The 56,337-nt window shown below is 62.9% G+C and carries 52 protein-coding genes (2 of these 52 only partly in view); 22 read left to right on the top strand and 30 right to left on the bottom strand.

Features of this window, described 5'->3' with window-relative positions; translation table 11 throughout:
- Together AC1PPL_RS08215 and AC1PPL_RS08210 are read left to right on the top strand one after the other, a co-directional pair.
- Positions 1 to 30, top strand: partial view of a tetratricopeptide repeat protein gene (locus AC1PPL_RS08215; protein WP_479973044.1) — the 3' end only. The gene continues 1,968 nt to the left of window position 1, outside the view; 30 of the gene's 1,998 nt are visible here — the last part of the coding sequence; the start codon falls outside the window, past its left edge; the stop codon is at positions 28 to 30.
- Between the two features lie 17 nt (positions 31 to 47).
- Positions 48 to 1,907 (top strand): glycosyltransferase, encoded by a 1,860-nt coding sequence (locus AC1PPL_RS08210; RefSeq protein ID WP_479973043.1) that lies wholly within the window; start codon positions 48 to 50, stop codon positions 1,905 to 1,907.
- A 45-nt stretch (positions 1,908 to 1,952) separates the two neighbouring features.
- On the opposite strand, the gene AC1PPL_RS08205 is transcribed toward AC1PPL_RS08210, so the two are convergent.
- A complete protein-coding gene (locus tag AC1PPL_RS08205) occupies positions 1,953 to 2,744 on the bottom strand; it encodes a sulfite exporter TauE/SafE family protein (protein ID WP_313560625.1) in 792 nt (263 codons plus the stop codon).
- Positions 2,729 to 3,550 (bottom strand): 3'(2'),5'-bisphosphate nucleotidase CysQ, encoded by an 822-nt coding sequence (gene cysQ / locus AC1PPL_RS08200; RefSeq protein ID WP_454536242.1) that lies wholly within the window; start codon positions 3,548 to 3,550, stop codon positions 2,729 to 2,731. Before cysQ ends, AC1PPL_RS08205 begins: the two co-directional genes overlap by 16 nt.
- Between cysQ and cysD the strand changes: the two genes are divergently transcribed.
- Together cysD and cysN are read left to right on the top strand one after the other, a co-directional pair.
- A complete protein-coding gene (gene cysD, locus AC1PPL_RS08195) occupies positions 3,506 to 5,044 on the top strand; it encodes a sulfate adenylyltransferase subunit CysD (RefSeq protein ID WP_376738296.1) in 1,539 nt (512 codons plus the stop codon). The two genes, cysQ and cysD, sit on opposite strands and share 45 nt — an antisense overlap.
- On the top strand, positions 5,044 to 6,984 hold the full coding sequence (gene cysN, locus AC1PPL_RS08190) for a sulfate adenylyltransferase subunit CysN (RefSeq protein WP_123675014.1): 1,941 nt from the start codon (positions 5,044 to 5,046) through the stop codon (positions 6,982 to 6,984). Before cysD ends, cysN begins: the two co-directional genes overlap by 1 nt.
- Before the next feature lie 12 nt (positions 6,985 to 6,996).
- On the opposite strand, the gene AC1PPL_RS08185 is transcribed toward cysN, so the two are convergent.
- From AC1PPL_RS08185 to AC1PPL_RS08125, 13 genes are read right to left on the bottom strand one after another with little or no spacing between them, the layout of a single operon-like run.
- Complete coding sequence (locus AC1PPL_RS08185) at positions 6,997 to 8,277, bottom strand: glycosyltransferase WbsX family protein (protein ID WP_479973042.1); 1,281 nt, start codon at positions 8,275 to 8,277, stop codon at positions 6,997 to 6,999.
- A 30-nt stretch (positions 8,278 to 8,307) separates the two neighbouring features.
- Complete coding sequence (locus AC1PPL_RS08180; RefSeq protein WP_123675012.1) at positions 8,308 to 9,210, bottom strand: class I SAM-dependent methyltransferase; 903 nt, start codon at positions 9,208 to 9,210, stop codon at positions 8,308 to 8,310.
- The gene (locus tag AC1PPL_RS08175) at positions 9,161 to 9,961 is read right to left on the bottom strand and encodes a TylF/MycF family methyltransferase (protein WP_123675011.1); all 801 of its coding nucleotides are present in this window, start codon (positions 9,959 to 9,961) and stop codon (positions 9,161 to 9,163) included. Before AC1PPL_RS08175 ends, AC1PPL_RS08180 begins: the two co-directional genes overlap by 50 nt.
- A gap of 16 nt (positions 9,962 to 9,977) precedes the next feature.
- Positions 9,978 to 10,787: a sulfotransferase family 2 domain-containing protein gene (locus AC1PPL_RS08170; RefSeq protein WP_479973041.1), complete on the bottom strand. Its 810-nt coding sequence runs from the start codon at positions 10,785 to 10,787 to the stop codon at positions 9,978 to 9,980.
- Between the two features lie 3 nt (positions 10,788 to 10,790).
- Positions 10,791 to 12,173, bottom strand: coding sequence for an ABC transporter ATP-binding protein (locus AC1PPL_RS08165; RefSeq protein ID WP_123675009.1), 1,383 nt, complete (start codon positions 12,171 to 12,173; stop codon positions 10,791 to 10,793).
- On the bottom strand, positions 12,163 to 12,981 hold the full coding sequence (locus AC1PPL_RS08160) for an ABC transporter permease (RefSeq protein ID WP_123675008.1): 819 nt from the start codon (positions 12,979 to 12,981) through the stop codon (positions 12,163 to 12,165). Before AC1PPL_RS08160 ends, AC1PPL_RS08165 begins: the two co-directional genes overlap by 11 nt.
- Entirely contained in the window at positions 12,981 to 13,526 is a 546-nt protein-coding gene (gene rfbC, locus AC1PPL_RS08155; protein WP_479973040.1) for a dTDP-4-dehydrorhamnose 3,5-epimerase, read from the bottom strand. Before rfbC ends, AC1PPL_RS08160 begins: the two co-directional genes overlap by 1 nt.
- Entirely contained in the window at positions 13,526 to 14,416 is an 891-nt protein-coding gene (gene rfbA, locus AC1PPL_RS08150) for a glucose-1-phosphate thymidylyltransferase RfbA (RefSeq protein ID WP_479972971.1), read from the bottom strand. Before rfbA ends, rfbC begins: the two co-directional genes overlap by 1 nt.
- A gap of 19 nt (positions 14,417 to 14,435) precedes the next feature.
- Positions 14,436 to 15,326, bottom strand: a complete 891-nt coding sequence (gene rfbD, locus AC1PPL_RS08145; protein WP_479972970.1) for a dTDP-4-dehydrorhamnose reductase — start codon at positions 15,324 to 15,326, stop codon at positions 14,436 to 14,438.
- Complete coding sequence (rfbB, locus tag AC1PPL_RS08140) at positions 15,323 to 16,393, bottom strand: dTDP-glucose 4,6-dehydratase (protein WP_479973039.1); 1,071 nt, start codon at positions 16,391 to 16,393, stop codon at positions 15,323 to 15,325. Before rfbB ends, rfbD begins: the two co-directional genes overlap by 4 nt.
- On the bottom strand, positions 16,390 to 17,514 hold the full coding sequence (locus AC1PPL_RS08135; protein WP_479973038.1) for a glycosyltransferase family 2 protein: 1,125 nt from the start codon (positions 17,512 to 17,514) through the stop codon (positions 16,390 to 16,392). Before AC1PPL_RS08135 ends, rfbB begins: the two co-directional genes overlap by 4 nt.
- Positions 17,507 to 18,988, bottom strand: coding sequence for a mannose-1-phosphate guanylyltransferase/mannose-6-phosphate isomerase (locus tag AC1PPL_RS08130; protein WP_479973037.1), 1,482 nt, complete (start codon positions 18,986 to 18,988; stop codon positions 17,507 to 17,509). The genes AC1PPL_RS08135 and AC1PPL_RS08130 overlap by 8 nt, the downstream gene beginning before the upstream one ends.
- Entirely contained in the window at positions 18,985 to 19,368 is a 384-nt protein-coding gene (locus AC1PPL_RS08125; RefSeq protein ID WP_123675005.1) for a DUF2304 domain-containing protein, read from the bottom strand. The genes AC1PPL_RS08130 and AC1PPL_RS08125 overlap by 4 nt, the downstream gene beginning before the upstream one ends.
- Before the next feature lie 378 nt (positions 19,369 to 19,746).
- Here AC1PPL_RS08125 and AC1PPL_RS08120 point away from each other — a divergent pair, with 378 nt between their 5' ends.
- The 3 genes from AC1PPL_RS08120 to AC1PPL_RS08110 all read left to right on the top strand — a co-directional run bounded on the left by AC1PPL_RS08120 (position 19,747) and on the right by AC1PPL_RS08110 (position 23,207).
- Positions 19,747 to 20,037: a co-chaperone GroES gene (locus AC1PPL_RS08120; RefSeq protein ID WP_011804151.1), complete on the top strand. Its 291-nt coding sequence runs from the start codon at positions 19,747 to 19,749 to the stop codon at positions 20,035 to 20,037.
- 90 nt (positions 20,038 to 20,127) lie between these two features.
- Complete coding sequence (gene groL, locus AC1PPL_RS08115; RefSeq protein WP_012655678.1) at positions 20,128 to 21,768, top strand: chaperonin GroEL; 1,641 nt, start codon at positions 20,128 to 20,130, stop codon at positions 21,766 to 21,768.
- Between the two features lie 272 nt (positions 21,769 to 22,040).
- On the top strand, positions 22,041 to 23,207 hold the full coding sequence (locus AC1PPL_RS08110; RefSeq protein ID WP_479973036.1) for a GGDEF domain-containing protein: 1,167 nt from the start codon (positions 22,041 to 22,043) through the stop codon (positions 23,205 to 23,207).
- Between the two features lie 30 nt (positions 23,208 to 23,237).
- On the opposite strand, the gene pgi is transcribed toward AC1PPL_RS08110, so the two are convergent.
- Entirely contained in the window at positions 23,238 to 24,854 is a 1,617-nt protein-coding gene (gene pgi / locus AC1PPL_RS08105; RefSeq protein ID WP_479973035.1) for a glucose-6-phosphate isomerase, read from the bottom strand.
- The gene (gene tal, locus AC1PPL_RS08100; protein WP_012655675.1) at positions 24,851 to 25,801 is read right to left on the bottom strand and encodes a transaldolase; all 951 of its coding nucleotides are present in this window, start codon (positions 25,799 to 25,801) and stop codon (positions 24,851 to 24,853) included. Before tal ends, pgi begins: the two co-directional genes overlap by 4 nt.
- Before the next feature lie 194 nt (positions 25,802 to 25,995).
- Here tal and zwf point away from each other — a divergent pair, with 194 nt between their 5' ends.
- Both zwf and AC1PPL_RS08090 read left to right on the top strand, forming a co-directional pair.
- Positions 25,996 to 27,471 carry a glucose-6-phosphate dehydrogenase gene (zwf, locus tag AC1PPL_RS08095; RefSeq protein WP_047350970.1) on the top strand — a complete coding sequence of 492 codons (1,476 nt, stop codon included), beginning with the start codon at positions 25,996 to 25,998 and terminating at the stop codon, positions 27,469 to 27,471.
- Positions 27,465 to 28,310 (top strand): MurR/RpiR family transcriptional regulator, encoded by an 846-nt coding sequence (locus tag AC1PPL_RS08090; RefSeq protein ID WP_088887581.1) that lies wholly within the window; start codon positions 27,465 to 27,467, stop codon positions 28,308 to 28,310. The genes zwf and AC1PPL_RS08090 overlap by 7 nt, the downstream gene beginning before the upstream one ends.
- A 270-nt stretch (positions 28,311 to 28,580) precedes the next feature.
- Here the strand turns inward: AC1PPL_RS08090 and AC1PPL_RS08085 are convergent, their stop codons facing one another.
- From AC1PPL_RS08085 to AC1PPL_RS08035, 11 genes are all read right to left on the bottom strand, one after another.
- The gene (locus tag AC1PPL_RS08085; protein WP_011804144.1) at positions 28,581 to 29,075 is read right to left on the bottom strand and encodes a YbhB/YbcL family Raf kinase inhibitor-like protein; all 495 of its coding nucleotides are present in this window, start codon (positions 29,073 to 29,075) and stop codon (positions 28,581 to 28,583) included.
- Positions 29,076 to 29,153: 78 nt separating this feature from the next.
- A complete protein-coding gene (locus AC1PPL_RS08080; RefSeq protein WP_479973034.1) occupies positions 29,154 to 31,067 on the bottom strand; it encodes a bifunctional metallophosphatase/5'-nucleotidase in 1,914 nt (637 codons plus the stop codon).
- Positions 31,068 to 31,244: 177 nt separating this feature from the next.
- Entirely contained in the window at positions 31,245 to 32,279 is a 1,035-nt protein-coding gene (locus AC1PPL_RS08075; RefSeq protein ID WP_047350968.1) for an ABC transporter ATP-binding protein, read from the bottom strand.
- Complete coding sequence (locus AC1PPL_RS08070) at positions 32,276 to 33,253, bottom strand: ABC transporter ATP-binding protein (protein WP_172206219.1); 978 nt, start codon at positions 33,251 to 33,253, stop codon at positions 32,276 to 32,278. The genes AC1PPL_RS08075 and AC1PPL_RS08070 overlap by 4 nt, the downstream gene beginning before the upstream one ends.
- A 188-nt stretch (positions 33,254 to 33,441) precedes the next feature.
- Positions 33,442 to 34,353: an ABC transporter permease gene (locus tag AC1PPL_RS08065; RefSeq protein ID WP_011804140.1), complete on the bottom strand. Its 912-nt coding sequence runs from the start codon at positions 34,351 to 34,353 to the stop codon at positions 33,442 to 33,444.
- Between the two features lie 48 nt (positions 34,354 to 34,401).
- The gene (locus AC1PPL_RS08060; protein ID WP_479973033.1) at positions 34,402 to 35,973 is read right to left on the bottom strand and encodes an ABC transporter substrate-binding protein; all 1,572 of its coding nucleotides are present in this window, start codon (positions 35,971 to 35,973) and stop codon (positions 34,402 to 34,404) included.
- A 40-nt stretch (positions 35,974 to 36,013) separates the two neighbouring features.
- Positions 36,014 to 37,240: a M20 aminoacylase family protein gene (locus tag AC1PPL_RS08055; RefSeq protein WP_287805291.1), complete on the bottom strand. Its 1,227-nt coding sequence runs from the start codon at positions 37,238 to 37,240 to the stop codon at positions 36,014 to 36,016.
- A gap of 1 nt (position 37,241) precedes the next feature.
- Positions 37,242 to 38,225: an ABC transporter permease gene (locus AC1PPL_RS08050; protein WP_011804137.1), complete on the bottom strand. Its 984-nt coding sequence runs from the start codon at positions 38,223 to 38,225 to the stop codon at positions 37,242 to 37,244.
- 149 nt (positions 38,226 to 38,374) lie between these two features.
- A complete protein-coding gene (locus AC1PPL_RS08045) occupies positions 38,375 to 39,955 on the bottom strand; it encodes an ABC transporter substrate-binding protein (RefSeq protein WP_252101269.1) in 1,581 nt (526 codons plus the stop codon).
- Between the two features lie 255 nt (positions 39,956 to 40,210).
- A complete protein-coding gene (locus tag AC1PPL_RS08040) occupies positions 40,211 to 41,404 on the bottom strand; it encodes a porin (protein ID WP_012655666.1) in 1,194 nt (397 codons plus the stop codon).
- Positions 41,405 to 41,736: 332 nt separating this feature from the next.
- Positions 41,737 to 42,771: a porin gene (locus AC1PPL_RS08035; protein ID WP_479973032.1), complete on the bottom strand. Its 1,035-nt coding sequence runs from the start codon at positions 42,769 to 42,771 to the stop codon at positions 41,737 to 41,739.
- A gap of 311 nt (positions 42,772 to 43,082) precedes the next feature.
- Here AC1PPL_RS08035 and coq7 point away from each other — a divergent pair, with 311 nt between their 5' ends.
- Positions 43,083 to 43,700 carry a 2-polyprenyl-3-methyl-6-methoxy-1,4-benzoquinone monooxygenase gene (gene coq7, locus AC1PPL_RS08030; RefSeq protein ID WP_479973031.1) on the top strand — a complete coding sequence of 206 codons (618 nt, stop codon included), beginning with the start codon at positions 43,083 to 43,085 and terminating at the stop codon, positions 43,698 to 43,700.
- A gap of 16 nt (positions 43,701 to 43,716) precedes the next feature.
- On the opposite strand, the gene AC1PPL_RS08025 is transcribed toward coq7, so the two are convergent.
- Positions 43,717 to 44,166, bottom strand: a complete 450-nt coding sequence (locus AC1PPL_RS08025) for an OsmC family protein (protein ID WP_479973030.1) — start codon at positions 44,164 to 44,166, stop codon at positions 43,717 to 43,719.
- A gap of 321 nt (positions 44,167 to 44,487) precedes the next feature.
- Here AC1PPL_RS08025 and ilvA point away from each other — a divergent pair, with 321 nt between their 5' ends.
- From ilvA to AC1PPL_RS08010, 3 genes are all read left to right on the top strand, one after another.
- Positions 44,488 to 46,050, top strand: coding sequence for a threonine ammonia-lyase, biosynthetic (gene ilvA, locus AC1PPL_RS08020; protein WP_479973029.1), 1,563 nt, complete (start codon positions 44,488 to 44,490; stop codon positions 46,048 to 46,050).
- Positions 46,051 to 46,116: 66 nt separating this feature from the next.
- Positions 46,117 to 46,929, top strand: coding sequence for an adenosylcobinamide-GDP ribazoletransferase (locus AC1PPL_RS08015; protein WP_479973028.1), 813 nt, complete (start codon positions 46,117 to 46,119; stop codon positions 46,927 to 46,929).
- On the top strand, positions 46,926 to 47,537 hold the full coding sequence (locus AC1PPL_RS08010; RefSeq protein ID WP_479973027.1) for a histidine phosphatase family protein: 612 nt from the start codon (positions 46,926 to 46,928) through the stop codon (positions 47,535 to 47,537). The genes AC1PPL_RS08015 and AC1PPL_RS08010 overlap by 4 nt, the downstream gene beginning before the upstream one ends.
- A gap of 56 nt (positions 47,538 to 47,593) precedes the next feature.
- On the opposite strand, the gene AC1PPL_RS08005 is transcribed toward AC1PPL_RS08010, so the two are convergent.
- Positions 47,594 to 48,043 (bottom strand): type II secretion system protein N, encoded by a 450-nt coding sequence (locus AC1PPL_RS08005; protein WP_011804128.1) that lies wholly within the window; start codon positions 48,041 to 48,043, stop codon positions 47,594 to 47,596.
- Positions 48,044 to 48,093: 50 nt separating this feature from the next.
- Between AC1PPL_RS08005 and gspG the strand changes: the two genes are divergently transcribed.
- The 9 genes from gspG to gspD all read left to right on the top strand — a co-directional run.
- Positions 48,094 to 48,546, top strand: coding sequence for a type II secretion system major pseudopilin GspG (gene gspG, locus AC1PPL_RS08000; protein WP_162844519.1), 453 nt, complete (start codon positions 48,094 to 48,096; stop codon positions 48,544 to 48,546).
- A gap of 33 nt (positions 48,547 to 48,579) precedes the next feature.
- Positions 48,580 to 49,128 carry a prepilin-type N-terminal cleavage/methylation domain-containing protein gene (locus AC1PPL_RS07995; RefSeq protein WP_479973026.1) on the top strand — a complete coding sequence of 183 codons (549 nt, stop codon included), beginning with the start codon at positions 48,580 to 48,582 and terminating at the stop codon, positions 49,126 to 49,128.
- Complete coding sequence (gspI, locus tag AC1PPL_RS07990) at positions 49,125 to 49,523, top strand: type II secretion system minor pseudopilin GspI (RefSeq protein ID WP_479973025.1); 399 nt, start codon at positions 49,125 to 49,127, stop codon at positions 49,521 to 49,523. Before AC1PPL_RS07995 ends, gspI begins: the two co-directional genes overlap by 4 nt.
- A gap of 151 nt (positions 49,524 to 49,674) precedes the next feature.
- Positions 49,675 to 50,352, top strand: coding sequence for a PulJ/GspJ family protein (locus AC1PPL_RS07985; protein WP_012655658.1), 678 nt, complete (start codon positions 49,675 to 49,677; stop codon positions 50,350 to 50,352).
- A complete protein-coding gene (gspK, locus tag AC1PPL_RS07980; RefSeq protein WP_376779685.1) occupies positions 50,349 to 51,494 on the top strand; it encodes a type II secretion system minor pseudopilin GspK in 1,146 nt (381 codons plus the stop codon). The genes AC1PPL_RS07985 and gspK overlap by 4 nt, the downstream gene beginning before the upstream one ends.
- Before the next feature lie 59 nt (positions 51,495 to 51,553).
- Positions 51,554 to 52,783 (top strand): type II secretion system protein GspL, encoded by a 1,230-nt coding sequence (gene gspL / locus AC1PPL_RS07975; RefSeq protein ID WP_479973024.1) that lies wholly within the window; start codon positions 51,554 to 51,556, stop codon positions 52,781 to 52,783.
- Positions 52,780 to 53,325, top strand: coding sequence for a type II secretion system protein GspM (gene gspM, locus AC1PPL_RS07970; protein ID WP_479973023.1), 546 nt, complete (start codon positions 52,780 to 52,782; stop codon positions 53,323 to 53,325). The genes gspL and gspM overlap by 4 nt, the downstream gene beginning before the upstream one ends.
- 16 nt (positions 53,326 to 53,341) lie before the next feature.
- Complete coding sequence (gspN, locus tag AC1PPL_RS07965) at positions 53,342 to 54,154, top strand: type II secretion system protein N (RefSeq protein ID WP_479973022.1); 813 nt, start codon at positions 53,342 to 53,344, stop codon at positions 54,152 to 54,154.
- A 4-nt stretch (positions 54,155 to 54,158) separates the two neighbouring features.
- Positions 54,159 to 56,337, top strand: partial view of a type II secretion system secretin GspD gene (gene gspD / locus AC1PPL_RS07960; protein WP_479973021.1) — the 5' portion only. The gene runs 167 nt beyond the window's last position; only the first 2,179 of its 2,346 coding nucleotides appear in the window; it begins with the start codon at positions 54,159 to 54,161; its stop codon lies off the right edge, out of view.

Genomic DNA, 56,337 nt, shown 5'->3' with positions numbered 1-56,337 from the left:
ATTGCGACTACCAAGTCGCAAAAACCCTGAACCGTCCGTCTCTCACCATGCGCGTACTGCACGTCGGCAAGTTTTATCCCCCCTATCGCGGAGGGATGGAAGTCTTTCTGGCGGATCTGATCTGCGAACAACGCCGGCAAGGGATAGACGCCCATGCGCTGGTCCATGGCGACCCTTTACCGGCGGACCCACCCTGGGTGCAACGCATTCCGGTGCAGTTCAATCTAGTGTATGCCCCGATGGCGATGGGCTTTCGACGAGCTCTCAGGCGCGCCATCGACCAGATCAAACCCGACGTCCTACACCTGCATATGCCCAATAATTCGGCACTGTGGGCACTCACCTTACCGAGTGCTCGCAAAGTGCCTTGGGTCGTGCATTGGCACTCGGATGTGGTGGTATCCAATATCAAATGGTCTGTCGCGCTCGCCTACTTGCTCTATAGGCCCTTTGAACAAGCATTGCTAGAGCGCGCGCAACAGATATTCGCGACGTCTCCACCATATCTGAAAGCCAGCTCAGCCCTACGCGCTTGGACCGACAAGTGTGATGTTGTCCCGCTGGGCATCAACTTGCGTGAAGCCTCGGTCGACGCACAAACCATTAGCAAAACACCATCGTTTTGGCGAGCAGACACCCAGTTCCGGCTGCTGTCGGTGGGTAGGCTCACCTACTACAAAGGCTTCGAAACGCTGATTCATGCTGTTTCCACTCTGCCCGGCGTGGAACTGCTAATCGTGGGAAGCGGTGAGCTTCAGGAAACGCTTGAAGAGCTGATAAGCAACGTGACTCCGCATGGCGCTCAGCCAGCCACACGTCTACTGGGTGCTGTGGATGAGGCACAAAAGCATGCTTTGCTTGCCCAGTGCGATCTCTTTTGCTTGGCATCACGCGAGCGCACCGAGGCGTTTGGCGTGGTGTTGCTGGAAGCCATGCAGCATGCCCGCCCCTGTTTAGTTACCGATTTACCTGGTTCGGGCATGCCCTGGGTGGTATCCCGCGCCCAATGCGGGCTACACGTGCCGTTTGAAGATGTAGATGCCTGGCGTAGCAGTATTGCCCGCTTGCATCATGATCCTGCCCTGCGCCACCGCCTTGGAAAGGCTGGCTACGAAGCCTTGCATCAGCACTTCAGCATTAGCCCTTGCGAACGCACGGCCGCTCTCCACTACAAAGCTATGACATCAAGTAGCCAGCCTGTACAGCCCACGCGCAGGTTGATGGTTGTCATCGCTACCCACAACAACGCAGCCGACATCGCCCACCTGATACAGCGAGTACGCGGACTGGTCAACGCAGCAGTTCTGGTGGTGGACAACCGAAGCACCGACGCGACTTGCCACCTGGCAGAACAGTACGGTGCAAAGGTTCTACGCCCCCTTCTGGCTATGACCACCTGGGGCAGCTTGCAGACGGGCATACGTCATGCTCTCGCTCAAGGTTACGCGTCCGTCATCACCATCGACGCAGAGGGCCGCTACGAAGTGGAAGAACTGCCAACGCTGATTAACACAGATAGCGAAGCTGATATGGCAGTGGGCTACTTTGCGACGAGCAATAGCTTGCCGCGTCGAGCAGCATGGCAATGGTTCAGGTGGGTCACTGGCTTGGGTTTGCGTGACTTTGTTTCAGGCTTTCGTTTTTATAACCATGCCGCAATGCAAGTGGCGGCCTTGGCCGAAGCTACTCTTCTGGACTACCAAGACATTGGAACGCTGCTGCTGATGAAACGCGAGGGCAAGCGCATTGCGGAGGTGCCGCTTGCAATGCACACTCCCAAGATAGATCGCTCCAAAATTTTCAGATCTTGGGCCTACGCCGCACGGTACATGGTTGTTTCAACGCTCCTCAGCATCGCGCATGGACGACCCGCACTCAGAGCGAAAAAAATTACCAAAAACGTATAAGTTGGACATAGGCACTATTGGCTAGCGGCACCCCAATCGCCCGCATTACCCCATCACCTTAATGCCTCCCGCGACCAGCGCCATCGCCAGAGCCAACTGAACCCATCTGCCGGGGATCTTCCCTGCGAGTAGGCTCCCTAAAAGTACCGCCGGAACAGAGCCAGCCAACAAACCGGCCAGCATCCACCAGTCCACCATTCCCGCAAACAGATAGCCCGCTCCCGCAACTACCGCCAGCGGGATTGCATGAACGAGATCAGTGGCAACTAGGCGATGTGGGGTCATCCGTAGAGGGTAGAGATACAGCAACATCACGCTACCCAACGCGCCGGCCCCTACCGACGTCAGGGCGACGCACAGCCCCAAGATCGCGCCAGCGGTCACCGTCAACGACGGTTGAACTGCCTTAAAACGCTCTGCCCCGTTAACACGTCGCCCACGCGCATAAGCCAACAATCTTGGCGCAGCAAACAAGCCCACAGCCGTGATCAGCACAACGATGCCAATCGCTTTAGTCAGCCATTCCACCTGGGCCACCTGCCCATCGAGGCTGACAATCACCACGATGAGCAGTGCTACTGGCAGACTTCCCATCCATAGGCGCCTAGCCACTTGCCAGTCGACATGGCCGTTGGTGTGATGCACACGTGCTCCAACAAGTTTGGTGACGGCTGCAAACCATAAGTCAGTGGCGATCGCTGTGGTCGGAGACACCCCGAAAAAAATCAGCAAAATAGGCGTCATTAAAGCGCCCCCACCCACCCCCGTGAGACCCACCACAAAACCAGTTAACGCCCCGGCAAGGGCATAAGACGTGTCAATCACTTCGGTATCCAAGCAGCACTGCCTGCAGCAACAAACGGTGGATTAAACACATTGGGTTTGCCATAACTCAGAGACTGGCCTTGCAGGTCCAGCACTACGCCCCCCGCCCCCTCCAGCACGGCTTGCGCTGCCGCCGTGTCCCACTCGCAAGTCGGGGCTATGCGCGGATAAACATCTGCCGTACCTTCGGCAATGCGGCAAAACTTCAGCGAACTCCCCACCGACATCAACTGAACAGGCCCTAGCCGGTGGACCATTGCCTGAGTCTCCGTGTTGAGATGACTCCTGCTCGCGATGACCCGGCACACGGAACCATCGCCACGGTGACTCACCCGGATCGGAATGGTTTCACCACCCATGCATCGCCATGCGCCCAAGCCTGAACCACCCCAATAAAGTGTGTCGATGGCCGGTGCATACACCACACCCATGACACTGCGGCCCCCTTCTATCAAAGCGATGTTCACGGTGAACTCCCCGTTGCGGGAGATGAACTCCTTGGTGCCGTCCAGCGGATCGATCAACCAAAACCGTTCACTTTGGCGATGTACGTACGGACCCTCCGCCTCCTCAGACACCACGGTGCAGTTTGGCAGCAATCGCTGTAGTTGTTGGACCAGCACCCGATGGGCAGACAAATCAGCTAGCGTGACTGGAGACGTGTCCTCCTTCAGCTTTGCTTCCACTCGCCCTTTGGCATAGATAGCCATCACTTCGCTACCAGCAAGTCGTGCGATGGGTAGCAGCTTGTCGAGCAGTCCAACAAACTCAGCATGTCGCATATTGCAAATAAGCGAAAATTGATTGATGCTACACATCCTAGCACGCATATTAGAGCAATTAATTTAATGAAATCGCAAATTGCGACATACACTACTCGGGGTTTGCCGGGCCTCGACACTCACCAGGTGTGGGACACTGAGCTTGCCTACGAGCATCTGAAGAGTTGTGGCGAAGCCGACACCAGACGAACCGCCGAGCGTAGACTCAAGGCGTCAGGGCTGCTCCCGCAGGAACTGCGCGGTGATGATTTACGAGACGAGCATGGGCGCCCACCAAACCGCTTGGTGCTGGGCTGGGCAATTGAGCACGCGCGAAAACGACGCGACCGCGTTCTTTTTGCTCAACTGAACTCGTTACCGAACGGCATTCCCTGTCTGCATGCCAACGACGCGCGCGGCGCGCGTTTTTGGGTACCGTTGCCAAACACTCAACACAATACTATTTGGCAAGCCCTGCTGGCACTGCAGAAACACATCAACAAGCCTGTGGCAGTGTTTCCCCACGGCACGTTGGTCGAGGCGTTGAGAGAAACAAAAAACACCCCAACCATTCACTTTTGTCCGCAGGCATATCGATCTGCTCTACCTAGTGGCAGCCTGCATCTAAACGACGCAAATGGATCTACGAAGCCCCTCTCGCCACACCTAAGGTGGTTGGAGGCGGAGAGCATTCACATCATTCGAGAAGCAGTGGCCGAGTCGCAAAACCCTGCCATGTTGTATTCGATTGGCAAAGACAGCAGCGTGATGCTGCACCTGGCACGCAAAGCGTTTTATCCAGGAGTGCCGCCGTTTCCACTGCTGCATGTGGACACGCAGTGGAAGTTTCAGGAGATGTACGACTTCCGAGACTGGATGGCGCGCGAAGGGGGGATGCAACTGCTAGTGCATACCAACCCCGAGGCTATTGAGAAAAACATCAATCCCTTCCAGCATGGCTCTGCCCGCCATACCGACATTACCAAGACCGAGGGATTGAAGCAGGCACTCGACAAGTACAAGTTTGATGTGGTGTTTGGTGGTGCGCGACGAGACGAAGAACAATCGCGAGCCAAGGAACGTGTGTTCTCATTTCGCACCGCCAGTCACCGATGGGACCCCAAGAACCAACGCCCCGAGCTCTGGAGCCTGTACAACACGCGCAAAAATCCGGGTGAAAACATCCGCGTTTTCCCCCTGTCGAATTGGACAGAACTGGATATTTGGCAATACATCCACCATGAGCGCATCCCGGTTGTGCCACTTTACTTTGCCAAACCACGCCCGGTTGTGGTGCGCCCAGGAATGATCATGCTGGTGGACGATGATCGCTGCCAACTGCTGCCAGGCGAGGAGATTCAGATACGCAAGGTACGCTTTCGCACACTGGGGTGCTACCCGCTGACGGGCGCCATCGAGTCTGAGGCGGACACACTGGAAGACATCCTGCTGGAGCTGATCAACACCCACCAGTCCGAACGGCAGGGCCGCAAGATAGACACCGACAGCGCAGGATCAATGGAGAAGAAGAAGCAGGAGGGCTATTTCTGATGGCACGCCCCACAAAATCTCAAGCGGCCCGATACCCGGCACGCAGCCGCGATACATCTAATTTAGGTGATTGGCTTGCACAGCAGGCACAACAAGACACCCTGCGTTTCATTACCTGTGGCAGCGTCGATGATGGCAAAAGTACCTTGATAGGGCGGCTGCTGTGGGAATCGCATTACGTTTTTGACGACCAAATGGCCGCGTTGACCGCGGACTCAAAGCGTCATGGCACACAAGGCCAGAACATTGACTTGGCCCTATTGGTGGACGGCCTGACCGCAGAGCGGGAACAAGGCATCACTATTGATGTGGCCTACCGGTTTTTTGGCACCGCGCGGCGCAGGTTCATCGTGGCGGACACCCCCGGACATGAGCAATACACGCGGAACATGGTAACGGGTGCATCTACCGCCGATGTGGCGGTCATCCTGATTGATGCGAGGAAAGGTTTACTGACGCAGACGCGGCGGCACACCCGCCTGCTCTCACTGATGGGGGTCCGTCACCTGGCCTTGGCCATTAACAAAATGGATTTGATCGGGTTTGATGCCAAAGCGTTTAAGCGCCTTGAGCAAGACTTTGCGAACCTGGCCGAAGGTCTGCAATTTGACAGCGTTACGGCCATCCCAAGTTCTGCACTACTTGGGGACAACGTGACTACCCGCTCTGCGCACACGCCTTGGTATCACGGCCCTACGCTCTTGGGATACTTAGAAACGGTGCAAATACCTCCAGCGACCGACCAGCGCGTCGTGTTCCCTGTGCAATTTGTCAACCGGCCGTGTTCGGAATTCAGAGGCTTGGGCGGTAGCATTGCCAGTGGGCGGTTAGCCGTGGGTAGCACAGTGCGGGTTACCGCCTCAGGCCAAACAGCACGTGTCAAGCGTATCGTTACGCCGGCGGGAGATGCATCAGAGGCCTTGCCGGGCAGCGCCATCACCCTGGTGCTGGACAAAGAAGTGGATGCATCGCGCGGCGACATTTTGGCCGAAGCTGATAATCCCCTTCAGTTGACCGATCAGTTCACGGCGACCATCATCTGGATGCATGAAGACAAGGGAATGGTAGGTCGCAGCTATGAGCTGAAACTGGCCAACCAATGGGCAGGCGCATCCCTGACTTGCATCAAACACCGTATAGACGTCAACACAGGTGCCCATGAAGCATGTCGGCACCTAGACCTGAACGATATTGCTGAATGTAACCTGGCGCTGAGCCGCCCCGTGGTGTTCGACACCTACGCCACCTCGCACACCTTAGGTGCTTTCATCCTTGTTGAGCGTTTCACACAAGCAACAGTGGCGGCAGGCCTCATCACACATAACCTGCGCCGCGCACAGAACGTCCACAGGCAATCTTTGAGCATAACCCGGCGAGACCGCGAACGGCTCAATGGCCATAAAGGCAGCGTGATCTGGTTCACAGGCCTCTCAGGTTCGGGCAAATCTGCAATTTCTGATGCACTTGAAAAAGCCCTGCACATCCGCGGCAAGCGCACCTACATCCTCGATGGCGACAACATCCGACAAGGACTGAACAAAGACTTAGGTTTCACCGATGCGGACCGCGTGGAAAACGTCCGCCGCGTCGCCGAAGTGGCCAAGCTCATGATGGATGCCGGGCTGATCGTTATGACCGCGTTCATCAGCCCGTTCCGTGCCGAGCGTCAAATGGCTCGGGAACTCATTGGGGAAGAAAATTTCATCGAAGTATTTGTCGATACGCCATTGGAAGTGTGCGAGCAACGCGATCCAAAAGGGTTGTACAAAAAAGCACGTAGTGGACAACTTCCCAACATGACAGGGATCGGCAGTCCTTATGAACAACCAGATCACCCCACCATCACCATCAAGACTGCCAACATCACCATAAAAAACGCCGTCGAACAGATCATAGAGCGACTATTCAACGACTCACATTCTGAGTTGCACTCGCTATAGGCCACCTCACACTCACGAGAAGAGCTTGCGAAAACTTCTCAATACTCTAACAAAGGGCAACAAAACCCGATGAATCAACGGTCGCCGCAAGACCGCTGACTGAATATTTTCAAATGCAGACTTGATGTGGAAAGCCAAAACCTCACTTAGGTCAGCAAAGAAAATACGCCTGTTCTCCCTTATCACCACGGGAACTTCCTTGTTTGGAAATTCAGAGAACCTGCGAGCACCCATTTTTGCACTCTTAGTCGCCAGCAAAAAGCCATGGCCAAACTCTCGATCCGGCTCGAGATGACAACCTTCGGCCCATTCGTTCCATGCATTAACAAATACTATTTCGTCCCCTTGCTTTGCAGCCAAATCCAAAGTAGAACTCAGCCAAAACTCATAATTGTCAGGCTCGCCATTTAGAAACAGAAGGGCCCTATTATTCACTCGCGCCGTATTATCCCAAGAAGGAAATATTGTCTTAAAAACTTTCCCTCCATCATAGGTGCGAGAGAGGTAAGACTGCGCGACCGTCGCATAGTCCATAACATTTCCGACAAACGGTTGGTAGAACGCAATCTCAGAATTAACATTGGCAGATTTCATATTGTGCGGAGGGAACTCCACCCCCGCATCAAATCCATAATCCGCATAATTTTCATTGCCGTGCGTCAATGCAGCGCATAAAAATATCTCACCAACTCCATTTTTTCGACAAAACTCACGCCATATTTCAATTGTCTTCCCAGCATCAGGAAGATGCTGCGGCCTATAAACAATCAAAATTGGTTTATCATCAACCCTAATATACCTCTCATCCTCAAAAAAAGGAACCAATGATTTTATAAAATCGGTGTCGTCATCCGGGAGATATTTTTGAGCAATCAAAACCTCATGCTCCGCAGCATCCCAACGGCGAGTCCAATTTTCATTAGCCCAGCAAAGGCAAAATGGCATATCGCTTTCTTGGTCAGAAAGCATATCATCCAACGGACGGTTCAATATCCTCTTGCCAGAAAACCAATAATAATGGTAGCAAAATCCATCAATTCCGTGATCTTTCGCCATCTTAATTTGATCACGCCTAGTCTCCCTAACCCTCAGATCATAAAATCCCAAATCTGTAGGAAGATGCGGTTGGTAGTGACCATCAAATAGCGGTTTCGCCTTGGTCACATTTGTCCACTCGGTAAACCCCCTCCCCCACCACACATCATTTTCGGGTGTTGGATGAAATTGCGTAAGATAGAATGCAATCAATTTAACACTATTACCAGACGCATCAGATATTTTCGTAATACTCATCACCAATAATCCTCACAGAATCGCCAAAGATCAGATCCTGATTCCAAAGAAGTGAATGAGTTTATGAATTCGTGCCCTCCATACGGGCCCCATCCAGGCCCCTAGTCGAAATCGGAGCGAAGGCATATTTACCGAGAACTGAGAAGAAGGCGGAATTAATGGAACAACATCACCCTCGCTTTCAAGTGCGACAGCCTTGATCACCACTTGATAGACATTTGAATGAGGAGCTTTATTGATAGCTGCTTTCTGGTCGTTGGATAGACGGCTCCAGCTATTTGCAAACTCAGTAGCCTCAGGAGTTGCGATCACATACCTTACATCCACAATCTTCAACCCAGCCGCAGAAAACAGATCTTCTATATTTTTGAGGCAAAAAAAACGGATATGAGTTCTATCAAGCAACCCCCAATCTCTATATTGAAAATCACCATTTAAAAGACAAGAAATCACTGAGGCATGGCCGGCGTGTGGCAACGAGATGACGGCATACCCATCGGGCGCAATAAAAGAGGCTATTTTTTTAAGGTTGCTCCAAGGGTCATATAGATGCTCTAGGACATCCGCAGCCACAACCACTTCAAATTTCTCGAGTGCATTAATGAGCTCAGGCCAATTCGATGAATTTAAATCAGCCCGAATCACTTGATCGCAATAAGGCCGCACTCTATCAATTGCATCTGCATCGATTTCCACCCCTGTTACGCGACATCTATTCTGCTCAAAAAGTACTTTAGTTATTGATCCAGGCCCGCACCCCACTTCTAATACGCGCTTATTAACACCCACCAAGCGAACTACATTCGCGGGTGCAGAGGCAGAGGCCGTATCGACAGAATATTCGTAATTGTGTTTTTTTCTACGCATGACAATCTCTTTCTGCTCAGGAAGATGATGTCCCATTGGCGACCTGCCAATAAACACCAACGCCATCAATCTCTTGAAGGACTGGACTCAACCGTTTTTCAGCCAGGAAGGTTTGAACAGCCAACTTACATCCCTGAACGACGTGATAGTCATCCACAATTACATAGCCACCGATGGAGACTTTGTTATAAAGAGCATTGAGAGCATCCCAAGTAGATTCATACATGTCGCCATCTAATCTCAGAATAGCTAATTTATCAATTGGCGCATTTGGCAAGGTATCTTTGAACCATCCCTTGAGAACACGCACCTGCTGATCCCAAAGACCATATTTCTGGAAATTGTGCTGAACCGTTTCGAGAGAAATTCTCAAATCATTAAATGTATGAAAATTATCCCCTGCATCTGCGGGATACATTTCTTCATTTGGCGGGGGAAGTCCCTCGAAAGAATCCGCAAGCCACACACATCTATCTGTAATGTGATATGCATCCAGGATTGCCCTCATTAATATGCACGCGCCGCCACGCCATACGCCTGTTTCGATAAAATCCCCTTCTATCCCATTCCCGAGAACACTCTCAACAAGCTGGCGAATATTACCAAGTCGCTTTTGCCCGATCATCGTATGAGCCATCGAAGGCCAATCCCAACCGTATTCGCGCAATACTGGATCAAACTTATCAGAGCCTAGCGCCTGTAGTGGAGGATCTTCATATATGGTTCCCCCCAAGCACTTTTGGATCAAATTGAGGTAATTATCTATCAGACGCGCACGCTCTTGTACGAGCCATTTATTAAGGTCATTGGCTTTCATCTCGTCTCCTAGCCCTTTAAACCGGACACCGCGTAAGATTTTTCAAACCTCTGTTCAAACGCCCTATTAACGTTTTACGCTGTCGCCACGCCGCCTTATAAAGCGCGCGGTCGAGATGGGTTAGTTCGACAAGCAGATCTCTAGTTGTACGTGGCAAGTCTTCTAACGTTGGACGCCCGGGATTAGCATTTGAAACAACCTTACCCTGAGGGGGATTAATATTTAGACTTCGCAGAATACAATCTCTATCCTTCTCAAACGTTTCAGCAAACCCAATATAAGAAAAATTATTGAGGTGGCCAATTGCCAGATCAAGCATTTCCTTATCGCCGTAACTTAAGATATTACGTCCATTCGTATGCCCATATCCGTTAGCCAACTGCCACGTTTGATTATTCCAAATACAAGCCTTAACCGAAGGACGCTCGAAACCGAGTTTCAAAAATTCATCAAGCGAAAGATTTTGGGTTAGAGCATAAATTTCATACTCGAGCGGATTTCTCGTTCTGCAGAAATAGTAATACGAGAGAACTCTTTCAATAGGATTGCGCAAGAAAGTAAATGAGTACCTTCGTACCATTATCTTTTTTGCGTAGTCATACCCAAAATGCCCCGAAATGAAGCTTCGATTTTGAAGTTTAGGATCATCACTCCCCCTTGCATCAACCAGCGCATCCAGCTCTTTCGGGGGCAACAAAAAATCTCCATGGCTAGTCACCTGATCTGATCCGTAAGCGGCTCTAGCCAGATCAACAATTGAACTCCCTGCAGTTTTCTGTATATGCAAAAACACCGCTGATCTAGGTGATATTTTATTAGAATTCATCCTTCACCCTACCTTTTTTAATTCAATTCGATCAAATGCGACGCCAACCAATCCACTTACGGCACTTGACGTTTGCGATTCCAGAATAAATGCATCGTGCACCCATTGAAGCTGGATCACATCGGGTGGTTGGCCATCTGCGATTGCCACATCTACGGCATAACTGCCTCTTGGCAATATAGGCAACCTGAAGACGAACACAGCACGAATCACCTCGCCTGCCGCAACCTTCACTGGAGACAGGCAAGTGTCGAGATAGGTGTTTTGCCCTATGATTACTTGCCCTAGTTTGTCTTTAATATTAAAACCAACAATCAAGTCAGAGCAATCATTTAGTACTTTCGCCTCTACAACAATACAAGCAGCCTCCCCCCCGACCATCCATGAAAGTTTCCTCCCAGCAAGATCCTCAAGCCCTGCATATGTCACGACAGCCCCACCATTCCCGAAGCTACTTTTAACCTCCTGAAATCCGATCACTTTGAGGTCATTTCGTAGATTAGAATTATTAATAAAATCTAGTCGCATGTCCCGGCATTGATCAAGGGATTCCAGGATAGCCTCTGAGGCCAGTCCTTTGTCAAGCTGATTTTTCGCTTGATTGTTCTCTGTTTGCCTGCTATGTACAGCAGAATATCTATTTGCAAGATACTCTTCAGACACCGCCTTAGCAGAGCCAATAGCTTTCACCCGACCCTTTTCCAGCCATATTGCGCGATCACACAAATTAACCACTGCACCTGTACTGTGGCTAACAAAAAGTATCGTCCCTCGCTCCTTGAAATCTCGCAAAAAACGCATACATTTTTGCGAAAATAGCGCATCCCCAACCGCCAGAGCTTCATCGACCACTAAGATATCGGCGTCGACATTTGCCATTACTGCGAATGCCAAACGCACATACATTCCAGAAGAATAGCTTTTGACTGGGCGCTCAATGAATTCGCCAATATCAGCAAAGTCAATGATCGAACCATAACGTCTATCAATCTCAGCCTTACTCAGCCCGAGTATGGATGCATTCAAGTAGATATTTTCGCGTCCAGTAAATTCCGGATTGAATCCGGAACCAAGCTCAAGCAGAGCCGCGACACGCCCTTTCTTCTCAACGCGACCGGCACTCTCACTCAAAGTATCGCAAATCAATTTGAGCAGCGTCGACTTACCAGATCCATTCAACCCAATAATCCCGACAGTCTCTCCACTCGCAACCTCGAAAGAAACATCACGCAAAGCCCAAAATTCATCAAAATAATTTTTCTGCGGGAGTCCAAGAAAACTTTTAAGCCATGGATAAATGAATTGCTTTAAACGATCACGTGGATTTTTATAAATTTGATAGCATTTGCTTAGATTTTCAACTCGAAGAACAATCTCAGAGGACATCAGCAAAACCCCTTCGCGTCTTCTGAAACCACAGAAATCCGAGCCAAGCTGCCAAGGCAGAGGAAACTATGTACACCGTCAGCAAATCGGCATCTGGCTGTGCGCCAAAATAAAGAACAGCCCTTACCTGCTCAACAACTAAAGTAATCGGATTAAGATATAGTAAATAGCGATATTCTTCCGGCAGAGATGCTGCGGGATAGAAAACTGGACTTAAAAACATAAGAACTGCAGTGGCCATCCCGATAAGCTGCGCCACATCTCGAAGGTAAACTCCCAGAGAGGCCAAAAACCAACTTAATCCCATTAAGAAAAACAAGAAAGGCAGCATTATCAATGGGAAATAAATCACTGTTGCCGGCGGAACACCAACCAAAAACACGTAGGCAACAACCCAGACGAAAAAACTAATCGCGCCATGGAACATCGCTGATATCACACTCACGAAAGGTAGTATCTCCAATGGAAACACCACCTTCTTAACGTAATTTGCATGTACAACAATGACGCCGGGAGCGCGATTGATACACTCCGAAAAAATGCTAAATATGATCAACCCGGGAAATAGTACAAGGGCAAATTCGCTTTTAGAGTCAGTGCTGCCAGGCCAACGCGATTTAAATATATTGCTGAAAACAAATGTATATACAGCCAACATGAGTAAAGGGTTTAGAAAAGACCACAGTAGGCCTAGAGCAGAGCCGCGATAACGCCCCAAAACATCACGTTTTACGGATGCCACAATTAGATCCCGATGGCGCCACAAGCTGCCATACATTTCTTTCGGGTTGGCCAAAAAGTGCTGCATCAGACGAACACCTCCGCCGCAGCAAGCGCCAGCCCCTGCGTATCCTTGGCCGACAACCTGGGCTCGCCTTCATACGGCCAGCGGATCCCCAACTGCGGATCGTTCCACGCAATGCACCGCTCATGCTCGGGTGCGTAGTAGTCCGTCGTCTTGTACAGGAAGTCCGCGCTTTCGCTGAGCACCACAAAGCCATGCGCGAAGCCCGGCGGTACCCACAACTGGTGCTGGTTGTCCTCGGACAGCTCTGCCCCCACCCATTGCCCGAAGGTCGGTGAGCTCTTGCGGATGTCCACTGCCACATCCCATACCTTGCCCCGCGCCACACGCACCAGTTTGCCCTGTGGCTGCTGGATCTGGTAGTGCAGGCCACGCAGCACGCCCTGGCTGGAGCGGCTGTGGTTGTCTTGCACGAACGGGTGGTTTGTGCCTGTGGCCTCGTTGAAGGTCTTCTGGTTGAAGCTCTCGAAGAAGAATCCCCGTGCGTCGCCGAACACTTGGGGTTCGATCAGCACCACTTCGGGGATGGCCAGTCGCGTTGCCTTCATCAGTACACCGTCTCTTTCAGCAGTCGTTGCAGGTACTGGCCGTAGCCGTTCTTGGCCAGCGGCTGGGCCAGTCGCTCCAGCCGGGCGGCATCGATCCAGCCGTTGCGCCAGGCGATTTCCTCGGGGCAGGCAATCTTCAAGCCCTGGCGCTGCTCCAGCGTGGCGATGAATTGGCTGGCGTCCAGCAGGCTGTCGTGCGTGCCGGTGTCTAGCCAGGCGTAGCCGCGGCCCATGATCTCGACGCTCAATTGGCCTTGCTCCAGGTACAGGCGGTTGAGGTCGGTGATTTCCAGTTCGCCGCGCGGGCTGGGCTGGAGCTCCTTGGCCAGTTCGACCACCTGGCTGTCATAGAAGTACAGGCCCGTGACGGCGTAGCTGGACTTAGGCTTCTGGGGTTTTTCCTCCAGGCTCAGCACTTTGCCGCTGGCATCGAATTCGGCCACGCCATAGCGCTCGGGATCGTGCACGTGGTAGGCAAAGACGCTGGCCCCTTGCGGGCGGGCCATGGCATTGGCCAGCAGTTCGTGGAAGTCGTGGCCGTAGAAGATGTTGTCGCCCAGCACCAGCGCGCTGGGGCTGCCGGCCAGGAAGTCTTCACCGATCAGGAAGGCCTGGGCCAGTCCGTCGGGGCTGGGCTGCACGGCGTATTGCAATTGCAGGCCCCACTGGCTGCCGTCTCCCAGCAGTTGCTCAAAGCGCGGCGTGTCCTGCGGGGTGCTGATGATGAGGATCTCGCGGATGCCCGCCAGCATCAGCGTGCTCAGCGGGTAGTAGATCATGGGCTTGTCATACACCGGCAGCAATTGTTTGCTGATGGCAAGCGTTGCCGGGTGCAGGCGGGTGCCGGAGCCGCCGGCCAAGATGATGCCCTTGCGCGTGGGTGTCGTCATTGCATTGGGGGGGGTTCGGTCAGAGGATTTCGGTGAGCATGCGCGCCACGCCCTGCTGCCAAGGCGGCAGCACCAGGCCGAAGGTGGTTTGCAGCCGGGTGGTGTCCAAGCGCGAGTTGTGCGGGCGCCGCGCCGGCGTAGGAAAGGCGCTGGTGGGCACGGGCGCCACCTCGGTTGCTTTCAATTCAATAGCTGGTTGCGCTTGCCTGGCATGCTCCAGAACGTATTTCGCATAGGAGTGCCAGTTCGTCTCGCCGCTCGCCACGCAGTGGTACAGGCCGCCGTCCCCGGGGCGGCTTTGCAGATGGCGGACGGCATGTGCCGTCACGTCGGCCAGCAGGTCAGCCCCCGTGGGCGCACCCCATTGGTCGTCGATGACGGTGAGGCGCTCGCGCTCGCTGCCTAAGCGGAGCATGGTCTTGGCAAAGTTGCCGCCGCGTGCGGCATAGACCCAGCTGGTGCGCAGGATGAGGTGGTGGCACCCTGTCTGCTGGATGTGCTGTTCGCCCTCCAGCTTGGTGGCGCCATAGACTGACAGCGGAGCCGGCGCATCGGTTTCCACCCAAGGCCGCGTGCCGCTGCCGTCGAACACGTAGTCGGTGCTGTAGTGAACCAGCCAGGCACCCAGGCGCGCAGCTTCTTCTGCCAGCACGCCGGGCGTGGTGGCATTGAGCAGCCGGGCAATCTCGGGTTCGCTCTCGGCCTTGTCCACGGCAGTGTGGGCGGCGGCGTTGACGATGACGTCAGGCCGCAGGGCGCGCACGGTCTCGCGCACGCCTTCAGGGTTGGCAAAGTCGCCGCAGTGCTCGGTGCTGTCGTGGTCCAGCGCGGTGACCCGGCCCAGCACGGCCAGGCTGCGCTGCAGTTCCCAGCCCACCTGGCCGCTCTTGCCCAGCAAGAGGATGTTCATGCCGCAGCGCCTTCGTATTGCTTTTGCACCCACTCGCGATAGGCACCGCTTTGCACCTGGGCCACCCATTCGGGGTGGTCCAGGTACCACTGCACGGTCTTGCGGATGCCGGTCTCAAAGGTTTCCGCGGGCTTCCAGCCCAGTTCGCGCTCGAGCTTGCGTGCGTCGATGGCGTAGCGGCGGTCGTGGCCAGGGCGGTCGGTAACGTAGGTGATCTGGGTTGTGTAGCTCTGGCCGTCGCTGCGCGGGCGCAACTCGTCCAGCAGGGCGCACACGGTGTTGACGATGTCGATGTTGGGCTTTTCGTTCCAGCCGCCTACGTTGTAGGTCTCGCCCAGCCGGCCCGCCTGCAGCACGTGCCGGATGGCGCTGCAATGGTCCTTGACGTACAGCCAGTCCCGGATCTGCATGCCGTCGCCATACACGGGCAGGCTCTTGCCTGCCAGGGCGTTGACGATCATCAGCGGGATGAGCTTTTCCGGAAAGTGCATCGGGCCGTAGTTGTTGCTGCAGTTGGTGGTGAGTACCGGCAGGCCGTAGGTGTGGTGCCAGGCCCGTACCAGGTGGTCACTGGCCGCCTTGCTGGCGGAGTACGGACTGTTGGGCTCGTAGTTGTGCTCTTCGGTGAAGGCCGCAGCAGCCGGCGCCAGACTGCCATAGACTTCGTCGGTGCTCACGTGCAGGAAGCGGAATGCTTCTTTTTGTGTAGCTGGCAGCGCTTGCCAGTAGTGCCTTACGGCCTCCAAAAGCCTGAAGGTGCCGACGACGTTGGTCTGGATGAAGTCCTCGGGGCCGTGGATGGAGCGGTCTACGTGGGATTCGGCGGCGAAGTTGATCACGGCGCGTGGCTGGTGCTCGGCCAGCAGACGATCCAGCAGCGTGCGGTCACCGATGTCGCCCTGCACGAACACGTGACGGCCATCGCCCTGCAGGCTGTCCAGGTTGTGCAGGTTGCCCGCGTAGGTGAGCTTGTCCAGGTTCACCACCGGCTCGTCACCGACAGCCAGCCAGTCGAGCACAAAGTTGGCGCCAATGAAGCCTGCGCCGCCTGTTACCAAAACCGTCATACCTTGGAATCTGAGAAAAAATGTTTGAAAACCGGGAGTGACTGCAACACCAATCGTAGGTATCCCAAACGATAGAAACGGTGGGTGATGCGATGGCAGAGCGCACTTATGGCGTCAGAACCATGCATGCGACTCATAAGCTGCCTGCGTTCGTGAAAGAACTCGGGTGCGCGATATAACGCATCGCGATACACCCGCAATATCAACAAAAATCGCCCCGCCATCGTGTGACGGCCCACCATGAGGATGTGGGCCAATAGCAAACGTAGGAAGTTGCGCCATAGCAGACGTGCTGGTATCAGCTTGATATGCATCCACAGCGTGTTGCGCAAGCCGTGGTAGGCAATGAAGGGGTTGTAGCCACCGCCGCTGCTGGCTTGGCCTTCATGCCACGCTAATAACTTGTCCAGGTATGCCGGCTGGTAGCCCAGGAGTAAAGCGCGCAGCACCAAATCGGTATCTTCACAGTAACAGAAGAAGCGCGGGTCGAAGCAGTATCCAGACAAAGCCAACAAACGCTCGACACACCGCCGTGTGAGCATGCAGCAACCACCAGTGGGACCGACGTAGATGTCGTCCAGCGTTTTTCGGTCAGCGGGCATCAGGCTGGCATAGATGGCGATACCCAGGGTATCCACCTCATCAGGTGCAGCCAGTCTGTGCATGCGGCCACCTGCTAGTCCAGCCACGTCTCCAGCCGTGTTGAGCATTTCATCCAGGCTGCCCAACATGTCTGGGTGGGCCACCGCATCGTTGTTGAGCAGCATGATGCGCTGGCAAGAGGCGTTTTGCAGCAGCAAATCGATCAGTACATTGCTACCTTGGGCGAAACCCAGGTTTGTCTCTGACCGGTAAATGTGGAGGCTGCCCGCCTGGGGGGACTGCGCGTTTTGTAAGAGGTGCTGATAGTCGTCCGACGCGGAAGCGTTATCGAGCACCAGAACCCAATCCGGCAGCAATTTGGATTGCTGGATGGATGCCAGACAGCGCAACGTTTGTGGTGCCGTGTTGTAGTTGATGACAAGCACACCAATACCCGAGGCGGAGATGGACGCTTTTGCAGCGAGATGCAAAACCTCCACCACCTCTGGCAACTTCAGCACAGCGATTGACTCAGCCATGGGGACTCTCAGAAGCATCGATCCGGCCGTAGGCATCATCAAAGCGAACAATGTCATCCTCACCCAGGTAGGAACCCGACTGAACTTCGATGATCTCAAGCGGCTGAGCCCCTCTATTGCGCAAGCGATGCTTGTGCCCTGGCGGGATGTAGGTGGACTCGTTCTCCTTCAACGAGAAATTACGTTCACCATGGGTGACCTCTGCCTCACCTTTCACCACCACCCAGTGCTCGGCGCGATGCTGGTGCATTTGCAGGCTGAGGCTGGCGCCGGGGTTCACCACAATGCGCTTGACCTGAAAGCGCTCCCCGCTATCGATCAGGTCGTACCAGCCCCACGGCCGATGCACTTTGCGATGCTGGTTGGTAATTCTGTGTCCCGCCTGACTGAGACGATTGACCAGGCTCTTCACTTCTTGGGTACAGCGCTTGTCTGCCACCAACACCGCGTCGGCGGTTTCTACGACAACCAAGTCGCGCAACCCTACGCCAGTTACTAGTCGGCTATTGGACATGAACAGGGTGTCATTGCAGTCTTGGTGTAGTACGGCGCCGCCAATGACTACATTACCGCGACTGTCTCGCTCCATGACCTTCCACAGGGCATCCCAAGAGCCCACGTCAGACCAACCCGCTTTCAGCGATACAACCGAACATGCAATGCCCCACTCAGGATGGGCCAAGAGTTTCTCCATCACCGCGTAGTCAATAGAGTCGGATGGACAGGCGGTGAAGGCGGCTTTATCAGGACGGATGAAATCCAGATCGTGTCTTGCCGAACGCATGGCAGCCTGGCAACTGCCAAGAATCTCTGGGTTGCATAGCTGCAGGGCCCTCAGCCATGTGCTGGTGCGCAGCATGAAGATGCCGCTATTCCACAGAAAATTCTGCTGCTGCACATATTGCTGCGCCAAGGCTAGAGGAGGTTTTTCGGTGAATGCCTCCACCGGAAAAACTCTGTCTTCTGCGTGTTCGTGCCGGTATTGGATGTAGCCAAAACCAGTTTCAGGATATTGGGGCAAGATGCCGAAGGTGATCACGGCGCCTCGGCTCGCGTACTCGAGCCCTGCGCGTACAGCATTCTGAAAAGCTGTAATGTCCTGGATCACATGGTCGGCAGGCATCACCAGCATCACCGGATCTCCGCCATCCCGGCAGGCATGCAGCGCAGCCAGTGTCAGCGCGGGTGCAGTGTTGCGCCCAAGCGGCTCCAGGATGATCGATGCCGCCCCGCTTTCCACTTCCCCCCATTGACTCGCGGCCAAGAAGCGGTGCTCTTCGTGGCATACCAAGGTAGGCGTCGGCGCCAATGAGATACCCTCATTCCATCCCCGCAAACGCATGGCCGTCTGCTGCAGCATGGTTTGCGGGCCAGTCAAGGCAAGGAACTGCTTGGGGTGGCTTTCACGCGACAAAGGGAACAAACGGGTACCAGAGCCGCCACACAAAATGACGGGAAGTAACTCGGTCGTCATACCGAGAGGTGCTCGTTGGAGTTCAACGGCTCCGCCGCAATTCTCTGGGTTTCAATATCAGCCTGCAGCAATGCCAAGCGCTGATTCAGTCTCCGAACATCCCGCTCGATACGCGTGTTCACCATATCCGAGTGCAGCGCCTTCACCAAAAGGACCATGCACGCTAGCAAAAGCAGCAGCGCAGGCGGATAACTAATGCCTGCCAAGCCAGCCAACTTATCGATAAGCCCCGGCCAGACTCCCAAAAAAGCCGCAGCGCTCGCCACGAAAACCCAAAACAATCCGTGCATCACGTACAAATGATCGCGGCGGATGAGGTAAAGGATTAACGCTGCCAAGCCGAAGCCCATGAGCGTGGTGGTCAACTGCAAGGAGGCCATTGGATTCCAGGAACGGTCAACGCTTGAGGCACGCAGCTTCTATAAGAAGGAAGAAAGGCTGCACACCACCAATATGCGATGTAAAAGTAAGACGAAGATGACGGCGCCACCGAGAAGTCAGGAGCGCCTGATTTTTTGGCTGGATTGTACGAAGGGACACTCGCTATCCAAGCAACGAGCGAGGAAGCTGCAAGTAGGACTACAGGCGTGTGAAGACGATCTGGCAAGACCTGTGTCTCTTGAAACTGTCACGAATGCCTCTATCATTAGCACTCGAAACAGATGAGTGCTAACAACACCGCTGTGTCAGTTCCCTGCGCCCGCGTTGCGGGCGCGTTGTTTGATGTCGCAATCCTTTTTGTTATCAGGAGAGATGCAATGAATCTTCGCCCCCTGCACGATCGCGTGATCGTCAAGCGTATCGAAAGCGAAACCACGACCGCCTCGGGCATCGTGATCCCCGACAACGCTGCGGAAAAGCCCGATCAAGGCGAAGTGCTGGCCGTTGGCCCTGGCAAGAAGAACGACAAGGGCGAGTTGATCGCCCTGAACGTGAAGGTCGGCGACCGCGTGCTGTTCGGCAAGTACAGCGGCCAGACCGTGAAGGTCAATGGCGACGAGCTGCTGGTGATGAAGGAAGACGACCTGTTCGCGGTCGTCGAGAAGTAATCCCTTCTGGTCAACTCATTTTTCATAGCTGCCTGCGCTTGATAGATCAGCGTTGGCAGCCCATTTGATTCAAATTTGTAGGAGCCAAAAATGGCAGCAAAAGACGTAGTGTTCGGCGGCGAAGCCCGCGCCCGCATGGTTGAAGGCGTGAACATCCTGGCCAACGCGGTCAAGGTGACCCTGGGCCCCAAGGGCCGCAACGTGGTGCTGGAGCGCTCGTTCGGCGCCCCCACGGTGACCAAGGACGGCGTGTCCGTGGCCAAGGAAATCGAACTGAAAGACAAGCTGCAGAACATGGGCGCGCAGCTCGTGAAGGAAGTGGCTTCCAAGACCAACGACATCGCTGGTGACGGCACCACCACCGCTACCGTGCTGGCCCAAGCCATCGTGCGCGAAGGCTCCAAGTACGTGGCCGCCGGCCTGAACCCCATGGACCTCAAGCGCGGCATCGACAAGGCCGTGGTGGCCCTGGTGGAAGAGCTGAAGAAGGCCTCCAAGGCCACGACCACCTCCAAGGAAATCGCCCAGGTGGGTTCGATCTCCGCCAACTCCGACGAGTCCGTGGGCAAGATCATTGCTGACGCCATGGACAAGGTGGGCAAGGAAGGCGTGATCACCGTGGAAGACGGCAAGTCGCTGGAAAACGAGCTGGACGTCGTGGAAGGCATGCAGTTCGACCGCGGCTACCTGTCGCCCTACTTCATCAACAACCCCGAGAAGCAGTCCGCGATCCTGGACAACCCCTTCGTGCTGCTGTTCGACAAGAAGATCAGCAACATCCGTGACCTGCTGCCCACGCTGGAGCAAGTCGCCAAGGCCAGCCGTCCGCTGCTGATCATCGCCGAGGAAGTTGACGGCGAAGCCCTGGCCACGCTGGTGGTGAACACCATCCGCGGCATCCTGAAGGTCGTGGCCGTGAAGGCGCCCGGCTTCGGCGACCGCCGCAAGGCCATGCTGGAAGACATCGCCATCCTGACGGGCGGCAAGGTGATCGCCGAGGAAGTGGGCCTGACGCTGGAGAAGGTGACGCTGGCCGACCTGGGCCAGGCCAAGCGCATCGAAGTGGGCAAGGAAAACACCACCATCATCGACGGTGCTGGTGCCGCTGCCGACATCGAAGCCCGCGTGAAGCAGATCCGCATCCAGATCGAGGAAGCCACCAGCGACTACGACCGTGAGAAGCTGCAAGAGCGCGTGGCCAAGCTGGCCGGCGGCGTGGCCGTGATCAAGGTGGGCGCTGCCACCGAAGTCGAGATGAAGGAAAAGAAGGCCCGCGTGGAAGACGCCCTGCACGCCACCCGCGCTGCCGTGGAAGAAGGCATCGTGGCCGGCGGCGGCGTGGCACTGCTGCGCGCCAAGCAAGCCGTGGGCAACCTGTCCACCGGCAACCCTGAGCAGGACGCCGGCATCAAGCTGGTGCTGAAGGCTGTCGAAGCCCCCCTGCGCGAGATCGTGGCCAACGCCGGTGGCGAACCGTCGGTGGTCGTGAACGAAGTGCTGAACGGCAAGGGCAACTACGGCTTCAACGCAGCCAACGACACCTACGGCGACATGCTGGAAATGGGCATCCTGGACCCCACCAAGGTGACCCGCACGGCCCTGCAGAACGCCGCTTCCGTGGCCTCGCTGCTGCTGACGACCGAAGCCATGGTGGCCGAGGCGCCGAAGGACGAGTCCGCAGCCCCCGCCATGCCCGGCGGCATGGGCGGCATGGGTGACATGGGCATGTAATTGCCAGGGCCCCGCCTGCGCCCTGATGGCGCAGGCAGCACCCAACCCGCAAGCAGTGCTTGCGGGTTTTTTTTCGCCTGCGTGTGTGGCGGGCGACCTTCCGCGGCGCACTGCGCGCGGATCTGGCCCGCCTTTCCCCAATACCCCTACGCAAAAGCAAGCTTTTGCGCTCCTCGCATAATTGTATTTATATGTAAATATTGGTAATTCATTGCTAGCGGTTCACTCTGGCCGTACCGACATCGCACGGCTCCTTCGCGGGAGCCTCCGCCATGCACACGACCCCTCGCCGTCTCTTTCCCTGCATCCTCTCCCGCGACCCCTACCGGCGTGTGCGCGTCGGCATGGCGCTGCTCGCGCTGCTGCTGATGAGCTCCAGCGCCCTGGTAATGCTGTTGCTGCACCACCCCAGCGCAAACCACCACCTGGACGCTGTGCGGTGGTGGGCGGCGCTTTCGGTGGGGGGGCTCGCAGTCATCACGCTGCTGATCCGCACCGGCTGGTCCGAGCGGTTGCGCGATCCGTCTCTGACCCTGGTTCAAATGGCGTGGACCATCACCAGCGGCGCCGTGGCTTACGTGCTGGCAGGGGAAGGCCGAGGCGTGGTGCCCTCCGTGCTGGCCATGATCCTGTTCTTCGGTGCGCTGGGCCTGTCGCCGCGCCAGGTCGTGGGCATCGGGCTCTACGCGATGGCGGCGTTCTCGGTGGCGGTGGTCGTCTCGCCGCGTTTCTACGCAACAACGTTCGACGTCATGGATGGCGCCTACGCAGCCATGATCCTGATCGTGCTGGCCGGGTGCATGGTGGTGAACCTGCGCGTGCAGCAGATGCGCCAGCGCCTGGACCGGCAACGTAAGGCGCTGGCCGAAACCCTCGCGGAAAACCGGGCGCTGGCCATGCGCGACGAGCTCACGGGCCTGTACAACCGCCGCGCCATGGTCGAGCTGATCCAGCTGGAGTGCCGGCGGCGCCGCCGGGGGCAGGGCACGTTGTTGTTCGCCATGATCGATGTGGACCATTTCAAGCGCGTCAACGACCACCACGGCCACGCCATGGGCGACCATGTGCTGCGGGTGTTCGCCGACGCCCTGCGCGCCAATGTGCGCGAAGCCGATGTGCTGGCGCGCTGGGGCGGCGACGAGTTCCTGCTGCTGCTCAGCGACATCGAACCACGCAGCGCCCAGACCCTGCTGGAGCGCACGCGCGAAGCCATCGCTGCCCTGCCCGTGCCCAACGCACCGCCGGGCCTGCGCCTGAGCATGTCCGCCGGCCTGGCGCTGCACCTGCCCCATTCGTCACCCCAGGAAACGCTGGAGCGTGCCGACCAGGCGCTCTACGCCGCCAAGGACCAGGGCCGCAACCGGGTCGTCCTGGCTCCAGAACTCCAGCCGGCGCCTGTAGATGATGCGCCGGCCATGCCCCAGGCAGCGCGCGCCTGAGCCCCGTCAGAGCAGGAAGCGCACCCCGTTTCAGGCCGCCAGACGGCGCAACAGCCCCGCGCTGGACGGGTCCAGCCCCTGCACATCACCCGTGGCCAGACGCGGCTCCAGATCCTTGGCGATGCCTTTGCCCAGTTCCACACCCCACTGATCGAAGCTGTTGATGCCCCAGAGCGCCCCGCTGGTGAACACCCGGTGCTCGTACAGCGCGATCAGCGCGCCCAGCGACGCCGGGTCCAGACGCTCCAGCACCAGAAATGTGCTCGGCCGGTTGCCGCTGAAGCGCCGGTGTCCGTCGGCCTCTTCGGGCCGCCCCATCATCAGCGCCCGGGCCTGTGCCAAAGCGTTGGCCACCAGACGCGGGTGCTGGTCCGGCAAATCACGCCCCGGCTCGCGCAGCGCGATGAACTCCACGGGCACGGTGTCGGGCCCCTGGTGGATCATCTGAAAGAACGCATGCTGCCCATTGGTGCCCGGCTCGCCCCAGACCACGGCAGAAGTGGCATAGGGCAGCGGCTGACCGTGCGCGTCCACCCCCTTGCCGTTGCTCTCCATCTCCAGTTGCTGCAGGTACGCGGGCAGGCGGCGCAGGCCATGGCTATAAGGTGCCATGCTGCGGCTGGAGAAGTCGTGGAAATTGCGGTACCACAGGTCCAGCAGCGCCAGCCGCACGGGCAGGTTGGATTCCAACGGCGCGGTGCGGAAATGCTCGTCCATCGCATGTGCACCCGCCAGCAGTGCGCGAAAGTGCGGCGCACCCACGGCAATGGCAATCGGCAGCCCGATGGCGGACCACAGCGAATAGCGTCCGCCCACCCAGTCCCAGAAGCCCAACGTGGTGGTGATGCCGAACTGCGCCGCCGCTTCCAGGTTGGTCGTCAGTGCATAGAAATGGCGCGCCAGCGGCAGCCGCGCCCGCGCGTCCTCGCTGCCGCCCTGGTCCAGGAACCATGCACGCGCCGCCTGTGCGTTGGACATGGTCTCGGCGGTGGTGAAGGTCTTCGACGCAATGAGGAACAGCGTGCTTTCGGGCCGCAGCTGGCGCAACAGGCTGCCCAGCTCCATGCCGTCCACGTTGGAGATGAAGTGCAGGCGCTTGCCCGGGTGGCGCAGGTCGTCCAGTGCCTTGACCACCATCGCCGGCCCCAGGTCCGAGCCGCCGATGCCGATGTTCACGATGTCGGTGATGCCGTCGTCAGCGCGCACGCGCTCGGCGAGGGCCAGCATGTCCTCCAGCGTGGAGTGCACGTCGTGCAAGGCAGAGGCAATTTCAGGCGCTACTGTATCGATAGCTGCTTGCGCTTGACCTTTATGCCCTGGAGCCGGTTTTCGCAACAACCAATGCATCACCGCGCGCTGCTCGGTGTTGTTGATCGGTCGGCCCTCGAACATCGCATCGCGGTAGGCCACCACGCCGCATTCACGCGCCAGCTGCAGCAGCAGCGCTTCGGTGGGCGCGTCGATCAGGTTCTTGGACAGGTCCGCAAACACATGCGGAGCGTCCTGGCTGAAGCGCTCGAAACGCTGCGCATCCTGCGCAAATGCGGCGCGCAGGTCGAAGCTGCGGCCGGCGCTTTCGTAATGGGCACGCAGGCGCTGCCACGCGGTCGTGTGGTCGCAGCGGGTGCGGGGATCGTCAAAATTCATGCAGCGGCTTGCATCAGTTGTTCCAGCTTGGCCGCGTCCGCCGCAAATGCGCGGATGCCTTCGGCCAGCTTCTCGGTGGCCATGGCGTCGGCATTGAGCGCATAGCGAAAGCCCGCCTCGTCGTACTGCACGGGTTGCAGCGCGACGCGGCGTGCCGCCTCGGGGTCGAGCACGCGTGCCACCGGAGCATCGCTGGCGGCCAGCTGGGCCAGCAGTTCGGGGGCAATGGTCAGCAGGTCGCAGCCCGCCAGCGCGACGATCTGCCCGGTGTTGCGAAAACTCGCACCCATGACCTCGGTGCCGATGCCGAAGTGCTTGTAATGGTTGTAGATGGCGCGCACGGACTGCACGCCCGGGTCATTGGCGCCGGCCATGGCGGCCTCGTCCCAGTTTGCGCCGGCCTGCTTCTTGTACCAGTCGTAAATGCGTCCGACGAAGGGCGAAATGAGCTGCACCTTCGCCTGACCACAGGCCACCGCCTGTGCAAACGAAAACAGCAGCGTAAGGTTGGTGTGGATGCCGCGCTGCTCCAGTTGGCGCGCGGCCTGGATGCCCTCCCACGTGGCGGCGATCTTGATGAGCACGCGGTCGATGTGCAGCCCTTCGGCCTGGTACAGCTCCACGATGCGCTCCGCACGCGCCACGGTCGCCGCGGTATCGAACGACAGGCGTGCATCCACCTCGGTGGACACGCGCCCAGGGATGATCGACAGGATCTCGCAACCGAAACGCACGATCAGGCGGTCCATCAGCTCGTCGATAGCGCGGCCATGCCAGCGCGTCACACAGTCCTTGAGCAGCGGCGCGTACTCGGGCTTTTGCACGGCCTTCAGGATCAGCGAGGGGTTGGTGGTGGCGTCTTGCGGCTGGAACTGGGCCAGCTGCTTGAAATCGCCGGTGTCGGCCACCACGGTGGTGTACTGCTTGAGCGCGTCGAGTTGGTTCATGGCGTGTTGTCCAGGGAGAAAGGCGCGGGGAGCCCAGCCCCGGCGCGTAACCGGCAAGTGTATGCGCGGCCACGGCCCGCCCCGTGTCGGTCAATGCCGACCATGAAACTCGATAACATCGTGCACTGGATACGGAGCACATGCGGGCACCGTTTTCCCATCGATCAACCTCTACACATTACCGCAGCTGGCTCATGAGCTTTGATCTGGTCCTCTTCGGCGGCACGGGCGACCTCGCCTGGCGCAAGCTGCTACCTGCCTTGTTCCAGGCCTTTCGCCACGGGTCGCTGCCGCCGCAGGGGCGCATCATCGGCGTGGCGCGCGACGCGCTGAGCGACGGCGACTACCGCGCGCTGATTGCCCGGCGCTTTGCCGATGTGGAGGGAGAAAAGCGCCCCAGCGACGAAGAATTCGAACGCTTTGCCGCGCTGTTGCAGTACCAGCGCATGGATCTGTCCCAGCCAGAAGATTACGCCCTGCTGGCGCGGCGCCTGCGCGAGCGCCACGCCGACACGGTGGTGATGTACCTGGCCACCGCGCCCGCGCTGTTCACCACCGTCTGCGAGCAGCTCGGCGCTGCCGGCCTGGCGACGCCCGCCACCCGCGTGGTGCTGGAAAAGCCCCTGGGGCACGATTTGGCTTCCAACCGTGCCATCAACGCCGCGGTGCGCAGCGTGTTCGACGAACGGCAGATCTTCCGCATCGACCACTACCTGGGCAAGCCCTCGGTGCAGAACCTGCTGGCGCTGCGCTTTGGCAACGCGCTGTTCGAGCCCCTGTGGCGGCGCGAGACCGTCGCCAGCATCGAGATCACCATGGCCGAGCAGCTGGGCGTGGAGCAGCGTGGCGCCTTCTACGACCAGACCGGCGCGCTGCGCGACATGGTGCAGAACCACGCGCTGCAACTGCTGTGCGCGATCGCCATGGAGCCGCCCATCAACGCCCATGCCGATGCCATCCGCGATGAGAAGCTCAAGGTGCTGCGTTCGCTGAGTACGTGGACACCCGCCACGCTGCTGCAGGACGTGGTGCGCGGCCAGTATTCCACCGGCACCACGGCCTGCGAGGGCGTGCGCGCCTATGCCGATGAGGACGGCGTGGCGCCCGGCAGCACCACCGAAACCTTCGTCGCCCTGCGCACCGAGATCGCCAATTGGCGCTGGGCGGGCGTGCCGTTCTACATCCGCACCGGCAAGCGCCTGGCCGCGCGCGAGGCACACATCGCCATCAACTTCCGCCCCACGCCCCACGCCATCTACCGCACGCCGCTGGGCGCGGCCAACCGCCTGGTGATCCACCTGCAGCCGCGCGACGGCGTGGCGCTGCACCTGTTTGCCGCGGGGCAGGAAAAGCGCGGCATGCGCATTTCCGAAGCCCAGGCGCTGGCGCCCGTGCAGCTGGACCTGGACTTCGACCAGCGCTTTGGCAGCCAGCGCGTGGGCGCGTACGAGCGGCTGCTGCTGGACGTGATCGCCGGGCGCCTGAATCTGTTCGTGCGCGCCGACGAACAGGAAGCCGCCTGGCATTGGGTGGAACCCATCATGCAGGCCTGGGCCGAGCAGGACGCCCGTGGCGAAGGCCCGCGCCCGTATGCCGCTGGCAGCTGGGGCCCCAGCGCCGCCAGCGCGCTGGTGGCCCGCGAAGGACACACCTGGATGGAAGAATGCTAGACCGCATCACCGCTTCCCTGCCATCGCTCGCCCCCGCCGAGCAGCGCGTGGCCCAGCTCGTGCTGGACGACCCGCGCGCCTTTGCCCACCTGCCGGTGCGCGAGCTGGCCGTGCGCGCGCGCGTCAGCAAGCCGACAGTGGTGCGCTTTTGCCGCAGCATGGGCTATGACGGCCTGGCGGACTTCAAGCTCAAGCTGGCCGGCAGTGTGAGCGAGGGCGTGCCCTTCATCCACCGCAGCGTGGACGCCGACGACAAGACCAACGACGTGCTGGTGAAGGTGGTGGACAACGCCGTGGCCGCCTTCCTGCAGTACCGCAACGCCGCCAGTACCAATGCGCTGGAGCGTGCGGCCGAGGCCATCGCCAGCACCTGGCAGACGGGGCGGCGCATCGAGTTCTACGGCGCGGGCAACTCCGGCATCGTGGCGCAGGACGCGCAGCACAAGTTCTTTCGCCTAGGCATCACCAGCATCTCCACCAGCGACGGCCACATGCAGGTGATGAGCGCCACGCTGCTGGGCCCGGGCGACTGCGCGGTGATCATCAGCAACTCGGGCCGCACGCGCGACCTGATGGACGCAGCCGACATCGCGCGCAAGAACGGCGCAACCACCATCGCCATCACCGCCAGCGGCTCGCCGCTGGCACACACCTGCCGCATCCACCTGGCGGCCGACCACCCCGAGGGCTACGACCGCTACAGCCCCATGGTCTCGCGCCTGCTGCACCTGCTCATCATCGACGTGGTCGCCACCTGCGTGGCGCTGCGCATCGGCGAGCCGCTGCAGCCGGTGCTGCAGCAGATGAAGAACAACCTGCGGGCCAAGCGGTATACCTGAAGGTATCCCCCTGAGCGGCTGCGCTCCTGCGCCGCTTCCCCCTCTCTCTCTACGCGCTGCGCTACCGGAGGGGGGACACCGCCAGCGCCCGGGCCAAGCCCGTTGCGCGGCGGTTGCTGGGATGGGGCGCGCCAGTTCCATGCCGTGCGCGCTATGGCGAAGCACAAAAACAATAGCTGCTACCGCCTGTCCTGCTTGGATTTCAGGCACAAAAGCATCTGAAATCAAGCAATAACAAGCGGTAGCAGCTCTCTTTTTCAGAGCGTCGTTTCAGCGCCCGTAGGTGGCGGTGAAGCTCGCCTTGGCCAGGGTGTGGGCGTTGACCATGAAGCCGGCGAGCGCGGCGGGGGCGTCGTCGGGCACATCGATACGCTCCACCGACAGCGCATGCACCGTGAAGATGTAGCGGTGCGGCTTGTCGCCCGGTGGCGGGCACATGCCGCCCCAGGCGTACTGCCCGTAGTCGTTGCGGATCTGGCGCGCGCCAGCCGGCAGGTGGGCGCCGCCCTTGGCGCCGGCGTTGGCGGGCAGCTCACTCACCGAAGCCGGCAGATCGATCACATACCAGTGCCAGAAGCCCGAGCCCGTGGGCGCGTCGGGGTCGTACACGTTCACGGCAAAGCCCTTCGTGCCCTCGGGCGCGCCGCTCCAGCGCAGCACGGGCGACTGGTTCCGACCGCTGCAGCCAAAGCCGTCGAACTCGAAGCTCTGTGCAATGGTGCTGCCGTCGGCGATGTCGGGACTGGTGAGGGTGAAGGCGGTCATGCGCGGTACTCCTGGGGTTCGTTGACGGGAAACCGTCAGTATGCCCGCGCATTCCCGCCGTTCACTTCACTGGTCCCGTCACTGCCCCGCGAAGCTCTTGGTGCTGTAGAGCTCGTGCGGCAGCCGGTTCAGCACGGGCAGGCCGGTGGCGGCGTCGCGCGGCTGCTTGTCGATGTAGCTGAAGAAGACATCGGCATCCAGCACGCCGATGTCCAGGCGCCGCGCCGCGGGCACGGCCGCCAGCGTCTTGTAGCCGTCGCCGCCCGTGGCGTTGAAGCTCAACACGAAGAGCCTGTAGGTCTTGGCCGGATCGATCGGCCCCCAGGTGCCGGTGGCGGCGTTGCGCACTTCGAGTCCGGAGGCGCGCTGGCCGAAGGCGGCCGAGGCGTTCACGTCGAAGCGCAGGCCGCCGGTATAGGGATAGGGCCCGGTCGAGCCGCCCGCCTTGAACACGGCCTCCAGACCGTCTTCGAGCATGGATTTCACCTCCGCGCCGGTCACGTCCAGACGGAACAGCATGTTGCCGAAGGGCAGCACCTGGATGACCTGCGCTGCCGTCACCGTGCCGTCCAGCGCAATGCGCACACCGCCGCCGCTTTGCAGCGAGATGTCGGCGCCGCCGTACTTGGCATTGCCCTCGTCCACATAGGCCTGCGCCACCAACTGCTGGATGTCGCCGCCGCGCAGATGCACGCTTCCCTCGGCGTTGCATGTGGGGCTGGAGCCGCCCGAGCCGGGATTGCCCGGCACACGGCGGAAGCACAACTCCTTCGGCACCACCGCCACGTTGGTCTTGTTGAAAACGGCCACGCGGTCCTTGAACGGCTGCAGCGCCGTGGTGGCAGCGGCGGCTGGCTGCGTCACGCGCAGAAAGCCCTTGGCCGCCACGTCCGCATCGATAGCCTTCTTTTCGGCGTCGGTCGGGGGCAATTTGTTGATGGTGAAGTCGCTACCGATCAGCACATGCGGCGTGCCACTGCACTGCGTGACCTCGCCCTTGCCGTCAAAACGCACCTTCAGCTCGCCCACCACCTGCGCGTATTCCCAGGCCTGCACCACGCAGACGTTCTTGCCGTCCTTGTCGGTCACGCGCGTGGGATAGGCGCCACTGGGCGTGCCCACGCCCGTGGTCTTGAGCGCGTCGGGGCCCAGCAGCGTGTGCGAATCGCCGCCCACGATCACGTCCACGCCGCTGAGCTTGGCGGCGATTTCCTTGTCGTAGCCATAGCCCACGTGGCTCATGACGATGATCTTGTTGATGCTCTGGGCGCGCAGCTTGTCGATCTCACGCTGCGCCGCCGTGACTTCGTCCTCGAAGGTGGTGTCCGCGTCGGGGCTGGACGAGGCCTTGGTCTTGCCCGCAATCGTCAGGCCGACGATGCCGATCTTCTGGCCGCTGCGCTCCACCACGGTGGAAGGCTGCACGTAACCGGGTGCCTTGGTGGCGTTGAGCGCCGAGCCGGCACCGAACTTCACATTGGCGCTGAGCACCGCCGTCTTGCAGGCCCCCTTCTTGAGCAGGTCCAGGAATCCCTTGAGGCCCGCGTCACCCTTGTCGAACTCGTGGTTGCCCAGCGTGAAGGCGTCGAAGCACACGGTGTTCATCAGCGCGGCATCGGCCTCGCCGTCCGCGCCCGCGCGGTTGAAGTACAGCGTGCCGGTGAGCGCGTCGCCCGCATGCAGCTTGAGCACGTTGGCGCCCGCGGCCTTGGCCAGGCTGTCGAAGGCCGCGGTGACGCGTGCAAAGCCGCCGGCTTCGACGGCCACGTCCACAGGCGCGGCGCGGCCCGTGGACAGCTTCAGCGTCTTGGACTTGGCGTCCAGCGTGGAGTGGTGGTCGTTGATGTGCAGGACGGTCAGCTCCAGCGGCTGGGCCTCGTCGTCATCGTTGCCACCGCATGCCGCCAGCACGCCACACGCCGCCAGCGCCACCGCGCCCATCCGCACCCGCCGCCCGTAGGGCTTGTTGGCCCATTGCATCCACGAACCCATGTTCTCGCTCCCTGTTGAATCGTTACAGAGTGGAGATGGTGGGAAGCAAGGATGACAGCGCCGTGAAAGCCCCACACGCGCGCCCGCAGAACAGGGGGCGCGGCCCCTTTTTGCTCACAAAAAAAGAGCATTTACCGCTTGCTGCACAAGCGTTAGGGCCGTTTTTCTATCAAGCCCTCATACCGCCAACTCCGCCAACGGGATGCGTTTTTCCTGCACGCCGTGGCAGGCCACGCGCGTGCCGCCGTCGTCGATGAGCTGGGGGCGCTCGGTGCGGCAGCGGTCGTTGGCGTAGGGGCAGCGTGGGTTGAACGCGCAGCCCGGCGGCGGGTTGAGCGGGTTGGGCACCTCCCCTTGCACGGGCGTGCGCGCGCGGCCGGTGTCGTGCATCTTGGGGATGGCGTCCAGCAGCATGCGCGTGTAAGGGTGGCGCGGGTTCTCGAACAGCACCTTCTTGTCGGCCAGCTCCACCAGCCGGCCCAGGTACATCACGCCCACCTGGTCGCTCACGTGGCGCACCACGGCCAGGTTGTGGCTGATGAACAGGTAGGTGAGCTGCCGCTGGCGCTGCAGGTCCTTCATGATGTTGAGCACCTGCGCCTGCACCGACACGTCCAGCGCGCTGGTGGGTTCGTCGCACACCAGGAACTCGGGCTCGGTGGCCAGGGCACGCGCAATGGAGATGCGCTGGCGCTGCCCGCCCGAGAACTGGTGCGGGTACTTGGCCATGTCCAGCGGCGACAGGCCCACGGACTGCAGCAGTTCGCCCACGCGCTTCTTGAGCTGTGCAGCGTCGGTGATGAGACCATGCTCGCGCAGGGGCTCGCCGATGATGTCCTCCACCAGCCATCGGGGGTTCAGGCTGGCATAGGGGTCCTGGAAGATCATCTGGATGCGCCGGCGCATGGCGCGCGCATCCTTGCCCTTGAAAGCGGCGTGCGCGTCCTGCCCGTCGAAGGTGAGGCCGCCGCGCGTGGGCTCGTACAGCCCCACCAGCAGGCGCGCCACGGTGCTCTTGCCGCAGCCGGACTCGCCCACCAGGGCCAGCGTCTTGCCGCGCTCAATCGTGAATCCCACGCCGTCCACCGCATGCAGCAACGCGCGCGGCTTGCGCTCGATGACCCGGTTGAGCCAGGGCGCGGAGACATCGAACGTTTTGGCGAGGTCGTGCGCCTGCACCAGCGGTGCGGTGGTGGTCGTCGTGGAGCTCATGCAGCCACCTCGCTCGTCACGTCGTGCAGCCAGCAGGCGGCCTGCGTAGCGCCGGCGGGCATGAGGTCGGGGCGCGCCTGGCGGCAGCGGTCGAAGGCGCGCGGGCAGCGCGGGTTGAAGGCGCAGCCCTCGGGAATGGCGTTCAGGCGGGGCATGGCTCCGTCGATCTGGTTGAGGCGCTCGCGGTCCTGATCCATGTCGGGAATGGACGCCATGAGGCCGGCGGTGTAGGGGTGGGCGGGCTGGTTGATGACCTCGTGCACGGGGCCGATTTCGGCCACGCGGCCGGCGTACATCACGGCCACGCGGTCGCAGGTCTCGGCGATCACGCCCATGTCGTGGGTGATCAGCATCACGGCCGCGCCGCGCGTCTTGCAGATGCTCTTGAGCAACTGGATGATCTGCGCCTGGATGGACACGTCCAGCGCCGTGGTGGGCTCGTCCGCCACGATGAGCTGCGGCTCGGCCGCCAGCGCCAGGGCAATCACCACGCGCTGGCGCATGCCGCCCGAGAACTGGTGCGGGTAGTGGTCGATGCGCTGCTCGGCCGCGGGAATGCCGGTGTCCTTGAGCAGGTCGATGGCCCGCTGGCGCGCCTGCGCGGCGCTCATGGGCAGGTGGGTGAGGATGGTCTCCACCAGTTGCTGGCCCACGGTATACAGCGGGTTGAGCGAAGTCAGCGGGTCCTGGAAGATCGCGCCGATCTTGCGCCCGCGGATGTGGCGCATCTGCTCGTGCGGCAGGTTGTCGATGCGCTGGCCCTGCAGCACGATCTGGCCCGAGGCCACGCGCCCCGGCGGCTCCAGCAGACCGATGATGGACGCGCCCGTGAGCGACTTGCCCGCGCCGGACTCGCCCACCACACCCAGGATCTCGCCCGGCGCGATGGAGAACGACACGTTGTCCAGCGCGCGCAGCGTGCCGCGGCGGCCAGGGAATTCGACGACGAGGTTGTGGACTTCGAGAAGTGACATATCAGTTATCCAGTGCAGTGCGCGCCGCCCGCATTGCATGAAACGGGCGCCCTCCAAAACGAGAGCAGCCGAGCAGGGGTCCGGGCCGGCCGCGCCGCCCCGCAGCGAGGGCTGCGCCCCCCTGCCCGCATGGCGTAGCCATGCGAGAGCAGGAGGAAGGCGCAAAGCGACTCAGGGGCCGTTCCATTTCAGCGCAGGCGCGGGTTGAGTGCATCGCGCAGCCAGTCACCCAGCAGGTTCACGGACAGCGCGATCAGCACCAGCATCACGCCGGGGAAGACAGTGATCCACCACTCGCCGGAGAACAGGTAGTCGTTGCCGATGCGGATCAGCGTGCCCAGCGAGGGCGACGTGGGCGGCGCGCCCACTCCCAGGAAGGACAGCGTGGCTTCGGTAATGATGGCCGTGGCCACCTGGATGGTGGCCAGCACCATGACCGGCCCCAGCACATTGGGCAGCACATGCTTGCGCATGATGCGCAGCGGCGAAACGCCGGTGACGCGCGCGGCCTGCACGTATTCCTTGTTGCGCTCCACCAGCGTGGAGCCGCGCACGGTGCGCGCGTACTGCACCCAGCCCGTGAGCGAGATCGACAGGATCAGCACGCCGAAGGCCAGCGAATCGGGCGCGTTGGGGAACACCGCACGCCCCACGCCGGCAATCAGCAGCGCGATCAGGATGGCGGGGAACGACAGCATCACGTCGCACAGGCGCATGAGCACGCCATCCACCCATCCGCCGCGAAAGCCCGCCACCAACCCCAGCGCCACGCCCACGACGACCGACAGCGCCACGGAGGCCAGGCCCACCACCAGCGATATGCGCGCGCCGTAGATCAGCGCCGAAAGGATGTCGCGGCCCTGGTCATCGGTGCCCAGGGCGTACTTCCAGGTGCCTTCGGCCTGCCACACGGGTGGTAGGCGCGCGTCCGACAGCTCCAGCGTGCTCAGGTCGAACGGGTTGTGTGGCGCCACCCAGCCGGCAAAGATGGAGCAGAACACGCACACGGCGGCAATCAGCGCCGCGATGATGGCCACGGGCGAGGTGCGAAAGCTGTGGGCCACGTCGCTGTCGTACCAGCGCAAGAGCGTTTGTTTCATGGGCGAAGGGTCAGGCAAAAAAGGGGGGAAGGCGGCAAGGTCGTACGGTCAGGGGCCCACGCCCATCCACTTGAAAGGCATGGTGTTGTCGGCCATCTGCACCAGGCGGATCTTCTTGGACACGCCCCAGGCCAGGGCCTGCTGGTGCAGCGGGATGTAGGCAATGTCGGCGGCCTGCAGCAGCAAAGCCTCGCGCAGCAGCGCGTCGCGCCGGGTCTTGTCGGTCTGCGTCTGGACCTGCAGCAGCAGCGCATCCAGCCGCGGGTTGCAATAGCCCCCCAGGTTGAAGTGGCCCGCGCCCTCGCCGCGCGGGCAGGCCGCCAGCGCGTTCAGCGCACCGTGTGCGTCGTAGGTGGAGGGCGTCCAGCCCATCAGGTAGAAGCCCGCGTCGCGTCGCAGGATGCGCGGGTAGTACTGCGCCTTGGGCTCCGCGCGCACCGTCACGCGCACCTGGAGGGTCGCCAGCTGTGCAGCGATGGCGGTGCACAGCGCTGCGTCGTTCACATAGCGGTCGCTGGGGCAGTCCAGCGTGAGCGCGAAGCCCTCGCCATAGCCGGCCTGCGCCATGAGCGCGCGAGCGGCCGCCACGTCGTGCGGCAGCCGCTTGACGTCGGGCTGAAAGCCATTGACGCCCGGTCCCACGATGAGCGCGGCCGGCGTGGCGGCGCCGCGCATCACGTTCTTGATGAGCGCATCGATGTAGATGGCCTGGTAGAAGGCCTGGCGTACGCGCCGGTCCTTGAAGGGGTTGGCGCCGCGCACGCTGGCGTACGGCAGCTCGTCGCTGTGCTGGTCCATGCCCAGGAACAGCGTGCGCAGCTCGGGCCCCGTGACCACGCGAACCAGTCCGGCGGCGCTCACGCGTTCGATGTCCTGCACAGGCACGGGCTCCATCACGTCCACGCGGCCGGCCAGCAGCGCGGCCACGCGCGCCTCGTTGTCCGGAATGGGCAGGAAGACGACTTGGCGTGCGTTGCTCTCGATGGTGCCCCAGTAGCGCATGTTGCGCTCGAACACGGTGCGCTGCTGCGGGCGGCGCTCGGCCAGGCGGAACGGCCCCGTACCGTTGGCGCGCAGCGCGGCGGCCTGCCCCGCGGCCCCGCGTGCCTCGCCTACCTGCGCGATGCCCTGCGCCTCGCTCCAGCGCTGGTTCATCATGTAGACGTGCGACAGCAGGGCCGGCAGCAGCGGCGTGGGCTCGCGGGTTTCGATCTCGATGGTGTGCGCGTCCAGCTTGCGCACCTCGCGCACGCCGCTCAGGTAACTGCGCATGTCCGAGCCGTCGGACTGCGCGCGCCGCAGCGAAAACACCGCATCGTCGGCCGTGAAAAGCGCACCGTCGTGGAAGGACACGCCGCGGCGCAACTCGAAGCGCCATACGGTGGGGGTGGTCGCACGCCAAGCCAGTGCCAGCGCAGGCACCAGGCTCAGATCCTTGTTGCGTCCCACCAGAGGCTCGTACACATTGCCGGTCAGGCTGAGCTGCAGCGATTCATTGAGCGCATGTGGATCCATCGACAGCGCATCGCCCTGGTTGGCCACACGGATGGTTTGCGCATTAGCTACCAAAAATATAGCTGCCAGCGCCTGCAGTACAAGCGCCAGGGCCATATTTCGCATCCAGACCGTGCTCCGCATCATGCTGCTGTACCGTGCGGTCTCACTGCGCTTGCCCCAGGGGCATGGCCTGCTCGACCAGGCCGGCATGCAGGGCCGCGCCCAGGGGCAGCACGTCGTCATTGAAGTCGTAGCGGCTGTTGTGCAAGGTGCTGTTGCCAGCGCCCATGCCCTGCCCCAGGCGCAGGTAGGCGCCGGGCCGGGCCTGCAGCATGAAGGAGAAGTCCTCCGCGCCCATGCTCGGCTCCAGGTCGCGGTCCACGTTTTCTTCGCCCACCAGCGACGCAGCCACGTCGCCTGCGAAGCGCGCATCGCTCTCGGTGTTGATGGTGGCAGGGTAGATGCGCTCGTAGCGAACGGTGGCGGTAGCCCCAAAGCCCAGCGCGATGGCGTTGCACAGCTCCTTGATGCGGCGCTCCACCATCTCCTGCACGGCGGGGTCGAACGTGCGCACCGTACCCACCAGCGTGGCCGTGCCCGGCAGCACGCTGAACGCGCCCAGGTCGCCCGCCTGCACCGCGCACAGGCTGATAACTGCGCTCTCCAGCGGCCGCACGTTGCGCGAGACGATCCCCTGCACGGCGGTGACGATGTGCGCGGCCACCAGCACCACGTCCACCGTCTGGTACGCATGCGCGCCGTGGCCGCCGCGCCCGGTCACTTCGATCGTGACGCGGTCGGCCGCCGCCATCATGGCGCCGGAGTTGAGGCCCACGGTGCCGGGCCGCATGGCCGGCCAGTTGTGCATGGCATACACCGACTGCACGGGAAAGCGCTCGAAGAGCCCGTCCTCGATCATCACGCGCGCACCGCCCAGGCCTTCCTCGCCGGGCTGGAAGATCAGCACCGCCGTGCCGTCGAAATGGCGCGTGGCCGCCAGGTAGCGCGCTGCACCCACGAGCATGGCCGTGTGCCCATCATGGCCGCAGCCATGCATCAGGCCGCTCTTGCAGGACTTCCAGGCGAAATCGTTGTGCTCGGCCATGGGCAGCGCGTCCATGTCAGCCCGCAGACCGATCATGCTGCCGCTGCTGCGGCCCTGGCCGTGGATGATGCCCACCACGCCGGTACGGCCGATGCCTTCGTGCACCTCGTCCACGCCTGCGTGCCGCAGCGCCTCGCGCACACGGGCGCTGGTGTAGACCTCTTCAAAGCCCAGCTCGGGGTGGGCATGGAGGTCACGGCGGAATGCGGTGAGCTCCGGGTGGTACTGCGCGATGTGCGCAAAGGCGCGTCCGCCTGCCTTCAAGCGCTGCTGCACGGCCTGCATGTCAGTGCCCTCCCGCCTTGCCGCCCACGCGCAGGCGCGGGTCCACCGCGAAGTACAGCAGGTCCACCACCAGGTTGATGACCACGAAGATCAGCGCGATCAGGCAGAGGTAAGCGGCCATCACGGGGATGTCGGCAAAGGTCACGGCCTGGATGAACAGCAGGCCCATGCCGGGCCACTGGAACACCGTCTCGGTGATGATGGCAAACGCAATCAGGCCGCCCAGTTGCAGGCCGGTGATGGTCATCACCGGCACCAGCGTGTTCTTGAGCGCATGGCCAAAGTGGATGGCGCGGTCGGTCAGGCCACGCGCACGGGCGAACTTGATGTAGTCGGTGCGCAGCACTTCCAGCATCTCGGCGCGCACCAGGCGCATGATCAGCGTGAGCTGGAAGATGGCCAGCGTGATGGCCGGCAGCGTGATGTGGTGCCAACCCTTGGCCGTGAGCAGGCCGGTGCTCCACCACCCCAGTTGCGTCACATCACCGCGCCCGAAACTGGGGAACCATCCCAGCGTGACCGAGAACACCAGGATCAGCAGGATGCCGATCAGGAATGTGGGCAGCGACACGCCCAGCAACGACAGCGTCATGAACACCTGGCTGGTGACGGTGCCGCGCTTGAGCGCCGCATACACCCCCATGGGCATGCCCACCGCGAGGGCGATGAAGGCGGCCACCAGCGCCAGCTCCAGCGTGGCCGGGAAGCGCTCGGCGATCAGCCGCGAGACCTTGGCCCCCTGGCGCAGGGAGAGCCCGAATTCGCCCTGCGCCGCATTCACCAGGAAGTGCCAGAACTGCACGATGAATGGCTGGTCCAACCCCAGGGCAGCACGCATCTCGGTGATCTGCTCGGGCGTGGCGTCCTGCCCCAGTAGGAAGACCACGGGGTCGCCCACGAACTGGAACAACATGAACGAGATGAAGGCCACGGCGACCATGACGATCACGGCCTGGATAAGTCGGCGCAGGATGAAGGCAAGCATTCTCGGGCTTTTGCAAGATGTCGGGCCATGCTAGCAGGCATCGGGGCGCAGCCAAGGCTCGTCCCCGCAGCGGCCGGGTGCTTAGCCTGGCCGTGGTTCGCCTGCGCGGGTGCTTTCCGCACGCAGGCGGTACGTTATGGCACGGCCGCTCACTGGACCTTGACGGTGCGCATGTCGATGCGGTTGTCGGCGCGATGCACCAGCTCCACATTCTTCTTCATGGCCCAGGGGATGACCTGGTCGTACAGCGGCAGATGCGAGACCGTGTCGTTGGAGAGCTGCAGCGCCTCGGTCAGCATGCGCGCGCGCACCGGAGCGTCCGTCTCGGCCTTGATGCGGTCCACCAGGTAGTCCATGCGCTCATTGCGATAGCGGCCCACGTTGTAGTTGCCATCGCCACCAGTGCCCACGCTGCGCACCAGCGATTGCAGGCTGTACAGCGCGTCAAAGGTCGGCACGCCCCAACCCAGCATGTAGATGCTGGCTTCGCTGCGCTGGATCATGGGAAAGTAGGTCACCAGCGGCAGCGTGCGCAGCTTGGCCTTCACACCGATGCGCGCCCACATGGCGGTGACCGCCTGGCAGATGGCCTCGTCGTTGATGTAGCGATTGTTGGGACAGGCGAAGTCCACCTCGAAACCGTCGGCATAGCCGGCCTCGGCCAGCAGCTTCTTCGCGGCCTCGACGTCGTAGGGCATGCGCTTGCCCACGGCCTCCGACCAGCCTGCGACCTGCGGCGCCACCAGGGTACCCGTCGGCTTGCCCAGGCCGCGCAGGATGTTGCGCGTGAGGGCATTGGCGTCGATGGACTGGTACAGCGCCTTGCGCACGCGCAGGTCCTTCAAGGGGTTCTTGCCCTTGATGTTGGAGCCCACGAGTTCATCCCGGAACTGGTCCATGCCCAGGAAGATGGTACGGTTCTCCAGCCCGTCCACCACCTTGATGGTGCCCGACGAGCGCAGGCGGGGCAGATCCTGCGGTGAGGGGTCCAGCACCAGGTCCACCTCACCCGACAGCAGGGCGGCAATGCGCGTGGCGGCCGACTTGATGGGGGTGTAGACGATCTCGGTCACATTGCCTTCCATCTGGCCCCACCAGTTCGGATTGCGCTTGAAGACCATCTTCACGTCGGGTTGCCATGTCTCCAGCGTATAGGGGCCCGTGCCCATGGCGTTGCGATGGGCGAAGTTCTCATCGGTGCCCTTGATGTCCTTCGGCTCCACCGATCGGTTCTTCTCGGCCCAGGCCTTGCTCATCATGCGCAACTCGGTCATCTGCCGCAGCAGCACGGGGTTGGGCGACTTGAGGAAGATGTCGATGGTCTGCGCATCCACCTTCACCACCTTGTCGATGCCTTGCACATACGGCGTGTAGTTCGAGGTCTTGGACATGGCGCGCTGCAGCGAGTACACGGCGTCATCGGCGGTGAAGGCGGAACCATCGTGGAACTTCACGCCCTGGCGCAGCGTGAAACGCACTTGTGTGGGGCTGACCTCTCGCCAGGCTGTCGCCAGCATGGGCTCGACCTCGAAGGTACGGCTGTTGTAGTAGACCAGGCTTTCGTACACATACGAATGGATGGCGTTTTGCAGCGCGTTGTTTTGGGAGTGGATATCCCAGGTGGCGATTTCGCCCTGGCTGGCCCACTTGAAGGTCTTGGCATGCGCCGCTGGAACCACGGCCGCCGCGCAGGCCGCCGCAAGAGAAAGGATCAAGGCATTGATTCGCATGGGAATCCTCTTTTATAGAAAGGAGCGACTATGGCAGCGTGGCCGTGGCCACTGGCAAAGGGAAATCCCTGAAATGGTGCATCGCAGATGCGCCGCCATTCATCCGCAGTGCTAATGCAAAACCAATGCCCGGACTGCGTATCTACGCTCGGCGGGGCAAAAACCTTACTTCAGCAAAAAAACAACCTCCCGAAGGAGGTTGTTTGAAATCGGGGCGGGCCCACAAGGGCCCTTCCCCTCCCCACTCAATGTGCCTTAGAAGCGATGGCGGACACCCACGGTGATGCCGGTACGGCTGCGTGCGCCGCTCGCCGCATCCAGCACGAGCGCGCTGCCGCCGCTGATGCTGGTGTGGTCCACGCCAAAATAGGCATCGGTGCGCTTGCTGAAGGCATAGTCCGCCACGGCCACGTAGAAGTTGACATTGCCGTTGGAAGCACCCGTGGCCGAGCCCGACTGCTTACCGCGGAAGTAGTGCGCGCCCAGGTTGAGCTGAGGCGTCAGCTGATAGCCCACGCCCACCTTGAACAGCTGGCGCTTGTTGGCGTCGCCCGGCTGGAAGCCGCCATTGGTCTGGCCGGCCCAGAATTGCCCCAGGATCGCTCCGTCTACGAGGTTACGGAAACCCTGGATCGGGTTGGTCACCGTAGCGTATTTCGCCTTGTTCAGGCCATAGCCCGTGTTGAAGTACCACGGACCCGTGCGGTACGAACCGCCCAGAGTCCAGGCGTCTACGTCGGTGCCGCCTGGCAGCGTCGTGCGCATGTAGCCGCCGCCGACGGCAAACCCGCTCGCGGAGTAGCGCAGGTAGCCGCCAGCCGTCTTCCAGGCGCCACCGCCCAGGGTGCCTGCAACGTAGGCAGGCACTTGCGCCGCCGAGGCAGGCAGGCCAGCTTCCAATGCCTTGGTGTCGTTGTTCTCGTCAAATGAATATTGCAGCGAGCCTACGAAGCTGCGGTCCGGCGTTGCGAAGGTGTACTTCAGCATGTTGCTGGTACGCGCGCCCATGGCCATTCCCAACTCAGGCTTGTAGGCTTCCATGTAGGGGGAGTACGGGAACGAAGCGTAGGTGCTGGTCACCACGTCGAACAGGACATTCCACTGACGTCCGGCAGTCAGGCGGCCATAAGGGCCTTGCAGACCCAGATAGGACAGTTGGAAGAAGGGGGTGGAAACACTGCCGTCATCGGCATTGAGACGGTTTTCCAGCACCACCAGGGCCTTGGACCCGCCACCCAGGTCCTCCTCCACATTGATACCCCAGCGGCTTTGCGACATGCCGCCACCGATCATCTTCGTCAGGCCATCCTTGCCGGCACCTTCGTTGTTGGTGTGGCGCACGGCGGCATCCACGATACCCCACAGCTCCACCTTGCTGGTACCGGCGGACTGGGCCATTGCCACGCCCGCGCCGCACAGCGCCAGGGCAGCCACAATTTTCTTTTGCATACGACAGACTCCTCTTGGATTGATAACCGGCTCAAGATTCGCAGCCACGCCTTGATGAACTCGCTCACTGGACGTGCGCCACTCGCTTCACAACACTCGACTTCTCCTCCACCAGGGGCCCTGCGGCCAAATCGTGTTCTTGGCAGGAAGCGAGGAGGCTTCATTGTTGAAAACCCGCCGGGCAGGGGCAAGGGTCCATCGCTTTACAGCCACAGGGGTTAACCCGAAAAATCGTCGCACAAGAGACACCAAACCGCAGACGAAAAAAAACCGCTGCCCGAAGGCAGCGGTTTTGTCTTCTTTATCCAAGCTGGCCTCACGCCAGCCCGAGATTAGAAGGAGTGGCGAATACCCAGTTGCACGCCAGTCTGGTTCTCGCCAGCGCCGGGGCCACCGGTGCTCAGGTTCTTGGCAGCCAGACCCAGGTTGGAAGCGTCCTTGTTCTTCATGTAAGCCACGGTGCCGTACAGAGCCGTACGCTTGGACAGGTTGTGGACATAACCCAGGCTGATCTGGTGAGCCTTGGAGTCGATGGCCTTCTGGTCGTACAGAGCGTACTGCAGCTTGACTTCGCCAGCGCCCACGGGAGCGGAAGCACCCAGAGCGTAGGCGTTGACCTTGCGGTCGGAAGCGCCGGGCACGTCATCCTTGGTCTGCTGGACGATGGCGTTCAGCTTCACAACGTTCAGGTTGTAAGAACCAGCCACGGTCAGAGCGTTGCGGTCCACATCGGCAGCCAGGTTGCGCTGGTCGTACGACACAGCCACGCCCAGGGGGCCGTTTTCGTAGGCAACGTAGCCACCGACGTAGCGGCCGGCCTTGCCAGAGGTTTGCTCGTCAAAGCCATAGCCCAGGCCAGCGGTGAAGCCGCTGAAGTTGGGGGTGTAGTAGCTGATCATGTTGCTCGAACGGATGCCGTTGGCATCGCCGCTCGTGCCGTACCAGTTGCTCCAGCCCATGAATTGGCCGATGCCGACCTGGCCGAACAGGTCGTAGGAGATGAACTTGGAGTAGCCAGGGGTCAGGTCACGGCCCAGGCGCACTTCACCGAAACCACCAGCCAGGCTGACCGTGGAACGGCGCTTGAAGTCAAAGCCGCTGGTGCTATTGCCGTTGTCACCGAAGATTTCGCCTTCCAGCCAGAAGCCAGCCTTCAGACCGCCACCCAGGTCTTCCACGCCGCGGAAGCCCAGACGGCTCGTTGCGTTGCCGCTGGTGCTCAGGCCATACACGCTGTCGCCAGCGGCGTTAGCGTTGTCCACGTAGCCGAAAGCGGTGTCAACGATACCGAACAGCGTCACGGAGGATTGGGCCATTGCGGCGCCGGAAGCAGCCAGCACTGCCAGGGCAATCAGGGATTTTTTCATTGCGAGTTACTCCAAGGTTAAACAGAGGGCCCCGGATCGTAGAGGACTTGGAGGTGCGGCTCACGCACAGCCCCGCCGGTTCCCCGGGCCAACCTCCTGGTGGGGAAGTTGGTCCTATTGCAACAGAGCCCGCCAGGTTTCGCAAAGGAAATCCCTCAGAATCGGGCCAAAAGCGGGTTTTCGTTGCTGTACCGCAACATGGCCAAAACGGCAGCAAAACCGTCTTATTGTTGCTCCGAGTAAGCACTTACCGTACGGTTTTTTGCGTTACCTGCGCCATTACGTGCGCGTAAACAACGTTTTTGTTACCCATGGACACACTCCTCATCGCCGCAGATAGTGCCCTGCGAACCTTGTTCGCTCGTCCGAGAGCGGGAGAGCCCTCACCGGCACGCTCCCTGCCTGCGGTGGACCTGTCCGTCGAGCAAAGGCGTCTCTCCAGCGCGTTGATGCGCGTCAACCATGTCGGGGAGGTGTGTGCCCAGGGCTTGTACATGGCCCAGTCGTGCGTGACCCGCGACCCCCAGCTGCGCAGCGATCTCCTGGCCGCGGCACGCGAGGAAACCGACCACCTGGCCTGGACCCGCGAGCGGCTCGACGCCCTGGGGAGCCGGCCCAGTCTCCTCAACCCCTTGTGGTTCGCTGGCGCCTTCGCCATCGGCCTGGCGGCGGCCCGGGTCAGCGACCAGGTCAGCCTGGGTTTCGTGGTGGAGACGGAGCGGCAGGTATCCGCCCATCTGCAAGGGCACCTGCGCCGCCTGCCAGAAGCGGACCTGCCCTCGCGCGCCATCGTCGACCGCATGCAGCGGGATGAAGAACGCCACGCGGCCCAGGCGCAGGCGGCAGGCGCCCTTCCTCTACCGCCCCCGGCGCGTTGGCTGATGAAAGCCGCCGCCAAGGTCATGACGACGACTGCACATTACATCTAATACGTCCCGCCGCGCCTCAGGCCTCGACGATCTCAAAGCCCGTCGTGATCTGCGCGGTCTTGCCCAGCATGATGCTGGCCGAGCAGTATTTCTCATGGCTCATGGCGATGGCACGCTCCACGGCCGCCGGCGGAATGCCGCGCCCGGTCACCGTGAACTGCATGTGAATCGTGGTGAACACCTTGGGATCGACCTGCGCCCGCTCGGAGGTGAGCTTCACGCTACAGCCGCGCACATCGTGCCGCCCGCGCTTGAGGATCAGCACCACGTCGTAGGCCGTGCAGCCGCCCGTGCCGGCCAGCACTGTCTCCATGGGACGCGGGGCCAGGTTCTGGCCGCCGTTCTCGGGACGGTCGGCGTCGGGCGCCCCGTCCATGACCAGCACATGGCCGCTGCCGGTCTCCGCAACAAAGCCCATGCCGGAGCGCGTGCCGGCGTTGCCGGTCCAGCTGACGGTGCATTCCATGTTGTTTTTCTCCAAAAAATCAGGGTGAATCTGTAGCAAATGATGAACGCAGGTGCGATTTTGCTGCAACGCAACAACCGCAGCGCTACAATGCGCCCATGCGTTACCCGCTTCGCACTGTTCGCACAGCGGGGTTCGCACCGATTGTCTCCTCCATCTCCTCAAAGGATGGATTCAGCCCCAGGCTTTACCGCTTGGGGCTTTTTTTTGCCCTGCGTGAGCCGTTCCTAACCCTGCGGCGCGCCGTCCTATGATGTGCGCCCGGCTGAGCGCGCACTGGACGCCCCGTCCACACCGCAGCGCCGCCCGCCGGTTTGCACCATGACCCAGCCTCTCACCCCGTTCGATTACCTCACAAAGATCCTCACCGCGCGTGTCTATGACGTGGCGGTGGAGTCCGACCTGCAGCCCGCCCGCGCCCTGTCGCGGCGGCTGCACAACAAGGTGCTGCTCAAGCGCGAAGACCAGCAGCCCGTCTTCAGCTTCAAGCTGCGCGGCGCCTACAACAAGATGGCGCAGCTCTCGCCCGATCAGCTGGCGCGCGGCGTGATCTGCGCCTCGGCCGGCAACCACGCGCAGGGCGTGGCGATGAGCGCCAGCAAGCTGGGCACGCGCGCCGTGATCGTGATGCCCACCACCACGCCGCAGCTCAAGATCGAAGCGGTGAAGACGCTGGGCGGTGAAGTGGTGCTGAGCGGCGAGAGCTATTCCGACGCCTACGAACGCGCCGCACAGCTGCAAAAGGAAGAAGGCCTGACCTTCGTGCACCCCTTCGACGACCCGGACGTGATCGCCGGCCAGGGCACGATCGCCATGGAGATCCTGCGGCAGGTGCAGCAGCTGGGCGGCAAGCTGGATGCCGTGTTCGTCGCTATCGGCGGCGGCGGGCTGATCGCCGGCGTGTCCAACTACATCAAGGCCGTGTGCCCTGGCATCAAGGTCATCGGCGTGCAGATGAACGACTCGGACGCCATGGCGCAATCGGTCAAGGCGCATCAGCGCGTCACGCTGCCGGACGTGGGCCTGTTCTCCGACGGCACGGCCGTGAAACTGGTGGGCGAGGAAACCTTCCGCGTCGCGCAGAACCTGGTGGACGACTACGTGATCGTCGACACCGATGCCGTCTGCGCCGCGATCAAGGACATCTTCGTGGACACACGCAGCATCGTGGAGCCCGCGGGCGCCCTGGCCGTGGCCGCCATCAAGCAGTACGTGGCCAAGCACAAGACCAAGGGTGAAACCTACGCCGCCATCCTGTGCGGCGCCAACATGAACTTCGACCGGCTGCGCTTCGTGGCCGAGCGCGCCGAGGTGGGCGAGGAACGCGAAGCCCTGTTCGCCGTCACCATCCCCGAGGAGCGCGGCAGCTTCAAGCGCTTTTGCGAGGTGGTGGGGGCCCTGCCCGGCGGACCGCGCAACGTGACCGAGTTCAACTACCGCATCAGCCACGAGCGGCGCGCCCATGTGTTTGTGGGCCTGTCCACCACGGGCCACGGCGAGTCCGAGAAGATCGCGCGCAACTTCCACAAGCATGGCTTCGAGGCGCTGGACCTCACGCACGACGAGCTGGCCAAGGAGCACCTGCGCCACCTCGTCGGCGGCCATTCGGCGTTGGCGCGCGACGAGCGGCTGATGCGCTTCACTTTCCCCGAGCGCCCCGGCGCGCTGTTCAAGTTCCTGAGCCTGATGCAGCCCACCTGGAACATCTCGCTGTTCCACTACCGCAACCAGGGCGCGGACTATGGGCGCATCCTCGTGGGCATGCAGGTGCCGGCCGACGACGCAGCGCAGTTCGATGCCTTCCTGCAGACGCTGGGCTACCCCTATGTCGAGGAAACGCAGAACCCGGCCTACCGCCTGTTCCTGCAGGCCAACGGCGCATGATGCAAGCCATTTTGGCCTCCAGCGCCCGTCTATCAAGCGCTAACAGCTATTGATTTAATAGTGTTCATGCAGGCTCTGCGCCACTATCTGCTGGCCGTGCAGTTCTTCACGCGCATCCCCGTCACGGGCCGGCTGGCCACGTGGGTGGGCTACAGCCCTGCGATGCTGCGCGCCAGCAGCGCACATTTCCCCGGTGTGGGCTGGCTGGTGGCCGCCGTGGCGGTGGGCAGCTATGCGGCACTGTGGCTGGGGCTAGGCGGCGCGGGCTTCGCACCGCTGGCGGCGGCGGTGGGCTGCACCATCGCCACGGTGCTGGTGACCGGGGGCTTCCACGAGGACGGCCTGGCTGACGTGGCCGACGGACTGGGCGGCGCCTACCAGCCCGAGCGCGCGCTGGAGATCATGAAGGACTCGCGCATCGGCGCCTTCGGGGCCATGGCGCTGGTGCTGGCGCTGCTGGCCAAGGTGGCCCTGCTGGCGCAGCTCGGCCACCTCGGCTTGTCCAGCGCGCTGGCGGCATTGGCCGGGGCGCATGTGCTGTCGCGCCTGTGGCCGCTCGTCATCGTGCGCGCGCTGCCGCATGTGGGCGACACGGCCACGTCCAAGAGCAAGCCGCTGGCGGACCAGATTTCCGTACGCGCGCTGGCGGCCGCGGCCTTGTGGTGTTTTCCGGCGCTAGCGCTTGTATATCAAGCGCTGGGCGCTTTGGTATTGATAGCAAGCCTACTGGCCAGCGCCGCCGGTGCGGCCTGGATGCTGTGGCGCTTTGCGCGTCGACTGCAGGGCTTTACCGGCGACTGCCTGGGCGCCACGCAGCAGGTGGGCGAGATCGGCTTCTATCTGGGCGCGGCCATCGCGCTGGCGCAACGGGCGGCATGAGCGCGCCGCGCCTGTGGCTGGTGCGCCATGCGCGCCCCGAGGTGGCGCCCGGCTTGTGCTACGGCCGCCTGGACGTTGCCGCCGACGCGCGCCATAGCCGCGAGAGCGCACGCCTGCTGGCGCAGGCGCTGCCACCCCGTCTGGCCGCCCTGCACCACTCTCCGCTACAAAGATGTGAGCTGCTTGCGCAGGACCTGCTTGCCCTGCGGGCCGATTTGGCTTCAAACGCTGAGCCCCGCATCACCGAGATGGACTTCGGCCAGTGGGAGGGCAGCGCGTGGAACGACATCGCCCGTGCGGACATCGACGCCTGGACCTCGCGCTTCGGCCACCATGCGCCCGGCGGCGGCGAGCCCCTGGCGGCCATGCTCACGCGCGTGTCCGCCGCGCTGGACGAGGCCGCGGCCCAGGCGCACGCCGGCGGTGGCGATGTGGTCTGGATCACGCATGCCGGGGTGGCCCGCTGCGTGCACTGGCTGCTGACGCACGGCGCCGCGCGCGTGCCGCTGTCCCATGAATGGCCGCAATCGGCTCCGGGCTACGGCGCCTGGACCACGGTACTTCTGCCACTGAAAGGCCGACCGCAGGCAGCACCGGCGCGCGGTTAGGTTATGGGCGCTCCCGTCGGATATGCAGGCCCCGCCGGCGCGGGATCCCCGCCAGGTCAGGGCCGCTTGCGCGGCATCTCCAGCGCCAGCGTCGTGGCGCCGTCCATCGACGCCCCCAGCCGCGCGGCGCCCTTGCCCAGGGACTGCAGCACCAGCCCCGGCTCCACATTCGCGCCCACGCGGTAGGGCTTGGCCGGCTTGCCGTCCACCGCGATCAGCGCGGCGCCGCCGCCGCTGGCCGTGCCGGCCAGCACGCCCATGAGCACGAAGCGGCTGGCTGCGGAGGGTGCCGCCTCGGCGGCCGCCAGCACCGGGCTGGCCCCGAGCAGGCGCGCGAGCGCCTGCGTGTCGGTCACCACCGGCTCGGGCGCCGCGGCAGCCGGTGCCGTGCCGGCCGGGCTTGCGGACAGCTTCAACCCCCAATAGACAGCAGTCGCGCCCGCCAGCGCCCAGAGCAGCAGCGTGGCCAGGCGCGGGGCCCAGCGGCCGTATGTGTTTGTCACCATTGCACGATTATGATTGACCGGATATGTCCATTCCGAGTCGCCGCTTCGAGATGCAGCCCAGCCCCTCCTCCCTCGCGCACCGCGCCCGCCGTCGCCTGTCCGCGGGCTTCACCCTGATCGAGCTCATGGTGGTGCTGGTCATCATCGGCGTGCTGGCCGCGCTGATCGTGCCCAACGTGCTGGACCGCGCCGACGACGCGCGCAGCACGGCCGCGCGCACCGACGTCACCAACATCATGCAGGCGCTCAAGCTCTACCGCCTGGACAACCAGCGCTATCCCACGGCCGAACAGGGCCTGCAGGCGCTGATCGCCAAGCCCAGCGCCGGCCCGGTGCCGAACAACTGGCGCCCCTACCTGGAGAAGCTGCCCAACGACCCCTGGGGCCGCCCTTACCAGTACCTGAGCCCGGGCATCAAGGGCGAGGTGGACGTGATGTCCTTCGGCGCCGATGGCCAGTCCGGCGGCGAGGGCAAGGATGCCGACATCGGCAGCTGGCAGTAAGCCGCAGGGCCCGGCGCCGGCGCCATCCCACGCATGACACGGGTACACCCCAGCCCAGCGGACGCCGCGCAGGGGCCTCGGCCGGCCGCGCCACTACGCCGCGCAGGCTTCTTCTCCCCCCGCCCCTTGCGCAGCAGGCGAGACAGGCAAAGCCGCGCAGCCGTCGCCCAGCGGGGTTTTACGATCCTTGAATTGCTGGTGGTCATTTCCATCATCGCCCTGGCGACCGCCGGCGTGGGCCTGGCACTGCGCGACAGCGGCGCCACCCAGCTGCAGCGCGAAGGCGAGCGGCTGGCAGCGCTGCTGGAGTCGGCGCGCGCGCAATCGCGCGCCTCCGGCGCGGCGGTGCGCTGGCGTGCCGATGCCCAGGGCTTTCGCTTCGAGGGCGTGCCGCCCGACACATTGCCCAACCGCTGGCTGGACAACGCCACCGGCGTGCAGGGCCCTGCGGAACTGTGGCTGGGGCCGGAACCCCTCATCGGCCCGCAACAAGTGGTGATCGTGAGCGGCGCGCACCCCGACCGCGCGGTGCGCGTGGCCACCGACGGGCTGCGCCCGTTTGCCGTGCAGGCGCTGCCATGAGCCACCGCGCGCGAAGGGGCACGGGGGCGCGGCGCGGGCGCGGCGCGGCGCGCGGCTTCACGCTGGTGGAGGTGCTGGTGGCACTGGGCATCGTCGCCATCGCCCTCATGGCAGGGCTGCAGGCCACCTCCGCCCTCACGCGCAACGCCACGCGCCAGACCGACGTGGTGCTGGCCCACCTGTGCGCCGAGAACGAGCTGAGCCGGGTACGCCTGTCGTCGCAGATGCCGTCCATCGGCGACACGCGCGTGGCCTGCGAACAGGCGGGTCGGCGCTACGACGTGGCGGTGACGGTTTCGCCCACACCCAATCCACAGTTCCGCCGCGTGGACGCGCAGGTCTTCGAGGCCACGCTGCCCGTGCTGCGGCTGTCCACCATCGTGGGGCGGTATTGAGATGCCCCCCCTGAGTCGCTTCGCGCCTACTCCCCCGGGGGGGACGACGCCCGTGGCCTGGCAAAGCCAGTTCCATGGCGTCCGCCCGCGCGGCCTGCGCCGCGGCCTTCCGGCAGATCAAGCGCGGCACCGGGTTTGCGCAGAGTCCCCCATGCAAGCAGCGCGCGGCTTCACGCTGGTGGAACTACTCGTGGCCATCGCGGTAATGGCGCTGCTCGCCATCGCCAGCTGGCGCGGGCTGGATGGCATGGCGCGCTCGCAGCAGCTCACGCGCGAGCGCACCGACGAGCTGCTGGTGCTGCAGACCGTGCTGGCCCAGTGGGCGGCCGACCTGGATGCCCTGCAGGCCATCGACCATACCGAACCCATCGCCTGGGACGGCCAGGTGCTGCGCCTTACGCGGCGCGGCACGCGCCAGCCCGACGAAGGTGCGCTGGTCGTCGCCTGGGCGCGGCGCAGCGTGGACGGCACCGCCCGCTGGCTGCGCTGGCAGTCCCCCCCGGTGCGCACCCGCGCGGAATGGAATGCCGCCTGGCAGCGCGCAGCCCAGTGGGCGCGCACACCCGGCGAGGCCGAGCGCCGACAGGAAACCGTGCTGATGCCGCTGGCCAATTGGCAGCTGTACTACTACCGCAGCGGCGCCTGGGCCAATGCGCTGTCCACCGATACCAGCGCCAGCGCACCGCGCACGGTCGGCGGGCTGAGCAGCGCCGCCGCCAGCATCCCCGAGGGGGTGCGCCTGCAACTCACGCTGCCGCCGGGTGGCGCACTCTCGGGCGTGGTCACGCGGGACTGGGCCAATCCGCTGCTGGGTGGAGGCAAGTCGTGACCGATTCCTGCCCGCTATCCGCCGCCCTGCCCGCCGCCTCCGACACACGCGACTGGCGCGCACCGGGCGAGGGCCGCCGTGCCAGGGCCCCGACGCACTGGTGGCGCCGCCCCGCCCGCGTAACGGGAGCGGCGGGTGGACGCAAAGCCCCTCGGGGTGTTTCTCATCAAGCCGGCGCCGCACTGCTGGCCGCCATGCTCACCGTGACGCTGGTCGCCACGTTCGCGGCTGCGGCCATGTGGCAGCAGTGGCGCGCCATCGAAGTCGAAACCGCCGAGCGCGCACGTATCCAGTCGGCGTGGATCCTGATCGGCGCGCTGGACTGGTCCCGCCTGATCCTGCGCGAAGACTCCATTGCCCGCAGCGGCGACGGCACCGACAACCTCTCCGAACCCTGGTCGGTGCCGCTGGAAGAAGCGCGCCTGTCCACGTTCCTCGCGGCCGACCGCAATGTGGCCCAGGTGGAAGACGCGAGTACCGACACCACCAACGCCTTCCTGTCGGGCCAGATCACCGACCTGCAGGCCCTGCTGAACCTGCGCAACCTGGCCAACGAGGGGCAGGTGGACGCCACGGCGCTGCGGCAATTCCAGCGGCTCTTCGAATACCTCGGGCTGCCGCGCGCACAGCTGGACATGCTGGCGCGGCAGATGCTGCGCGCCGAGGCCAAGGACAGTGACACCGCGAGCGCCGCGCCGCTGCTGCCGCAAAGCGTGGCGCAACTTGGGTGGTGGGGCCTGCCGCAGCGCAGCGTGGATGCGCTCGCGCCCTACGTCACGCTGCTGCCCGTGCGCACCAAGGTCAACCTCAACACCGCCAGCGCCGTGGTGCTGTGGGCCAGCGCCGACGGGCTGGACATGGCCGAGGCGCAGCGCCTGGTGCAGGCACGCGACTCCAACCACTTCCGCAGCGAGGCCGACGCCGCCAAGCTGCTGGGCAACTCCAGCCGCATCTCGGCCACGGTGCATACGGTGTCGTCCAGCTACTTCGAAGTGCGCGGGCGACTGCGCCTGGACATGGCCGTGGTCGAAGAGCGCTCGCTGGTCTACAAACAGCGTGGGGACGTGCGCACGCTGTGGCGCGAACGCGGCGGCCTCGTGCGCACGACGGCTCCCGGCACTGCGGCCGCTGGTGCGCGGTGACCGGCCGCCTTGGCACGAAGCGTCACATCACGCCCCTAAAATGGTCTGTTAACCCATTCATGAGCACCCTTGTCCTAACCCTGCCCCTGGGAACGCCGGGGCCCGCCGCCGAATACAGCTACACGCTCACGGCCGACGGCCACACCGCCACCCGCCACGCCAGCACCACCGCCGCCTTGCTGCCCGACCCGGGCCGCGCCGGCGAGATCGTGGCCGTGGTGCCTGCGCGCGCGCTGTCATGGCAGCAGGTGACGCTGCCGCAGGGTGCGACGGCCCAGGCCGGCCGGCTGCGCGCGGTCCTGGAAGGACTGCTCGAAGAACACCTGCTCGACGACCCCGCGCAACTGCACTTCGCGCTGCAGCCCGGCGCCCAGCCGGGCAGCCCTGCCTGGGTGGCCGTGTGCGACCGCGCCTGGCTGCGCGGCGCCCTGCAGGCGCTGGAAGCCGCGGGGCGGCCGGTGGACCGCGTGGTGCCCGAGTTCGCTCCCGGCCCCACCGCCAGCGGGCAAGAGGAATGCGACGTGCTCGGCACTCCCGAGGACGCCCAACTGGTACTGACCGGCCACGGGCCGCAACAGGCCGTGGCCGTGCTGCCGCTGGCCGCGGCCGCCGCGCTGGCGGCCCGCCCCGCCGATGATGCGCCGCCCGCCGTGCGCGCCGAACCCGCCGTGGCCGCCCTGGCCGAGCGGCTGCTGAACCGCCCAGTGCAGCTGCACACCGCCAGCCAGCGCGCGCTGGTGGCCGCGCGTGGCGACTGGGACCTGGCGCAGTTCGACCTGGCCAGCACCGGCCACACGCGCGCGCTGCGCAAGCTGGGCAGCGGCGCCAGCGCCTTTGCGCGCGCACCCCAATGGCGGGCCGCGCGCTGGGCACTGGCCGTGGCCGTGGTGGTGCAGGTCATGGGGCTCAATCTCTGGGCGTGGCAGGACCGCCAGGCGCTGGCGGCCAAACAGGCCGGCGTGCGCAACGCGCTGACCCAGACCTTCCCGCACGTCAAGGTCGTCGTGGATGCACCGGTGCAGATGGAGCGCGAACTGGCGCAGCTGCGCCAGGCCGCCGGCAGCGTGTCGCGGCGCGACCTGGAGCCGCTCATGGCCGCCGCAGGTGCCGCACTGCCCCCGCCGCGCGTGCCCACGCAGATCGAATATGCCAATGGCGAACTGCGCCTGCGGGGCCTGGAGCTGGCACCCGAGGAACTCACCGCCATGAACCAGCGCCTGGCCGCGGAAAGCCTGAGCGCGCAGCCGCGCGATGGCGCCCTGCTGGTGCGCGCCGAGGACCGCCCATGAACACCCGCACCGCTTCGACCTCGCCCGCGCCGGTTCCCCCTGCGCTGGCCGCGCTGCGCGCCCACTGGGCCCGCATGGCGCCGCGCGAACAGTCCCTGGTGCTGGCCGCCGCGGCCGTGGTGGGGCTGGCCCTGCTGTGGTGGGTGCTGCTGGCGCCCGCACTGCAGCAGCTGCGCGGCTCGGGCGCACGCCACGCAGCCGTGGATGCGCAACTGCAGCGCATGCAGGCCCTGCAGGCCGAAGCGCTGCAGCTCAAGGACGCGCCCCGCCCACCCGGCGGCGAGGCCCTGCGCACGCTGCAGACCACGCTGGCGCAGCAATTGGGCGCAGCCGCGCAGATGAACGTCGCGGGCGACCGCGCCACCGTCACCTTCAAGGGCGCGCCCGCCGAGGCCCTTGCCCAGTGGCTGAACCAGGCGCGCAGCACCGCGCGCGCCGTGCCGCTGGAAGCCCGCCTGGTGCAAAGCGCCGCGCCCGCCAACGCCGCCGCGGCCGCCGTCCGCTGGGAAGGCACGCTGGTGCTGGCGCTGCCCCCGCAATAGTCCACGCCCCCTGCCCGTGCCACGCTCCCTGCTCCCGACCCCTTCGCTGACACTGCCGCGCGCGCCCTGGCGCTGGGCCGTGGCCGGCGTGTGCCTGGGCGCGCTGCCCGCGCTGGTGCTATGGGCCCCGGCGCGCTGGCTGGCCACAGGCGTGCAGCAGGCCAGCGGCGGGCAACTGCAGCTGCAGCAGGCACGCGGCACCGTCTGGAACGGCTCGGCCCGCGTGGTGCTGACCGGTGGCGCCGACAGCCAGGACCAGGCCGCCCTGCCCGGCCGGCTGCAGTGGCAGCTGCGCCCCGCGTGGAACGGGCTCAGCGCCCGCCTGACGGCCGACTGCTGCATTCCCGCCACCGCGCCGCTGCAGGTGCAGGTGGCGCTGGGCCTGGGTGCCGTGCGCGCCCAGGTGGCCGATGGCCAGAGCCAGTGGCCGGCTGCGGCGCTCGCGGGCCTGGGCACCCCCTGGAACACCGTGCAGCCGCAGGGCCGCCTGCAGCTGCGCACCCAGGCGTTCGCGCTGCAATGGGCCGCAGGGCGTCTGCAGATGCAGGGCCAGGTGCAGCTGGATGCGCTGGGCCTGTCCTCGCGCCTGTCCACGCTGCGGCCCATGGGCAGCTACCGGCTGCAGGTGCAGGGCGGCGGCGCGCCCACGCTGCAGCTGTCCACCCTGGAGGGCGCGCTGCTGCTGTCGGGCAACGGCCAGTGGGTGGGCAAACGCCTGCGCTTCACGGGCGAGGCCAGCGCCGCGCCCGGGCGGGAGGCGGCCCTGGCGAATCTTCTGAATATCATCGGGCGGCGCAGTGGCGCGCGCTCCATCATCACCGTGGGTTGACCCTATGACCAACTTGCCCCGCCACCCCCTGCGGTTCACTCTTCATTTGATAGCTGCTAGCGCTTTATTGACGGGCGTTAGCAGCCAAATTCATGCACAAACCTCCGGACAGCGCGCCGGCAGTGTGCGGCCCAGCGAGCCGGTGACGCTGAACTTTGCCAACGCCGACATCGAGGCCGTGGCGCGCACCATGGCCACCATCACCGGCAAGAACGTGGTGGTGGACCCGCGCGTGAAGGGCCAGATCACGCTGGTGACCGAGAACGCGGTGCAGCCCAACGCGGCCTTCCAGCAGTTCCTGGCCGCGCTGCGGCTGCAGGGCTTCACGGTGGTCGAGTCGGCGGGCCTGTACAAGGTCGTGCCCGAGGCCGATGCCAAGCTGCAGACCGGCAACGTGAGCGTGTCCCAAGGCGGCGCGGGCGGCACGCCCGCGGGCGGGCAGGTCGTCACGCAGATCTTCAAGCTCAACTTCGAGAACGCGGCCAACCTGGTGCCGGTGCTGCGCCCGCTGATCAGCCCCAACAACACCATCAACGTGAACCCCGGCAACAACTCGCTGGTGATCACCGACTATGCCGATAACCTGCAGCGCCTGGCGCGCATCGTGGCGGCCATGGACGTCTCCAACGCCAGCGACGTGGAGGTGATCCCGCTGCAGCACGCCATCGCCACCGACCTGGCGCCGCTGGTGTCGCGCCTGATCGAGGGCGGCAGCGCCACTGCCACAGGCACTGCGCAGGGCGTGGCCCAGGGGCAGACCGACAATTCGTTCAAGACCACGCTGCTGGCCGAGCCGCGCAGCAATGCGCTGATCGTGCGCGCTGCCAACCCGGCGCGCGTGGCGCTGGTGCGCTCACTGGTGGCCAAGCTGGACCAACCGGCCGCGCCGGGCAGCTCCGCTGCCAGCGGCAACATCCACGTGGTGTACCTGAAGAACGCCGACGCCGTGAAGCTGGCCACCACCCTGCGCGCAGCGCTGGGCAGCGCGGGGGGCAGCGGCACCAGCAGCGGCGGCGGCACGGGAACCGGCAACCTGTCGGGCGGCCTCACGCGGACCGGCGCATCAGGCCTGGGCCAGACCAGCGGCCTGGGCAACAGCACCAATGCCAGCGGCAATGCCGGCGGCCTGGGCAGTTCGGGCCTGGGAACGGGCCAGGGCAGCAGTGGCAGCAGCGATGCCAACCAGCCGTCCACCGGCGGCATCATCCAGGCCGACCCGACGACCAACTCGCTCATCATCAGCGCGCCGGAGCCGCTGTACCGCCAGATCCGCGCCGTGATCGACAAGCTGGACGGCCGCCGCGCGCAGGTACTCATCGAGAGCCTGATCGTGGAGGTGAGCGCCAACAAGGTGGCCGAGTTCGGCATCCAGTGGCAGGGCGTGCTGGGCAATTACGGCAGCACGCTGGGCGTGCTGGGCAACAACTCCAGCGTGGCCGGACGCAACATCCTGGATCTGGCGCTGGCGGCGGCCACCGGCAACGTGACCTCCATCGCCAATGCCAAGCCGGCCGCCGGCATGAACCTGGCCGTCGCGCCGCGCATCAACGGCAAGTACTACCTGGGGGCGCTGGCCAACTTCCTGGAAAACACGGGCGATGCCAACGTGCTGTCCACCCCCAACCTGCTCACGCTGGACAACGAGGAGGCGCAGATCATCATCGGCAACAACGTGCCGTTCGTGACCGGTTCCTACGCCAACACCGGCGGCAGCGGCGGCGCGGTCAACCCCTTCACCACCGTGGAGCGCAAGGACGTGGGCCTGATGCTGCGCGTGCGCCCACAGATCAACGAGAACGGCACCGTCAAGCTCACGATGTACCAGGAGGTCTCCAAGGTTGCGGAGAGCACGCTGTCCAATGCCAACGGCCCCTCCACGAGCAAGCGCTCCATCGAGTCCACGGTGCTGGTGGACGACGGCAGCGTGATCGTGATCGGCGGCCTGCTGGAAGACAGCTATGCGCTGGGCCAGGACAAGGTGCCGGTGATGGGCGACCTGCCCGTGGTGGGCGGACTGTTCCGCAACGAAAAGCGCACGCGCCAGAAGACCAACCTGATGGTCTTCCTGCGCCCCATGGTGATCCGCGACAGCGCCACCAGCGACGCACTGATGGTGGACCGCTACGAGGCCATCCGCGCGCTGCAGCAAAGCACGCAGCCCGCGCCCAGCACGATGATGAGCG

The organism is Diaphorobacter sp. B2A2W2, assembly GCF_056730635.1.
This window is presented reverse-complemented; position numbering and strand designations above follow the sequence as displayed.

What these genes read in the sequence shown, in the direction of transcription:
- AC1PPL_RS08210 (WP_479973043.1), top strand. Translation starts at nt 48, where the DNA reads ATGCGCGTACTGCACGTCGGCAAGTTTTATCCCCCCTATCGCGGAGGG.
- cysD (WP_376738296.1), top strand. Translation starts at nt 3,506, where the DNA reads ATGTCGCATATTGCAAATAAGCGAAAATTGATTGATGCTACACATCCT.
- cysQ (WP_454536242.1), bottom strand. Translation starts at nt 3,550, where the DNA reads ATGTGTAGCATCAATCAATTTTCGCTTATTTGCAATATGCGACATGCT.
- cysN (WP_123675014.1), top strand. Translation starts at nt 5,044, where the DNA reads ATGGCACGCCCCACAAAATCTCAAGCGGCCCGATACCCGGCACGCAGC.
- AC1PPL_RS08185 (WP_479973042.1), bottom strand. Translation starts at nt 8,277, where the DNA reads ATGAGTATTACGAAAATATCTGATGCGTCTGGTAATAGTGTTAAATTG.
- AC1PPL_RS08180 (WP_123675012.1), bottom strand. Translation starts at nt 9,210, where the DNA reads ATGGCGTTGGTGTTTATTGGCAGGTCGCCAATGGGACATCATCTTCCT.
- AC1PPL_RS08175 (WP_123675011.1), bottom strand. Translation starts at nt 9,961, where the DNA reads ATGAAAGCCAATGACCTTAATAAATGGCTCGTACAAGAGCGTGCGCGT.
- AC1PPL_RS08170 (WP_479973041.1), bottom strand. Translation starts at nt 10,787, where the DNA reads ATGAATTCTAATAAAATATCACCTAGATCAGCGGTGTTTTTGCATATA.
- AC1PPL_RS08165 (WP_123675009.1), bottom strand. Translation starts at nt 12,173, where the DNA reads ATGTCCTCTGAGATTGTTCTTCGAGTTGAAAATCTAAGCAAATGCTAT.
- AC1PPL_RS08160 (WP_123675008.1), bottom strand. Translation starts at nt 12,981, where the DNA reads ATGCAGCACTTTTTGGCCAACCCGAAAGAAATGTATGGCAGCTTGTGG.
- rfbC (WP_479973040.1), bottom strand. Translation starts at nt 13,526, where the DNA reads ATGAAGGCAACGCGACTGGCCATCCCCGAAGTGGTGCTGATCGAACCC.
- rfbA (WP_479972971.1), bottom strand. Translation starts at nt 14,416, where the DNA reads ATGACGACACCCACGCGCAAGGGCATCATCTTGGCCGGCGGCTCCGGC.
- rfbD (WP_479972970.1), bottom strand. Translation starts at nt 15,326, where the DNA reads ATGAACATCCTCTTGCTGGGCAAGAGCGGCCAGGTGGGCTGGGAACTG.
- rfbB (WP_479973039.1), bottom strand. Translation starts at nt 16,393, where the DNA reads ATGACGGTTTTGGTAACAGGCGGCGCAGGCTTCATTGGCGCCAACTTT.
- AC1PPL_RS08135 (WP_479973038.1), bottom strand. Translation starts at nt 17,514, where the DNA reads ATGGCTGAGTCAATCGCTGTGCTGAAGTTGCCAGAGGTGGTGGAGGTT.
- AC1PPL_RS08130 (WP_479973037.1), bottom strand. Translation starts at nt 18,988, where the DNA reads ATGACGACCGAGTTACTTCCCGTCATTTTGTGTGGCGGCTCTGGTACC.
- AC1PPL_RS08125 (WP_123675005.1), bottom strand. Translation starts at nt 19,368, where the DNA reads ATGGCCTCCTTGCAGTTGACCACCACGCTCATGGGCTTCGGCTTGGCA.
- AC1PPL_RS08120 (WP_011804151.1), top strand. Translation starts at nt 19,747, where the DNA reads ATGAATCTTCGCCCCCTGCACGATCGCGTGATCGTCAAGCGTATCGAA.
- groL (WP_012655678.1), top strand. Translation starts at nt 20,128, where the DNA reads ATGGCAGCAAAAGACGTAGTGTTCGGCGGCGAAGCCCGCGCCCGCATG.
- AC1PPL_RS08110 (WP_479973036.1), top strand. Translation starts at nt 22,041, where the DNA reads ATGCACACGACCCCTCGCCGTCTCTTTCCCTGCATCCTCTCCCGCGAC.
- pgi (WP_479973035.1), bottom strand. Translation starts at nt 24,854, where the DNA reads ATGAATTTTGACGATCCCCGCACCCGCTGCGACCACACGACCGCGTGG.
- tal (WP_012655675.1), bottom strand. Translation starts at nt 25,801, where the DNA reads ATGAACCAACTCGACGCGCTCAAGCAGTACACCACCGTGGTGGCCGAC.
- zwf (WP_047350970.1), top strand. Translation starts at nt 25,996, where the DNA reads ATGAGCTTTGATCTGGTCCTCTTCGGCGGCACGGGCGACCTCGCCTGG.
- AC1PPL_RS08090 (WP_088887581.1), top strand. Translation starts at nt 27,465, where the DNA reads ATGCTAGACCGCATCACCGCTTCCCTGCCATCGCTCGCCCCCGCCGAG.
- AC1PPL_RS08085 (WP_011804144.1), bottom strand. Translation starts at nt 29,075, where the DNA reads ATGACCGCCTTCACCCTCACCAGTCCCGACATCGCCGACGGCAGCACC.
- AC1PPL_RS08080 (WP_479973034.1), bottom strand. Translation starts at nt 31,067, where the DNA reads ATGGGTTCGTGGATGCAATGGGCCAACAAGCCCTACGGGCGGCGGGTG.
- AC1PPL_RS08075 (WP_047350968.1), bottom strand. Translation starts at nt 32,279, where the DNA reads ATGAGCTCCACGACGACCACCACCGCACCGCTGGTGCAGGCGCACGAC.
- AC1PPL_RS08070 (WP_172206219.1), bottom strand. Translation starts at nt 33,253, where the DNA reads ATGTCACTTCTCGAAGTCCACAACCTCGTCGTCGAATTCCCTGGCCGC.
- AC1PPL_RS08065 (WP_011804140.1), bottom strand. Translation starts at nt 34,353, where the DNA reads ATGAAACAAACGCTCTTGCGCTGGTACGACAGCGACGTGGCCCACAGC.
- AC1PPL_RS08060 (WP_479973033.1), bottom strand. Translation starts at nt 35,973, where the DNA reads ATGCGAAATATGGCCCTGGCGCTTGTACTGCAGGCGCTGGCAGCTATA.
- AC1PPL_RS08055 (WP_287805291.1), bottom strand. Translation starts at nt 37,240, where the DNA reads ATGCAGGCCGTGCAGCAGCGCTTGAAGGCAGGCGGACGCGCCTTTGCG.
- AC1PPL_RS08050 (WP_011804137.1), bottom strand. Translation starts at nt 38,225, where the DNA reads ATGCTTGCCTTCATCCTGCGCCGACTTATCCAGGCCGTGATCGTCATG.
- AC1PPL_RS08045 (WP_252101269.1), bottom strand. Translation starts at nt 39,955, where the DNA reads ATGCGAATCAATGCCTTGATCCTTTCTCTTGCGGCGGCCTGCGCGGCG.
- AC1PPL_RS08040 (WP_012655666.1), bottom strand. Translation starts at nt 41,404, where the DNA reads ATGCAAAAGAAAATTGTGGCTGCCCTGGCGCTGTGCGGCGCGGGCGTG.
- AC1PPL_RS08035 (WP_479973032.1), bottom strand. Translation starts at nt 42,771, where the DNA reads ATGAAAAAATCCCTGATTGCCCTGGCAGTGCTGGCTGCTTCCGGCGCC.
- coq7 (WP_479973031.1), top strand. Translation starts at nt 43,083, where the DNA reads ATGGACACACTCCTCATCGCCGCAGATAGTGCCCTGCGAACCTTGTTC.
- AC1PPL_RS08025 (WP_479973030.1), bottom strand. Translation starts at nt 44,166, where the DNA reads ATGGAATGCACCGTCAGCTGGACCGGCAACGCCGGCACGCGCTCCGGC.
- ilvA (WP_479973029.1), top strand. Translation starts at nt 44,488, where the DNA reads ATGACCCAGCCTCTCACCCCGTTCGATTACCTCACAAAGATCCTCACC.
- AC1PPL_RS08015 (WP_479973028.1), top strand. Translation starts at nt 46,117, where the DNA reads ATGCAGGCTCTGCGCCACTATCTGCTGGCCGTGCAGTTCTTCACGCGC.
- AC1PPL_RS08010 (WP_479973027.1), top strand. Translation starts at nt 46,926, where the DNA reads ATGAGCGCGCCGCGCCTGTGGCTGGTGCGCCATGCGCGCCCCGAGGTG.
- AC1PPL_RS08005 (WP_011804128.1), bottom strand. Translation starts at nt 48,043, where the DNA reads ATGGTGACAAACACATACGGCCGCTGGGCCCCGCGCCTGGCCACGCTG.
- gspG (WP_162844519.1), top strand. Translation starts at nt 48,094, where the DNA reads ATGCAGCCCAGCCCCTCCTCCCTCGCGCACCGCGCCCGCCGTCGCCTG.
- AC1PPL_RS07995 (WP_479973026.1), top strand. Translation starts at nt 48,580, where the DNA reads ATGACACGGGTACACCCCAGCCCAGCGGACGCCGCGCAGGGGCCTCGG.
- gspI (WP_479973025.1), top strand. Translation starts at nt 49,125, where the DNA reads ATGAGCCACCGCGCGCGAAGGGGCACGGGGGCGCGGCGCGGGCGCGGC.
- AC1PPL_RS07985 (WP_012655658.1), top strand. Translation starts at nt 49,675, where the DNA reads ATGCAAGCAGCGCGCGGCTTCACGCTGGTGGAACTACTCGTGGCCATC.
- gspL (WP_479973024.1), top strand. Translation starts at nt 51,554, where the DNA reads ATGAGCACCCTTGTCCTAACCCTGCCCCTGGGAACGCCGGGGCCCGCC.
- gspM (WP_479973023.1), top strand. Translation starts at nt 52,780, where the DNA reads ATGAACACCCGCACCGCTTCGACCTCGCCCGCGCCGGTTCCCCCTGCG.